The organism is Clostridium sp. Ade.TY (assembly GCF_000498355.1).
GTDB lineage: Bacteria > Bacillota > Clostridia > Clostridiales > Clostridiaceae > Clostridium.
In genome coordinates this window covers 403,700-446,032 of sequence record NZ_AVSV01000003.1, presented here as the reverse complement: position 1 = coordinate 446,032, position 42,333 = coordinate 403,700, and the positions used below count along the sequence as shown (strand labels likewise).

Annotated in this window: 60 protein-coding genes, 1 tRNA gene and 1 pseudogene (1 of these 62 running past the window's edge); 8 read left to right on the top strand and 54 right to left on the bottom strand. The window is 27.7% G+C overall.

Annotated features, from left to right (window positions below; all coding sequences use genetic code 11):
- The 45 genes and pseudogenes from O212_RS0102890 to O212_RS0102665 form a co-directional block, all read right to left on the bottom strand.
- Positions 1 to 1,591, bottom strand: a pseudogene (locus O212_RS0102890) (hypothetical protein); the annotation flags it as partial.
- 36 nt (positions 1,592 to 1,627) lie between these two features.
- Positions 1,628 to 2,008: a hypothetical protein gene (locus O212_RS0102885; RefSeq protein ID WP_024613660.1), complete on the bottom strand. Its 381-nt coding sequence runs from the start codon at positions 2,006 to 2,008 to the stop codon at positions 1,628 to 1,630.
- Between the two features lie 65 nt (positions 2,009 to 2,073).
- Entirely contained in the window at positions 2,074 to 2,337 is a 264-nt protein-coding gene (locus tag O212_RS0102880) for a hypothetical protein (RefSeq protein ID WP_024613659.1), read from the bottom strand.
- Between the two features lie 16 nt (positions 2,338 to 2,353).
- The gene (locus O212_RS0102875) at positions 2,354 to 2,707 is read right to left on the bottom strand and encodes a DUF6711 family protein (RefSeq protein WP_035278959.1); all 354 of its coding nucleotides are present in this window, start codon (positions 2,705 to 2,707) and stop codon (positions 2,354 to 2,356) included.
- A 3-nt stretch (positions 2,708 to 2,710) separates the two neighbouring features.
- On the bottom strand, positions 2,711 to 5,908 hold the full coding sequence (locus O212_RS0102870; RefSeq protein WP_024613657.1) for a membrane protein: 3,198 nt from the start codon (positions 5,906 to 5,908) through the stop codon (positions 2,711 to 2,713).
- A gap of 44 nt (positions 5,909 to 5,952) precedes the next feature.
- The gene (locus O212_RS0102865) at positions 5,953 to 6,240 is read right to left on the bottom strand and encodes a Gp15 family bacteriophage protein (RefSeq protein ID WP_242829550.1); all 288 of its coding nucleotides are present in this window, start codon (positions 6,238 to 6,240) and stop codon (positions 5,953 to 5,955) included.
- 34 nt (positions 6,241 to 6,274) lie between these two features.
- Positions 6,275 to 6,631 (bottom strand): hypothetical protein, encoded by a 357-nt coding sequence (locus O212_RS0102860; RefSeq protein ID WP_024613655.1) that lies wholly within the window; start codon positions 6,629 to 6,631, stop codon positions 6,275 to 6,277.
- Positions 6,632 to 6,643: 12 nt separating this feature from the next.
- Positions 6,644 to 7,114, bottom strand: coding sequence for a hypothetical protein (locus tag O212_RS0102855; protein WP_024613654.1), 471 nt, complete (start codon positions 7,112 to 7,114; stop codon positions 6,644 to 6,646).
- A gap of 10 nt (positions 7,115 to 7,124) precedes the next feature.
- Positions 7,125 to 7,511, bottom strand: coding sequence for a minor capsid protein (locus tag O212_RS0102850; protein ID WP_024613653.1), 387 nt, complete (start codon positions 7,509 to 7,511; stop codon positions 7,125 to 7,127).
- Positions 7,511 to 7,894 carry a hypothetical protein gene (locus O212_RS0102845; RefSeq protein ID WP_024613652.1) on the bottom strand — a complete coding sequence of 128 codons (384 nt, stop codon included), beginning with the start codon at positions 7,892 to 7,894 and terminating at the stop codon, positions 7,511 to 7,513. Before O212_RS0102845 ends, O212_RS0102850 begins: the two co-directional genes overlap by 1 nt.
- A complete protein-coding gene (locus O212_RS0102840; protein ID WP_024613651.1) occupies positions 7,894 to 8,220 on the bottom strand; it encodes a hypothetical protein in 327 nt (108 codons plus the stop codon). Before O212_RS0102840 ends, O212_RS0102845 begins: the two co-directional genes overlap by 1 nt.
- A 2-nt stretch (positions 8,221 to 8,222) precedes the next feature.
- Complete coding sequence (locus tag O212_RS0102835; protein WP_024613650.1) at positions 8,223 to 8,585, bottom strand: hypothetical protein; 363 nt, start codon at positions 8,583 to 8,585, stop codon at positions 8,223 to 8,225.
- 37 nt (positions 8,586 to 8,622) lie between these two features.
- On the bottom strand, positions 8,623 to 8,871 hold the full coding sequence (locus tag O212_RS0102830; RefSeq protein ID WP_024613649.1) for a hypothetical protein: 249 nt from the start codon (positions 8,869 to 8,871) through the stop codon (positions 8,623 to 8,625).
- A gap of 14 nt (positions 8,872 to 8,885) precedes the next feature.
- The gene (locus O212_RS0102825) at positions 8,886 to 9,791 is read right to left on the bottom strand and encodes a hypothetical protein (protein ID WP_024613648.1); all 906 of its coding nucleotides are present in this window, start codon (positions 9,789 to 9,791) and stop codon (positions 8,886 to 8,888) included.
- 23 nt (positions 9,792 to 9,814) lie between these two features.
- Positions 9,815 to 10,417, bottom strand: coding sequence for a hypothetical protein (locus O212_RS0102820; protein ID WP_024613647.1), 603 nt, complete (start codon positions 10,415 to 10,417; stop codon positions 9,815 to 9,817).
- A gap of 92 nt (positions 10,418 to 10,509) precedes the next feature.
- Positions 10,510 to 11,043, bottom strand: a complete 534-nt coding sequence (locus tag O212_RS0102815; protein WP_024613646.1) for a hypothetical protein — start codon at positions 11,041 to 11,043, stop codon at positions 10,510 to 10,512.
- 16 nt (positions 11,044 to 11,059) lie between these two features.
- On the bottom strand, positions 11,060 to 11,251 hold the full coding sequence (locus O212_RS0102810) for a hypothetical protein (protein WP_024613645.1): 192 nt from the start codon (positions 11,249 to 11,251) through the stop codon (positions 11,060 to 11,062).
- Between the two features lie 4 nt (positions 11,252 to 11,255).
- On the bottom strand, positions 11,256 to 12,899 hold the full coding sequence (locus O212_RS15870) for a phage minor capsid protein (protein ID WP_024613644.1): 1,644 nt from the start codon (positions 12,897 to 12,899) through the stop codon (positions 11,256 to 11,258).
- Positions 12,883 to 14,394 carry a phage capsid protein gene (locus O212_RS0102800; RefSeq protein ID WP_024613643.1) on the bottom strand — a complete coding sequence of 504 codons (1,512 nt, stop codon included), beginning with the start codon at positions 14,392 to 14,394 and terminating at the stop codon, positions 12,883 to 12,885. Before O212_RS0102800 ends, O212_RS15870 begins: the two co-directional genes overlap by 17 nt.
- 2 nt (positions 14,395 to 14,396) lie before the next feature.
- Positions 14,397 to 15,746 carry a terminase gene (locus tag O212_RS0102795; RefSeq protein WP_024613642.1) on the bottom strand — a complete coding sequence of 450 codons (1,350 nt, stop codon included), beginning with the start codon at positions 15,744 to 15,746 and terminating at the stop codon, positions 14,397 to 14,399.
- The gene (locus tag O212_RS0102790; RefSeq protein ID WP_024613641.1) at positions 15,739 to 16,164 is read right to left on the bottom strand and encodes a terminase small subunit; all 426 of its coding nucleotides are present in this window, start codon (positions 16,162 to 16,164) and stop codon (positions 15,739 to 15,741) included. The genes O212_RS0102795 and O212_RS0102790 overlap by 8 nt, the downstream gene beginning before the upstream one ends.
- Entirely contained in the window at positions 16,157 to 16,450 is a 294-nt protein-coding gene (locus O212_RS0102785) for a hypothetical protein (RefSeq protein WP_024613640.1), read from the bottom strand. The genes O212_RS0102790 and O212_RS0102785 overlap by 8 nt, the downstream gene beginning before the upstream one ends.
- Before the next feature lie 54 nt (positions 16,451 to 16,504).
- The gene (locus O212_RS0102780; RefSeq protein ID WP_024613639.1) at positions 16,505 to 16,789 is read right to left on the bottom strand and encodes a YjcQ family protein; all 285 of its coding nucleotides are present in this window, start codon (positions 16,787 to 16,789) and stop codon (positions 16,505 to 16,507) included.
- A gap of 51 nt (positions 16,790 to 16,840) precedes the next feature.
- On the bottom strand, positions 16,841 to 17,851 hold the full coding sequence (gene dcm, locus O212_RS0102775) for a DNA (cytosine-5-)-methyltransferase (RefSeq protein WP_024613638.1): 1,011 nt from the start codon (positions 17,849 to 17,851) through the stop codon (positions 16,841 to 16,843).
- Positions 17,852 to 18,078: 227 nt separating this feature from the next.
- Positions 18,079 to 18,154 (bottom strand) — tRNA-Asn (locus O212_RS0102770).
- A gap of 255 nt (positions 18,155 to 18,409) precedes the next feature.
- Entirely contained in the window at positions 18,410 to 18,883 is a 474-nt protein-coding gene (locus tag O212_RS0102765; RefSeq protein ID WP_029699133.1) for a DUF722 domain-containing protein, read from the bottom strand.
- Positions 18,884 to 18,941: 58 nt separating this feature from the next.
- A complete protein-coding gene (locus O212_RS0102760; protein ID WP_024613636.1) occupies positions 18,942 to 19,697 on the bottom strand; it encodes a hypothetical protein in 756 nt (251 codons plus the stop codon).
- Positions 19,698 to 19,869: 172 nt separating this feature from the next.
- Positions 19,870 to 20,352: a Holliday junction resolvase RecU gene (locus tag O212_RS0102755; RefSeq protein ID WP_024613635.1), complete on the bottom strand. Its 483-nt coding sequence runs from the start codon at positions 20,350 to 20,352 to the stop codon at positions 19,870 to 19,872.
- Positions 20,349 to 20,603, bottom strand: a complete 255-nt coding sequence (locus tag O212_RS0102750; RefSeq protein WP_024613634.1) for a hypothetical protein — start codon at positions 20,601 to 20,603, stop codon at positions 20,349 to 20,351. The genes O212_RS0102755 and O212_RS0102750 overlap by 4 nt, the downstream gene beginning before the upstream one ends.
- An 82-nt stretch (positions 20,604 to 20,685) precedes the next feature.
- Positions 20,686 to 21,399, bottom strand: a complete 714-nt coding sequence (locus O212_RS0102745) for a hypothetical protein (RefSeq protein WP_035278956.1) — start codon at positions 21,397 to 21,399, stop codon at positions 20,686 to 20,688.
- Between the two features lie 34 nt (positions 21,400 to 21,433).
- Positions 21,434 to 21,829, bottom strand: a complete 396-nt coding sequence (locus O212_RS0102740; RefSeq protein ID WP_024613632.1) for a hypothetical protein — start codon at positions 21,827 to 21,829, stop codon at positions 21,434 to 21,436.
- Positions 21,830 to 21,841: 12 nt separating this feature from the next.
- Positions 21,842 to 22,186: a hypothetical protein gene (locus tag O212_RS0102735; protein ID WP_024613631.1), complete on the bottom strand. Its 345-nt coding sequence runs from the start codon at positions 22,184 to 22,186 to the stop codon at positions 21,842 to 21,844.
- Positions 22,186 to 22,932, bottom strand: a complete 747-nt coding sequence (locus tag O212_RS15865; RefSeq protein WP_024613630.1) for a DUF4373 domain-containing protein — start codon at positions 22,930 to 22,932, stop codon at positions 22,186 to 22,188. The genes O212_RS0102735 and O212_RS15865 overlap by 1 nt, the downstream gene beginning before the upstream one ends.
- A gap of 9 nt (positions 22,933 to 22,941) precedes the next feature.
- A complete protein-coding gene (locus O212_RS0102725) occupies positions 22,942 to 23,844 on the bottom strand; it encodes a DUF1351 domain-containing protein (RefSeq protein ID WP_024613629.1) in 903 nt (300 codons plus the stop codon).
- Between the two features lie 12 nt (positions 23,845 to 23,856).
- A complete protein-coding gene (locus O212_RS0102720) occupies positions 23,857 to 24,552 on the bottom strand; it encodes an ERF family protein (RefSeq protein WP_024613628.1) in 696 nt (231 codons plus the stop codon).
- 11 nt (positions 24,553 to 24,563) lie between these two features.
- A complete protein-coding gene (locus tag O212_RS16815; RefSeq protein WP_173391475.1) occupies positions 24,564 to 24,734 on the bottom strand; it encodes a hypothetical protein in 171 nt (56 codons plus the stop codon).
- An 18-nt stretch (positions 24,735 to 24,752) separates the two neighbouring features.
- Positions 24,753 to 24,917, bottom strand: a complete 165-nt coding sequence (locus tag O212_RS16635; RefSeq protein WP_160166401.1) for a hypothetical protein — start codon at positions 24,915 to 24,917, stop codon at positions 24,753 to 24,755.
- Positions 24,918 to 25,023: 106 nt separating this feature from the next.
- Positions 25,024 to 25,194, bottom strand: coding sequence for a hypothetical protein (locus O212_RS16810; protein WP_173391474.1), 171 nt, complete (start codon positions 25,192 to 25,194; stop codon positions 25,024 to 25,026).
- Positions 25,195 to 25,197: 3 nt separating this feature from the next.
- On the bottom strand, positions 25,198 to 25,383 hold the full coding sequence (locus O212_RS0102695; protein ID WP_024613627.1) for a hypothetical protein: 186 nt from the start codon (positions 25,381 to 25,383) through the stop codon (positions 25,198 to 25,200).
- Positions 25,384 to 25,397: 14 nt separating this feature from the next.
- Positions 25,398 to 25,577, bottom strand: coding sequence for a hypothetical protein (locus O212_RS0102690; RefSeq protein ID WP_024613626.1), 180 nt, complete (start codon positions 25,575 to 25,577; stop codon positions 25,398 to 25,400).
- Between the two features lie 11 nt (positions 25,578 to 25,588).
- A complete protein-coding gene (locus O212_RS0102685; protein ID WP_024613625.1) occupies positions 25,589 to 25,774 on the bottom strand; it encodes a hypothetical protein in 186 nt (61 codons plus the stop codon).
- Positions 25,774 to 26,034, bottom strand: coding sequence for a hypothetical protein (locus O212_RS0102680; protein WP_024613624.1), 261 nt, complete (start codon positions 26,032 to 26,034; stop codon positions 25,774 to 25,776). The genes O212_RS0102685 and O212_RS0102680 overlap by 1 nt, the downstream gene beginning before the upstream one ends.
- A 40-nt stretch (positions 26,035 to 26,074) precedes the next feature.
- Positions 26,075 to 26,893 (bottom strand): phage antirepressor, encoded by an 819-nt coding sequence (locus tag O212_RS0102675; protein ID WP_024613623.1) that lies wholly within the window; start codon positions 26,891 to 26,893, stop codon positions 26,075 to 26,077.
- A 2-nt stretch (positions 26,894 to 26,895) separates the two neighbouring features.
- A complete protein-coding gene (locus O212_RS0102670) occupies positions 26,896 to 27,213 on the bottom strand; it encodes a hypothetical protein (RefSeq protein WP_024613622.1) in 318 nt (105 codons plus the stop codon).
- A gap of 5 nt (positions 27,214 to 27,218) precedes the next feature.
- Entirely contained in the window at positions 27,219 to 27,425 is a 207-nt protein-coding gene (locus tag O212_RS0102665) for a helix-turn-helix transcriptional regulator (RefSeq protein WP_024613621.1), read from the bottom strand.
- Positions 27,426 to 27,649: 224 nt separating this feature from the next.
- Between O212_RS0102665 and O212_RS0102660 the strand changes: the two genes are divergently transcribed.
- The 3 genes from O212_RS0102660 to O212_RS0102650 are packed head-to-tail and all read left to right on the top strand — an operon-like array spanning position 27,650 to position 29,607.
- A complete protein-coding gene (locus O212_RS0102660; protein ID WP_024613620.1) occupies positions 27,650 to 27,997 on the top strand; it encodes a helix-turn-helix transcriptional regulator in 348 nt (115 codons plus the stop codon).
- A 20-nt stretch (positions 27,998 to 28,017) separates the two neighbouring features.
- Positions 28,018 to 28,485, top strand: coding sequence for an ImmA/IrrE family metallo-endopeptidase (locus tag O212_RS0102655; protein ID WP_024613619.1), 468 nt, complete (start codon positions 28,018 to 28,020; stop codon positions 28,483 to 28,485).
- Between the two features lie 51 nt (positions 28,486 to 28,536).
- Positions 28,537 to 29,607, top strand: coding sequence for a site-specific integrase (locus O212_RS0102650; protein ID WP_024613618.1), 1,071 nt, complete (start codon positions 28,537 to 28,539; stop codon positions 29,605 to 29,607).
- Between the two features lie 91 nt (positions 29,608 to 29,698).
- Here the strand turns inward: O212_RS0102650 and O212_RS0102645 are convergent, their stop codons facing one another.
- From O212_RS0102645 to manA, 5 genes are all read right to left on the bottom strand, one after another.
- Positions 29,699 to 30,478, bottom strand: coding sequence for a serine hydrolase (locus tag O212_RS0102645; protein ID WP_024613617.1), 780 nt, complete (start codon positions 30,476 to 30,478; stop codon positions 29,699 to 29,701).
- A 136-nt stretch (positions 30,479 to 30,614) separates the two neighbouring features.
- On the bottom strand, positions 30,615 to 31,715 hold the full coding sequence (locus O212_RS0102640; protein ID WP_024613616.1) for a 6-phosphofructokinase: 1,101 nt from the start codon (positions 31,713 to 31,715) through the stop codon (positions 30,615 to 30,617).
- A gap of 195 nt (positions 31,716 to 31,910) precedes the next feature.
- Positions 31,911 to 32,351, bottom strand: a complete 441-nt coding sequence (locus O212_RS0102635) for a hypothetical protein (protein WP_024613615.1) — start codon at positions 32,349 to 32,351, stop codon at positions 31,911 to 31,913.
- Positions 32,352 to 32,464: 113 nt separating this feature from the next.
- Positions 32,465 to 33,325, bottom strand: coding sequence for an undecaprenyl-diphosphate phosphatase (locus O212_RS0102630; RefSeq protein WP_024613614.1), 861 nt, complete (start codon positions 33,323 to 33,325; stop codon positions 32,465 to 32,467).
- 159 nt (positions 33,326 to 33,484) lie between these two features.
- On the bottom strand, positions 33,485 to 34,462 hold the full coding sequence (gene manA / locus O212_RS0102625; RefSeq protein ID WP_024613613.1) for a mannose-6-phosphate isomerase, class I: 978 nt from the start codon (positions 34,460 to 34,462) through the stop codon (positions 33,485 to 33,487).
- A gap of 254 nt (positions 34,463 to 34,716) precedes the next feature.
- Here manA and O212_RS0102620 point away from each other — a divergent pair, with 254 nt between their 5' ends.
- Both O212_RS0102620 and O212_RS0102615 read left to right on the top strand, forming a co-directional pair.
- On the top strand, positions 34,717 to 36,072 hold the full coding sequence (locus O212_RS0102620) for a Mur ligase family protein (RefSeq protein WP_035278954.1): 1,356 nt from the start codon (positions 34,717 to 34,719) through the stop codon (positions 36,070 to 36,072).
- A gap of 16 nt (positions 36,073 to 36,088) precedes the next feature.
- Positions 36,089 to 36,817: a type 1 glutamine amidotransferase gene (locus O212_RS0102615; protein WP_024613611.1), complete on the top strand. Its 729-nt coding sequence runs from the start codon at positions 36,089 to 36,091 to the stop codon at positions 36,815 to 36,817.
- Positions 36,818 to 36,856: 39 nt separating this feature from the next.
- On the opposite strand, the gene O212_RS0102610 is transcribed toward O212_RS0102615, so the two are convergent.
- Positions 36,857 to 37,609 carry a polysaccharide deacetylase family protein gene (locus tag O212_RS0102610; protein WP_024613610.1) on the bottom strand — a complete coding sequence of 251 codons (753 nt, stop codon included), beginning with the start codon at positions 37,607 to 37,609 and terminating at the stop codon, positions 36,857 to 36,859.
- 174 nt (positions 37,610 to 37,783) lie between these two features.
- Here O212_RS0102610 and O212_RS0102605 point away from each other — a divergent pair, with 174 nt between their 5' ends.
- Complete coding sequence (locus O212_RS0102605; RefSeq protein ID WP_024613609.1) at positions 37,784 to 39,109, top strand: D-alanyl-D-alanine carboxypeptidase family protein; 1,326 nt, start codon at positions 37,784 to 37,786, stop codon at positions 39,107 to 39,109.
- Between the two features lie 12 nt (positions 39,110 to 39,121).
- Here O212_RS0102605 and O212_RS0102600 read toward each other — a convergent pair whose 3' ends face one another.
- The 3 genes from O212_RS0102600 to ppaX are packed head-to-tail and all read right to left on the bottom strand — an operon-like array spanning position 39,122 to position 40,802.
- A complete protein-coding gene (locus tag O212_RS0102600; RefSeq protein ID WP_024613608.1) occupies positions 39,122 to 39,811 on the bottom strand; it encodes a flavin reductase family protein in 690 nt (229 codons plus the stop codon).
- Between the two features lie 4 nt (positions 39,812 to 39,815).
- On the bottom strand, positions 39,816 to 40,154 hold the full coding sequence (locus O212_RS0102595; RefSeq protein ID WP_024613607.1) for an arsenate reductase family protein: 339 nt from the start codon (positions 40,152 to 40,154) through the stop codon (positions 39,816 to 39,818).
- A gap of 3 nt (positions 40,155 to 40,157) precedes the next feature.
- Entirely contained in the window at positions 40,158 to 40,802 is a 645-nt protein-coding gene (gene ppaX / locus O212_RS0102590) for a pyrophosphatase PpaX (protein WP_024613606.1), read from the bottom strand.
- A gap of 154 nt (positions 40,803 to 40,956) precedes the next feature.
- Here ppaX and O212_RS0102585 point away from each other — a divergent pair, with 154 nt between their 5' ends.
- Both O212_RS0102585 and O212_RS0102580 read left to right on the top strand, forming a co-directional pair.
- The gene (locus O212_RS0102585; protein ID WP_024613605.1) at positions 40,957 to 41,928 is read left to right on the top strand and encodes an acyltransferase family protein; all 972 of its coding nucleotides are present in this window, start codon (positions 40,957 to 40,959) and stop codon (positions 41,926 to 41,928) included.
- Positions 41,929 to 42,009: 81 nt separating this feature from the next.
- Positions 42,010 to 42,333, top strand: the 5' portion of a protein-coding gene (locus O212_RS0102580) for an ABC transporter substrate-binding protein (protein ID WP_024613604.1). The gene runs 693 nt beyond the window's last position; 324 of the gene's 1,017 nt are visible here — the first part of the coding sequence; the start codon lies at positions 42,010 to 42,012; the stop codon falls past the right edge of the window.

The window sequence follows — 42,333 nt, the reverse complement described above, 5'->3', positions numbered from 1 at the left end:
CATCTTTTGCTCTTATGAGTAATCCATAATCACTTGTAGTATCTTGCTTTTTGTATTCTCCTAAAATAACTCTATTTATATTATCTCTATTAACTAATATTTGATTACCTACAATTTGAATAGAGCCATTAGTACTAATTATTCTAAACTTACTTGTACTTATATCTCCTGCTCTAAGTTTATTTAGTTCTAAATCAGATATTTGTGCTGATCCTATAGCACCCTCTGCTATTATTCCACTTCCTGCAGTTATGGAATTGGCTTTAAAATTCTTTGCTGTAAGATTTCCAGCAAGTTGATTTTCTACACTAAGTGTTTTACCTTCTAAAATTTTAACTCTTTCTACTGCTACATTAAGTTCATTTATATCTGCTTTTCCAATTAATGCATGTTGTAGCTTTGATTCTAAAGCATTAAATTCTATTGTACTAATTTTAGTAGACTGTAAATCTCTAATTTTTGCATTTAATACTGTTAAATCTTGTGCATACAAATTATTTATTCTAGCATCTATTGCATCTAATGAATCTATACTGGCTTTTTGTATTAATGCTTTCTTTATATTTGCTTGTTCAATAGAATAGTTTTCCATAGCTTGTGTAATAGAGCCCTTACTATCAAACTTATCAGAACTTTCTGTTTTACCACTTGCTTTTAATTCTGATTTAATACCACCATTATAAATAAGCTTTTGCTCCATAATTAATGTATTATATTCTTTGCCATTTACATCTGATATTACAACTTTATCTCCAGCTTGAACTGCTGGATTTCCTTGCCAAATTAAAGTATATGGTCTATAAGTAAAATCCTTAAATTTATTATAAAGATCATTAACAATGTTTTCTGTAATTACTGGATTATCAATTATTATTTCTGTATTAGAGCCTTTACTAAAAGTCTTTTCTCCATTTTTAGCTGTTACTTTTGATATAACATAATCTTTATCATTTGTTTCAAATTTAAAGAATGTATCTGGTGTTATTCTTAAATCAGTATCTTCATAAGATATTATTTCTAGTTCTCCAATTCTATTAAATCTAGCAAAACATCCTATAAGTGTTGCAATAATTCCTATTGCTTGTCTAAAACTATATCCTTTTATTTCATCTATAGAATAATTAGGTAAAACAGATTTACAAGATATATTAGATTTTTTACATATTTCTTTTAATACTTCATTTATATTAACTGGATATTTTAAATCAGAAAAATAAGCTCTTTCTAACTTAATCATGTTATCTACACATTCCAACTTAACTTTTTTATCTTTTATTGCTACATCATCAACTGTAAATACCCCTAATGGAATATATTCTATTTTATTATCCAATTCCAATCCTATATATGGCTTTACTATTGCTTCTTCAAAGATAACATTATTATCAACATCAATTAAATTTATTTCAAATGTATTAGAAGCAACAGAGCCTAAAGAAAAGTTATCTCCTGGATTAACACTTTCATTTAGGCTCATATCAATAATATTATCATCATTATATTCTGTATCCCTTATTACAACTTTACTTACAAAACATCTTCCTCCAAGTTTTCCTATTTCATTTTTATAACTATCTGATACTTTAAACAAACATTAACCTCCTTTCTCTTAAGATTAATGTTTTTATTACTCTTCTAACATAAAATCAATAGACATCATTTCACTTGGACTCATATCATAACCATTTAATAAATCTAATTTAAACTTATGAACATCAATTTCAACTTCTATGTCTTGTAAATCTTTCATATCTTTATTCCATTTATCCATTTTTTCAGGATCTATAGAATAATTACCATCTTCTATTTTAAGATTGCCATCTTCATCTTTTAGACAACATTCATCTAATATTTTTTCTCTTCCTTTATTGTAGTGCTTTAATTCACTCTCTATTTTTGAAATATTTTTACCTATTGCATAACTAACCTTTACCGGTAACTTTCTATTACTTATTTCTCCTAACATTCCTACTTTTTCTATTATTTCTTTATTTGTTAACTTAGCCATTTTAAAATCCTTCTTTCTTAAATTTATTTAATATAAAAAGAGCCTACATAATGTAAGCTCTTAAACTAAAATACAAAGCAGTTTAATCCTTTTGCTACTTCATTTGCCTTTGTTCTAAATTTTTGTACTTCTGCTGCAACTAAAGCTGAATTTGATTTAAATAAATTCATATCATTTACATAAGTTTGAATATTTGCAACTCCATTTTCTACTAAGCTACAATTCATACTCATAACTTGTTGTTTCATTCCATTTGTTTCTATTTCTACAAACCCATTTAGATTTGTAGTTTCACTTATTGTACTTGTTATTTTTATTTCATCTGACATTTTAAATTCCTTCTTTCTATTTTTCTATTAAATTAAAAGATAGGCCTTGCCACATATTGCTTTTAAAATCAAAAGCCGGTGCTGACCTATCTCCTGTATAAAATATTTTTGTTATTTGTCCTTCCATTGGATCCGGATAAGAAACTGAAAAATATACTCCACTTATTGAATTTAATATAGTTTTTATTTCTTTTGATGTTAATGGACCCCACTCACATTCTAATTTTCTTGTAACCCTTATTCTATCTCTAAGCATTACACCCCTAGCATTTCTATTTGTATTTTCTCCATCCAAATCCAATATATTTACCTTAAAACTTTTAGGAGCAGTAACTTCTACTCCATTTATTGATAAGCTTATTGTTACCACCTCCTAAATTTTTAATAGCTGTTCTCCAGCTTGTCTATTAACTTTATTTATGGTTCTTATAGCAATTTTACCAAACTCTGTTTCTCCAACTTTTAATATTATATCTCCCATATCTCTATCGTTGTTTCCACCATCTTTATATTCCTTATCTTCTTTGCTTTCTTTTATAGCTTCAATAATTGCCTCTTTTAATTTTTCTAAATAATTAGAATAATTAGTGTTTTGATTATCTATATTAGAATTTTGCCCAAGCATTGTTAAATCCGGTTGTTGTAATATACTACTAGATGTTGATAAGATATTACTTATTCTTTCTGTTAGTTTATTAGCAAGTAAATCTAATCCGCCTGTGTTATTTTCTAAAGGTACAACGGCTTCTGTTCCTGCTTCCCCTACTACTGCCTGTGTAGGTTTATCAACTATACCACCTTTAGCCAAGTAAGGCATTTTAGGAATGTTTACTCCAAAGTGTTGTCCTCCTACAAATGGTACCCAGCTTGGTGCTGTAAAGCTAATAGTATTTAATCCATCTATAGCCATATTAACAAGACCTATAACTGCATTTAATGGAGCCTTTGCAATTCCTCCTAATGCTTGGAAAGCTCCTCTAAATATTTCTTTAACTCCATTCCAAGCTCTTCTCCAGTTTCCCGTAAATATTCCAGCAACAAAATTAATTATTCCATTAAATACGCTTCTTACTCCACCAAAGATATTACTTACATTCCTTAAAAATGCATTTAATAGGTTTCCTAATACACCAAAACTTTTGGACCAATCTCTTTGAAATACTCCTTGTAACCATACTTTAAATTCATAAAATATTTGTTTTATTTTAGCCCAAACTACTTTAGCTTTTGCTTTAATAACATCCCAATTTTTGTATAATGATACTCCTATAGCTATTATTGCACCTATCGCTACAATAGCTATTCCTATAGGATTGCTTAAAAAAGCAATTGCAGTGCCTAATAATCCTGATCCTACTTTTATTATACTCATTATATTTCCAAATAATTTAAATGCTTTTGTTGCCAATGATGTACCAATTTTTACAGCACCTATAGAACCACCAAGTAATCCAAATGCTGTTATTATTATATCTAAAACTGGCTTTCCACTTCCCATTAACCAAGTAATAAGTCCACTAAATGCATCTAATATTATTCCTACTTTATCTGCTACTATAGCTATAACTGGAGCAATATTATTCACAAACCAATTAACCATAGGTACAACAAATTGAGTATAAATATATCCAGCTAATTCAAATATCTTAGCACCTAATCTTATAAATCCTTGGAATAAATGACTTCCACCATTATCCCAAACATAAACTAATTTTTGAGTTAAGTTTTCAAGAACTTTAGCTGTTGAATGAAGTATTGCCATAAAAGTTTTTGCAACTCCTGGACCAACTTCTCCCCAAACTTGCCTTAAAGAATCACCCATATGTTTAATTAATGTTAATACATTTAAGAATGCATTAGCTAGTGTTTGTACTATTGCTGTTCCTATTCCACCTGCATTCCAAGCATTAGCAAAAGTAATTCCTATATCACCAATAATATTAAATATGTTTTGTAAAATCTGTAGAATAACAACAAGTATCGCTTCACCAGTTCCATTTGTCCATACTTCCAAGAAACTATGTCCAATAGACCTTATTAACTCCCAAATTCCATGTAATGCATATTTAATACTTGCAATAGTTGCAGCACCTTCTCTAGCCCATGCATTTTTAAATGGTTGAAATATTTTTGATATAATATCTTTTAACTTTTCTACCATTGCATTTATTTTTTGCATTGCTACACCTGTAGGTCCTAAATCTATACCAGGTGTAACCATTGGAATAGAACCTGCACCACCGCCACCTCCACTTGGAGATTTAGGTGTTTTATCTGTATCTTTAGGCATACTTAATTTGTTTATTTCATCAAATCCAGCTAATGCTCCTTGAATTTTCTTTTTAGCTTTTGATGCGGAATCGCCTATTTTATCTACAGCTCCAGAAGTTTTATGTCCTTGTTTCTCCATAACTTTCATTGCTGCTATTGATGAATTCATACTCTTAGCAGCACCAAAACTTGATTTATATGTTTTCCCAAACAAAGCACTTATAAAAGCTGCAATATATGCTGTTACAGTAGCAAGTCCACTCATAAGAGCATTAAGTGCCGGTAAAACTGCTTGATATATAGGCATAAATGCAACCATTAGATTTGTTCTTACTTGTGCTAAACTATTAGCAAATTGTGCATTAGTCATTAAAGCACTACCAATATAACTTCCAACTGCTGAAATACCTTTCATTATAATAGGAAATACAATACCCCATTTAAACATACTGTCTATAAACATTCCGGTTGCACTTCTTGCACCATTCATATTATTTCTAAATTGTCTTGAATTATTGTTAGCATTTCTTAAACTTCTACTAGCATTATTAGCTACATTAGCGGTTCTTTTAATACTATTATTAGCTTCACTAACTCCAACGCTTGAATTTCTAGATGCACTACTTAATCTTTCAAACTCTGCATCTAAGTCAGCAAGTTTAAATCCAGTTTTATCACTTTGAGCTGTTAATTTATTTATTGCAGCTTCCGTTTTTAAAATTTGCTCTTCTATTTTATTTTTTCTAGCTTGATTAAAAGTAGAATTATATGTTTGTCTTAGACCTGCTAACTTTTCTTGTTGCTGTTCTATTTTTCTATTAGTTATGTCTAAACTATTAGATAAATTATCTATCTGTGCTTTTATACTTTCTAGATTAACAGTATTACTTTTTGGTGGTCCTCTTGAACTAACTGCCTTTCCAGTAGTTTGGCTAGGCATTACAATATTCTTTACAGGTTCAAAATTCAAAGGAATATTTATTTTTTTAGCTTTTGCAATAATACTTTTTATGCAATCTAAAGCTCTTTCCTTTATTTCTTCAATAGTCTTTAATATATTTTGTTTGCTTTTTTCAAGATTAGAATTTATTGTTTCATCTATACTATTGAAAGCTCTATTTAAAGACTCTGTAATACCATTAGTCAATGAACTAAAGTCAAATTTTCCTGTAATTCCTTCTAATGATTTACTTATTTTATTTCCTATACTAGAAGCCATTTCTTCTATTTGTTTTTCTATATCACCATCTTGTATCTCTAAATCAAGACCAATTTTACCTACACTATCATTATCTGCCACTAACTTCACCTACCTTTCATCTAAAATAAAACAAGCACCTAGATTTAACTAAATGCTTGTTTAAATAATTCTTGTATTTCTTTTATTTGCTGTTCTTTTTCTTCATCTGTCATTTCTTCTAATTGCTTACTTCTCCATTCATCTTTAATCTTATGTTGTTCTTTAGTGAAACTCTTTAATATTTCTTCATCATCTTCACTTCTAATACTTATTATCTGCCCTAAAGGTGTTTTAGGCATTATTCCACTAAGTAAAGTGCAAAATTCATCCCAAGTCATATCTGGTTCATTTCTTAATCTAATGCCATATTGAGCGGTAAATGAAGCATCTATAAGCTCCCAATCTTCAATTAAATCATACCATTGATTATTTTTCTTCTTTTTGAAATCGCTCCATTTCTTTTTTACCTATTTCCTCAATTTCTTCAAGTTCTAAATTTGATATAGCTGCCATTATGGCATTAGCTATTGTACTGTATGAATCTAAGCTTAACTCTAAGCTTTCTATATACTCAAAAGCTTCTTTAGGTAATGAAGCTTTTATTATTTTTTCTAGTAATTCTATATCATCATTTTTACTTTTATCTTTATTTTTTTGATAAAGATTGAATATATATATAGCATTATTCTTGCTATTATTTATTTTATATTTATGATCTTCATCTATTTCTAAAAGTGGTCTTTCATTTGTTATTTTATTCATTATGTTATATACCTTTGCCATTATCTATACCTCCTAATGTCCTGAACCTGATGATACTGTTGGTCCTGGTGTATATGTTGGTTTTCCATCACCTTTTAAATCAAATTCAAGTGGGGCAACCTTTGTACTATCATCTCCACCTACATTTTTAACATCAATTACACAATCAAATGCAAGCTTTGAACCATCTGGGAACTCTATTTCTCCCTTTGTACTACAATCTAATCCGTCTTTCCAAGCAACACTTGCAACATAATCATTACCTGGATCACCTACATTTCTTTTTCCTTTAAGAGATACTGAAAATGCTTTTCCTGTCATTAAATTTCTAGCCCATCCCATTGTATCCATTGGAGTCCAATCTTGAACTTTGCCATCTATTTTTATACCAAAGTTCTCCATATCGGCTATAGTTTGCATATCTTGCGATTGGCTTTCCTTTCCTTTTGTTCCTATCTTAAATTTAAGATTATATACTGGAAATACTCCTGTAAATCCTGCCATAATATATTACCTACCTTTCATGTATTATATTTACTTCTATCACATATTCATATATACCGTCTTTATCTGTTCCGACACTTATAGGTTCGCTAGTTCTCATATTAAAATCTATAACTCTCTTTCCTCCTATAATGGAATCTTGTCCAAATAAAGCGTTATATACTTCTTGTGCTTTTTGTTCTGCTATATTAGCATTCTTTCCCCAATGTATTAATATAGAAATAGCCTTAGTGGAATAACCTGTATTTGCTAATCCTCCTAAAGCTATATGACTTCTTGGCCCTCTTATACTATAAATACCTATGCATTGTTCCTTAGTACCGTCTATCTTTCCTATATACCATTGAGGACATTCTATTTTACTTTTTAAATATTCTCTTACTTCACTTAGTAACATTACTTTATCACTCCTTTACTAAACATTTTTAAAAAGTGCTTATAAGTATCTGTTACAAATTCTTTGTTATCTCCATCAACATAAGATTGCATCCACTTCCCTTGTGCATTTACATTTTTATCTTGCCTAAAGTTATACTCTGGATGCCAATATAACCTCCTTGCATATGGTGTATCAAAAATTATAGATGTTACTCCAGAATCTATTCTTGATAAATCAACAAAACCACTTCTTTCAAGTTCTCCACTATCTTTAGGAACTACAGCACTTGTTTTTATATCACTTAAAATATTTTCTGTAGTTTCTTCTAAGGCTTTATTTTTAGCATTTATTAATGTATTTATCTTTGCTCTATCTAATTTTATTGTTACTTTTGATTTCATTAAATGAGCTCCAATTCAGTACTAAATACAGAACCATCTGGATTTCGTGGTCTTGATGATTTATAAATATCCTTTTTAAGTTCTCCAATTTTAATATATCCTTCTATTAATTTATTAGGATAAATATCCCCTTCAACAATAACTTTGCCTGAAAGAGTTACTAACCTTCTTTCAGCATCTAAAGTTTGCTTACTCTTTTCATTATAATTACATAATCCTTCATAAATTAAATCTTCTAATGGTTCACCATCTTCATTAATAAATGTTTGATAGACTTTTACCGGAGTATTTAAAATCCATTTTGGGAATGGTAACTTAACACCCATACTTATAGCCTCCTACTATTTAAACCAGTTTGAGATATATAATTAATTACCTCTTTAGTTGTAGTTATTCCATTTACAATACTTCCATTAAAACTAACAGATGTACTTCCAACGCTATAACTACTTAAAGGCATATTAATAAATTCACCATATTGCTCTATAAATTCTGCTTGTAGGCATATTGCTTTTTTAATTTTATCTTGTTGAAATGGAGATAAGTTTTTAAATTCTATTCCGATTATTCTGTTATAAGTTAAAGTATCAATCTGATCTGATGCTCTTTCTAATCTATTCTCTAAGTTATCATCATCAATGATTTTACCTTTAAATTCTTCTTTATAATATGAACTATCTACATAAGCCATATTTTCACATCCTCATAAAAAAAAGAAGTCCTAAATTCTAAGACTTCTTTAATTCTTTATTTTCAGCTTTAAGCTTTTTGTTTTCTTCTTTTAATTTCTCATTTTCTTCTTCTAATACATCTAATCTATCTTTTACCTCTTTATGTTTTTCATATGAAACTGACTTTCCTGCTCCATACTCTATTGTATTTCCTTCATCATCTAAAATATCATAACCTTGCTCTTTATAATATTTTTTTTGAACTTCATCTATTGTATAGACTTTATTACCTTTACTTGCTTTCATTTATATGCTCCTTTCTAACCTTCTGCTTCTGCATTAATAGCAATACCGCAAGCCTTATTTTCTATTAAGAAAGTATCTGTGTAATATCTATTTTGATAAATATATTTATCTGCTGTTCTACTATCTGTACCAGGAGTGAATACCTTCATATATGCGTATTTATCTCTTGATATAACACAACTTGGATGAACTAATATCATATTAATTTGCTTTGCATCTCCTGCAGCAACACATCCATTTGTAAAGTCATATTTTGTTTTCATTCTTGAACTTGGAACTTTGATAATAGTTACATCATCTAATGAATACACTCTTCTATCTATATTTCCGTTATTTTTATTAACATCAATATTTCTTGTTAATCCCTCTGCATTTTTAAGAAGCTTATTAATAGCTGGTATTACATAAAGCAGTCTACCTTCACTTGGAACACCTGCATCATCCATCTTTTCCATTTGGTCATCAAACCACTCTAATATATTCTTAGTTGTAAGAACTGTATTATCAATAACAGCTCCATTAGCTTTATATGTTTTAGCTTCTGAATAAAGTTTAGAATATCTATAACTATCCTTTTCTGGAATAGCTTGTTCTTCCTCAAATACATTTTGAATATTTGCCATTTCAAGAACTAAATTTGATTCGTCAATATCCATTGGATCTATTGGAATTTCTATATCTCTGTCATGTGTTAATTTCTTTGGTTCCCAATCATTAGAGAAACTTCCTGTATTAAACCCTATATTACTTCTATTATGGTCCTTATAACCACCTACTGTTAATCTTGGTAATTTAATAGTTTGTGCATTAATAAACTTAACTTGTGGATTAGATTGAGTTAATGCATAAGATGTTAACTCCCTTGAATATTTTTGTTGTAAATTTCTTTCAAACTGTTCAGCATAACTTATTACTGCCATTTATATCACTCCTAATCTTTTTATTATTTATTTCCAAAGGCTCTTGCTAATGCATCATCAATATTTCCTTTTTGTTTTCCACCATCAGCACCTATTTTAAAGCCTTTGTTTCCATCTTCATTATTCTTTTGTTGTTCTCCTTTAAAGCTTGGATATTTCTCTAGAACCTTATCAATAGCCTGCTCTATTGTAAGTTCATCAGTAACCATAGCTTTAGCAAGAATAACAACATCATCAACAGAATCAGCTATAACGCCTTTAGATAAACAAGTTACCTTTGTTTCAGCATTTAAAGCTCTTTCTTCTGCTTCTTGTTTAGCCTTTTCTGCATTAGTCAACGCTTCATTTTTCTTTTCATCTTCTGTCTTTTGACTTTCTTTCCAATCTTGATATGCCTTAAGTTCTTCTTTAGATAATTGCCCTTTCCTTTCTCTAGCAACTCTTTCTTTAATTAACCTATCAACATCAGCTTGAGTAAAAGTTTTTTCTTCTGGTGGATTTCCTTCTGTTCCTTCATCTTCTCCATTACCTTCTGATGAATTTCCTTCCCCACCATTTCCTGCTCCATCATCAGCAGCTAAATACATTCCTAATCTTTTTCTTAAATTACAATTTACTATAAACATAAATACCTCCATTTATAGCCTGTCGGCTGTTAATTCCATGCATAGTTTAAAGTCTTAAGCAAGTTTTGGACAAAATAAAAAAAGCCCTATTTCTAAGACTTTTTTAAAATATTATTTATTTTTTCTTCTAGATTTAATACTAATTCAAATTCTCCATCTGTAAAATTCTTAATTTTTTGCTTTCTTAATAGCAAATAAAATATATTATATAAATCAAATATATCCAAAACTATTTCTTTATCAACATAGTCTAACAGTTTTAATTTTACTTTATCAAATTCTTCACATTTTATACCTTCAAATTTAGAATGACTATAAGAACTTAAACAACTTGTTCTAGATTCATTTTCTCTTCCTTTTTCATTTAAATTTTTTATTCTTTCATTAAATCCACTGTTATCTATTATTGACTTATTAAATAATATTTCTTCCTTTAAGAATATAGATATAACTTTTTCTATCTTTCTAAAATCTGATATCTTTTTTTCTTCTAGTTTATCATTATCTAATTTAATCTGATATTTTAAAGTTTTTTTATTTACAAAGTATGTGCTAAAAGCTCCAACTATAGCTCCAATCAATGCTCCGCCTATCCCAACAATCAAATTAACTATATTTTCATTCATATAAAATAATCTCCTACTATATAATTTCTATATATTTTATTTCATTTTCATACAATTCATAACCTATTCCCTTAACATCTAATCCTATACTATCAACTTCTGGTTCATTATCCAAAGCTTGAGTATAGTCAATGCATTTTCCTTTAAAAACCTTACCGTTTTTACAAATAACTTTTATATATTTATCTACATATTCCCATAACCTCATAAAATCACTCCCTTCTCATGGGAACTATATGTGTTCCTTTCTTTGAATAATGCACTTTAAATCTATTTGTAATTGTTTCTTTATTTGTTCTATTATTAACTTCTACACCTATATCTTTATTGACTTTGATAATTTCTTTATTATCCCATTCATTATTATAATTAAGCCTTATTTCACCAGTACCAGCATAATTATTAATAAGTTCTTGAGCTTCTTCTAAAGATATAGTTAAATAACTTCTACCTTCAATATAATTGTTATGCCCTAATATATGCTTTCCTTGCTTTCCAACTTCTATTTTTAAAGGTTGATTAGTTTTTATATATTCTCTTGTTTCTTTAATTTTAGCATTCAGAGCCTTTTGCTTCAATACTTCTGCTTTTATATTGTCATCTTCAATATTTAATCCTGCTCTTGCTTCTTCTCTATTATAATTTCTTCTAAGTTGCTTATTTTCTTCTATATGCTTTCTTAATACATTTTGAAGTTCTTTTACTTTATTATGTGCTATATTCTTACTTTCTTCATCGCAAGTTCCAGCCTCAAATCTCTTCCATTTTCTAAGTTGTCTTTCATAATATCTTTGCTTTTGTTCCTTCTCATAAAGCTTAATAGCTTCCTCACCATCTGGAACTGCTGGAATTCTAGTTATGCCTGGAAAGTATGTTATTAATGTGTGTCTACAGTTAGGATGTAAGAATCCTTTTCCTACAGCCTCACTTAATAATGGATAATCTCCATCCTCTTTAATACCATGAGAAAATATATCATCAATCAATACTTTTCCTTGCCATGGTCCACACATCTTACAAGTATTAGCGTGTGCACTTACAACTACTAAATGTATTCCAAACTCATCTCTTTTCTTACCTTCACCTAAAAATGTAGCTCTTTGACTTGCTGTTCTTAAACACATTTCTGCATAACTAGCAATATTAACTTGTTTACCATCTTTATAAACTATACTATTTATCCCTTTGTCTAAGAAATCTTTAGTAGCCATATCTACAGATTGATTTATTGTCTTAGTGCCACTCTGTAAATACACATGGGTTTTAAATATAGTTTGTCTATAAACATCATCCATTTTTCTTAAAACAGAATATTGAGCCTTTTTTAAATCATTAGTAACAGTTTCTTGTAATGCATTAAGTTTCTTTTCATTGACACCAAAGAAATTAGTTTCTCTAGGAGGTGTACTCTCTTTTCCTAACTCATTTGCTATATATCCTTTAACTGTTTGAGTTTCTTTTATATCTTCTGGAAACTGTACCTTAACCTTATCAACTAAATCTTCTACATACTGTTGACCGCTAATAAACTTATCTTCTAATTCTCTATCTATAGCTTCTTGAATAGGCTTATTATAATTTTCAACTATCTTTTTATTTCTTTTTCTGTACTTTTCTAGTTCTCTAAGTTTAGTACGTTGCCATTGTTCCCAATTAAAGCCTTCTTCTTGCTGTTGTTTTTTGTGAAAATAAAAAGCCTTATGCATAGAAGATATTAAAGCAAGTTCCATTTCCTCAAATATCTTTCTTATGTCATAAGACTTATCTCTTTCTTTTTTATGATCTTCTAATATTTTTTTCTTTGTAATACCTTCCAGTACTTCACTTAACTTTGATGGATTATTCTTCTTGTCCATCTTCATTAACCTCTGAATTTAAATCTTCATCATCTACTGACTTAGGTTCATCAGCTTCAAGATAGCCATTCTGTTCCTTTATCCTATTAATTTCCTCTTCCTTTTCCTTATCAGTCCATGTATCTCCATACATTTCCTCTATACATTGCTCTATAGACATTACTCCATAACTTTTAGCCTTACCTACAGTTTCTACTACTGCATCAAAGCTAGGACTTGCATATTCCCCAAAAACAATACTTACTTCATATTCTCCAGCATTTCTTTTATTTAATATATCATTAGTTTTTAAAATTATATTAACTAACTGTGGTATAACTTCTGTTAAAATATCAACTAATTTTCCTCTTGTATATAGAGTAGTCTTTTCCTTTTCTCTTTGAGCTTCTGCATTATCTGTTTTCTTAAGGTCTATCCCTAAAGTACTTGGACTTACTATACCTTGTAAACACATATCAACAGCATTAGAATAACTTTCAACATAAGCTTCATATCTTATTTCAGCTTGTTTCATTTCTATTTCATTCTTTGCACCTTCTGATTTATCGCAACCAACTGCTATGAACTTATTATCAAAAGGATTAGGCTTTAATTTCATTCCGTTATTGGGATTATAAGGTATTAAATCCTCTGGTATATATTTTTGTACTCTTCCATCTCTTATTGCATCTATCCATTGAGATATAACTTCATCTAATGCATCAAATGAATCTGACTTAGTATCAAATATACTTTTACCTCTTCCCACAAACTTAGGTGATTTAAAAAACATTAATGGTACTGCCATTATAAAATCACCATTATATATTACATCTGCAAGTTCCATAGTTTCATCTAATATATTTAAAGAAACTTCATTACCATTACTATCATATAAATTATAATTAATATATCCTTTCCCATAGGTTTCAGCTAATTTATATTGTCTATTATTTTTAGTATAAAAAGTATAGAATTTTATTTCTTTTAATCTTCCTCTTTGAGTTATATATTCTACTTTATCACCATCAAAAAACTCTATTATAGGATAAGGAGATATATCAGTATCAATAGATAACTTAAAAGCTCCATCACCACTAACTAAAGTCGTAGCAATTATATCTCCTAAGTTATCATCAAACTTATTATCTTTTCTTATTTCTTCCCATAATGTATTATCAGCTTCTCCATTAACTTCTATATTATCTAAGTCAGACACAACTATATCACTTAACTTATCAGCTATCATTGCAGGTAATCCACTATGTATTTTTCTTATACTTAAATCTTCACTTGGAACAGCACTCCAAAACCTAGCTTTATTTACTGGATCACCACTTACATTCTTGAAAAATTGATCCAGTTCATAAGGTTCACCTCTATACCAAAGCTTATTCCTAATTAAATTAGTTTCATATGTATAAGCTTCTTGTATAGTTATAGGATTTGTTAATGCTGGTTGAACATTTAAATATTTAATTGCTGCTTTAGTTAACATACTCTTAATCCACCCCATTTCTATTCCTCCTTATAGTCTCCTATCATCTTCCTAAATGGTATCCAAGCATACTGACAAGAGTTAATTGTATGGTCGTTTACATCTTCTGGCTCGTATTTATCTTCTTTCCATGAATAACACCCCAACTCTCTTATATGTTCTTTGCAAGTATCTACAACATAATAAAATATTTTGCCATTAACATTTATCCAACCTAACATTAAATGTATTCTATCTAGTATAGTTACTTTCTTATAAGAGTTAATAAAGTTATACATACATGCATTAGTTCTCTTAAACTTCTTAAGCTCTGTTATTGTTGCTTGGTCAGCACAATCTATAAATACATCTCTAGCAAATCCCCAGTTCTTTCTATTCTTCTCTAAAAATTTAAAGAACTTAGGGGCTATATCACTAGGTGCTAAAGGTATTTCTAAATCTTTGTTATTATATACCTCTTCATCTAGCATTAATAACTCTTTCTTATCTGTAATACCTAAGAAAGTAAATGCAAATGTATCTGGACTATTCTGTGAATATGCTGTATCAAGTCCTGCTGTAAATTGAACAAATTTCATTCCTTTAGCTTTTTCTTTAGATATAACATTATTCTTTCTTTCAAAGTTAGAGAATATAAGTCCTGTTGCTCTACCTCTAAGACCTAATATTTTATTCTTATAAAGCTTTGTACCTTTAGGAGCACTTGTCTTTTTCTTCTCTATATCTTCATCAGATAAACTTGCATTATCATAAAAAGAAAAGAACCAATAAGTCCAATTAGGCTTTGGTTCCGATTTTAATTGTTCCATTATTTCTTTTGGAACATCACTCTTATATTTTTCTAATGGTCTACAACAATTAATAAATTCATCATATATAGGTAAATTAGGATCATCAGGATTAAGTGTCATCATAAGATAATCATTTCTAGTACATATTTCTCTTACAAACTCAATACTAGCTGTATTAACCTCATCTATAAGTACACATCCAAATTGAGAACCTAAAGCCATCTTCCATTTATCTACGTTATCATAACCTAGAATATATATGATTTTTTCTCCATTATTAGTTTTATACCTTATATGAGGTATTTTATTATCTTTATCTCCATTACCGTTATATCTAACTAAATCACCAAATACATCAGTAATTCCATACTCTTTTTGTATTATATTCTTTTCAGCAACACCAGTCGTTTTAGCTGCTATAACATGCATTTTCTTAGTAGATTCTGCAACCATCAACATAAACTTAAGTATTCCTACTGTTGTTTTTCCTGCTGCTGTTGTTCCTTCTAGCGCTTCTACTGGTGCTCTATATTCTAAAAAATCTAAATATTTATCAGATAATTTATATTCATCACTCATTTCTATTTCTTTCCTTTAGTTGTCCTAATATCGAATCTAATTTAGCTGTTGAATTAACACTTAAGTTTGTATCATTCTCAATCTTATCAACAAATAACCTATATCTTTTACCTAATAGCTCTGCTGCTTTAGTTCTATCTTGAAGAGATGCATCCAATCCAAACTGGTCTTTTTCTTCTCCTCTCATAACCTTTGTGAGGTACTGGAGAACTTCTTCACCTTTTGCTATTCTCTTTTCATCTAAGACTTTTATTCTTTCTTCTATATATGATTTAACACTAAGTTTTTCTAAGTTTTGACTTCCTTGCACATTAGGCTTTTTATATCCTGCCCTTCTTGCTGCTTCTGTTGCATTCCCTAATTCAATATAATAATCTGCAAATGCTTTTTGTTTTGGTGTAAGCTTCTTATTATCCATCTGCTCCACCTACTTCTTTATATATTTCAACTAATTTTAAAAGTATTTCTTGTTGTTTAAAATCACTTAATATTTCTACTTTAACTTTAGAATACTTATTAGGATCTTTCTTATCATCTGGATACATATTGTTATAATCTTCAACATCCATTAAGTGAAATAACTTATATACAGTACATACATTTCCTGTATTTTTGCTTACAAATTGTTCTCTATTCACTAAGTATATATATCCATAAATATTTAATCCTTTTATTAACTTATTTATTTTACTTTGTATATTCATTATTTCACCTTCTTTCTAAAATAAAAAGAACCCTCATGTCGAGAGTTCTAAAATCTATTTGATCCAAAACTTAATTTCTTTTAACCCTTTATAAGCCTTAGCCCAAGCACTATTTTCTTTTAAGAAATTTTCACCTTTTTCTGTAAGCTCTACATTTCCTTTAAATAATCTTGGTCTACCTTCATCATAATATACGTTCGAGATATATCCTTCTGTTTCTAAAAAACAAATCTGATTATCAAATATATCCTGTTCTACATCAAATATTTCTTCTGTTATAGGAAATTTACTAGAATCTATTTCTTTTAATATTGCATATCTTATTTTTTTCTTATTCATTTTCAACACTCCTTTATATATATTTTATAAAAAAGTATATTGACTATCAAATCAATACAATATATTTCTTAAACTTTCTATTATACTTTCTGCAACCTTGATGACTATACTATTACCAGCCATTTTATACATTTGTGTATCTGTCATGTCTTTGCCATAATAGAATTTATCCTCTAAAGCTTTTCTAACCTTCCAATAATCAGAATCATTAAATCCAACTAAACGCCAACATTCTAACGGAGTTAATCTTCTAACTCTACATTGAACTATTTTAGGAATACTATCAGCTCCAGTTACAAGAGTAGGACTTGCACCAAGTTCAGAAAATACTCTCTTATTCATCTGTCTTAATTTTGGATTATTAATATCTCCAACTTTAATAAGTCCATATTTACTTGGCTCCTTAAAGTTATTTATTCTTTTATGAACATTGTTAGTAAATTCTTTAATATACTCATTATCTTTACAATAATATTTTTCTTGTATTGATTTTTCAGTTATACTCTGTAAAGTTACTAAATTATCAGTACCTTCTTTAAATTTAAAATTCCTTTTATCTACATCTTTTCTTATACTAACAATGAAAATTCTTTCTCTAGAATGTGCTGAATTATAATTTATTCCATTTAATACTTTCCAATAAGAGTTATATCCTAATCTATCTAATTCTTTTATTAAGTTATTAAAATCATCTATAAACATCTTACTAACTAAGTTTTTTACATTCTCAGCAATAGCAACCTTAGGCTTACTTTCTTCTATTATTCTTAATGCTTCAAAAAGTAATCCACTTTTAGTTTCACCTTTTATTATTCCTTTACAACTTCCTGCTAAACTAATATCTACGCATGGAAATCCATATGTTATAAGATCTGCATATTTGCCTTTAGCTTCTACAATATCTCCTAGATTTTTTTCTTCTGAAATATTATGTAATATGCTATATGCATAACTTGCATATTTATCTTTTTCACAATAATTTATTATTTCATAATCAATATTTTTGTTAAAAATCGCTCTTTCAAAAGCTCCTATACCACTAAATAAACTTAAAACTTTCATCAAATTAATTTCTCCTTTAATTATTATTTGGGTTAATATATTTACACACCTTAACCATAACAATAATTAAAAAAAGAACCTAGACTAAACTAGATTCTTTAGTAAACTTACTAATAGCACTTGTAATCCCTATCAGTAGTCTTTATTTTTTACCTAACAGTATTGAGGAACTGTAACAAACCTATCCTTAGTTTTTCTCTAAGATAGCCGAGGTAATTCGACTAGATTGGAGGAGATAGAGAGACTTGAACTCTCGCCACATAGGTTAACAGCCTATCGCTCTACCAACTGAGCTATATCTCCTTAATGGTAGGAACTTAATCCTACCTATGGGTTAAAAGGGTATTGAAATTTATGAGAGGAAGGTAAAGGACTCGAACCTTCTTTAAGCATTTCCTACTAATGACCTTCCACGTTGCAGGGAACTTAATCCCTGCCTAATATAAAAACAAGGAGGCTTCACGCAATGAACTGATTCTTCAACCTGTCCACATCTATATTCTAGCACAACATTTTGGGTATTTGTTGGGGGTAAATTGGGTATAAATTGGGGGTGTTTTATATTCTAAATTTTTCTTGCTTACACCTATCTATAAATATAGTTTTACCTAATTTAGTTATTGCATCATGCCTTATTTCTTTTCTTACATAATCTACATTAAATCCTAAAATAGATGCTACTTGATTCCATGATAAAGTATTTCTATTAGTATATTTAAACTCTATTAACTTTCTCTCACTATCATTCATTCTTTCTACTGTACTATCTATTTGATCCTTAAGTGTTTTCTTATTATTTAATTCTATTGATAATCTTCTTATTTCTTTTTCTTTATTTATTACTTCATTCTCTACTGCACTATTAAATTTATTAGTTGCTTGTGTTCTTTCTTCATATCCTATAGCTCCACAACCTTCATAATTATTCTTTATATTATTTATTTCTAATTCTAAGCATCTTATTTCTGCTTCTAGTTGTGGATAACTATAAAGTATTGCTTCTGTTTTTCTGAATATATTCTTATCTATCATTTAATCACCTACTTCTTAAACCTAAAAAACACTATAATATTTTTATATTATAGTGTTTTTATATTTTAAACTTACTATCTTTTATATTTTTAATTTTTATATTATCACTATCTCTAGAAATTAATTCAAATTCATTTTTATCAAATTGTATTATATTATCTTTTATTGATATAATATTAGATGTCAAATAACCATCATTAGATGAAACTAATATAACCTTATTATCAATCTCTTGTTTATCACCTGGAAATATAGCTAATGTAGATCCAAATCCAATAAATATAAGTGCTATTCCTAATAAGATAATATTTATTTCAAATATGCTTATAATAATTTTAGGAATATGTTTCTTATCATTAAATATTTTATTTAGAATTTTTCGTCCATCCTCTAAATGCTTTTTATTTAAAATATATATAACTTTTATAAGTATAATCAACAAAAATAAGCTCATAGATATACCTTGAAGATATATAAAAAATATATCTAATTGCTCACAAACACATGAAATAACACTAATAAAAAAAACTGAAATTAAAAACATTATTATTTTCTTTGTTTTAATTTTATTTATTATATAAAACAAAATTAGAAACACTGAAAGTAAAAAATAAACTAATATAAAATCCATAATTTTAAAATCCACAATATTAAATATCATTTTTAATGGTATCCCTAGAGTATTCATATATCCATACTTTAAGAAAAATATCATGATATAAGCAAAACCTATACTAATACTAATTAATATTCCTAAATCTAATATATTATTAATATTCCTAACTTCGTTTTTAAGCCATTTAAATATTTCCATATTAACTCTCCATTTTACAAAATATACTAATATTATAATGCTAAACACTTTTATATTCAATTTTTAAAGAACTACTTTAATTCATAAAATTTAATTTGATTATACAAATTTTAATTTCTCTATATTATGTATTATCTTAAACCATGTAAAATAACAATATTTTTTCATTAAATTATTTACTTAATAAAAAAAATCTTTCTAACTCATATCTAAATCTAACTTTCTTTTTAACTCCTTCAATTTCTATTCCATTTTCTATACACCATTTAACTGGAATACTCTTTCTCTCTGCCTTTGTTACGAACTCTTGTACATTTTCTACCTTAACAGTATAAATCTTCTGTAATGGCCTAAAATTAAACATAAAATATGGTTCTATGTTTTTATAGTTACTTGCCTTTAACATCTCTTCTAATTGTGTCTTTCTTATCCCACTTAAAGGAATACTTACCCCGTTATAGCTCTTAAGTTCTAATAAAAATAATTTATTCTCTGCAAATACTTGAAAATCACAAATATTATGTGCTTGAAATCTTACATTCTCATTTTTAGTGCCTTTAAAATTAGCTGTACCATCTTTGAATCTATATATAAAATACTTTTCTGGAATTGATTTTTTAAAATCTTCCTCAAATCTTTTTCCTTCATTCTTCAACTTACTACACCTGCTTCTAACATTTCTTTAGTTACATCTATCCATTGTTTATTAACTCTTACTTTAAGAACATTTTGATTATGATCAATTACATCTGCTAATTGAATACAAGTTTCGTATTTATCTAAATCTAATAAAATATAATTTTTATATATCTTTTTTACTACGCCTATATGCTCTATTGAATTTCTATTACGCCCCATTCCATCTTTATGAATTAACTTTACTTTATTTCCTTCTTTTAATTTCATATCCTCACTTCCTATTTATCATTTGATTTTCATATGAGAATACAGTTTTAAAACTGTACCCTCATACTTATATATTTCCTAATTAAGCTATTATTTTAATATTTTCAACTTCTTTTAATTCTTCTTCTAAATACTCTTTTATATTTTTAATAGCTTCATTTCTCCAAGCTCCACCATCTGCTTCATATATTGCTGCACTTGGACCTTCTTTCATTCTAAATATAAATTTACTAATTGGTTGTTCTACTTCTGGAAATGTTCTATAAGGTGCTAGACTTACTGGATTAGGTACTATAGCTTGTCCTACACTTGCTACACCAGTTTTAACTGTTACTTGTTGACTTACTCCATCATCACCTATACTCTTAACATTTTCATCTTGTACTAGTCCTGTATATTGTAATAATGCTTTTTTATCTCCTGCATCTACAAAAGAACTTTGTAACATAATATTAAATCTCTCTGTATCTAAAAATCTATCATATTGAACGTTGCTTGGTAGTATTGCTTCTGCTTCTACAAATAATTCTCTTTTTCTATCTTCATTTAATGGACTAAATAACTTAACTGTTTCATGTGATGCCACCTGTATTAATAATTCACCTTTTAACTTATCTACATTTCCTTTTATATAATCAACTAATCCTGTAAGTGTTGATACTGTAAGAGCATTTGCTACTGGTTCTGTAACTCTACTTAAACTAACTCTTGAATATGTTCCTTGTGCTAATTGAATTATTGGATCATCCTTTTCTCCTAAGTTTACTAAATATTCCATTGCTTCTTTGTTCATCATTTTATTTTCCACCTTTCAATTTATATAAATTTTATTATTTTACTAATTTAATACCTTCTAAGTTTATAGGTTCTTTTTCTTCTGCTGTTGTAAGTATTTCCCCTGTTTCTTCATTTACTCTCATAGCACTTTGTCCTGGTACTTGTTTCTTATATTCACTTGCTAATATTCCACCTTTTCCATCTGTTCCAATAACAATTTTTGTTGATAATGCTTTACTTGGTGCCAACTTAGGTTTAGCCACAATAGCAACTTCTGCTAAATCTCTAGACTCATCTGCAACTAATGTCATATCTATAGTTAATTTTCTTTTTACACCATAATCAGTATTTGGATCTGATATATTTTCTAGTACCTGTTTTAAAGCTATATTTACCTTTTCTGCTAATGCTCCACCTGCAAATGTTTCTAAATTAATCATGTTTTCCATCTTAAATACCTCCTATGAAATTTCAAGTTCATTTCTAAGCCATACAAGCTTAGATCTTAAAATTTCTATTTCAACTTTTATATTTTCCATTGAACTTTTGCAAACATAGTAATCATTATTTGCAATATCTCTTTCTAATCTTAATCTTGATATTTCTTCATCACCTCTAGATAAATCTCTTATTAAACTAATTTGAATCTTGTCCATTTTTAAACTAAATATCTTTTTTGCTAATGCAATTCTATAAACTCTTTCTGATTCAGCCTTCTTAAGTCCTAATGTTTTTAGCTGTATATTCCCTTTAGTTAAAGCAGCTATACACATGTCTAACTTATCCATTAATTCATCAGGATTCATTAAATCACCTCTATTCTTTTATTTAATTCAACCTGTAATTTAGGCACATACTTAGAAAGAATTATATTTCTTTTAAAGTCATCATTAGCTTTTATACTTATTACAGATTCTTCTTCATTTATTTCTGTATCTATAAACCATGTTTTATATCCTACATCTCCAACTAATTCATAAAGTTTTTGGTGAGTTGGGGTAGGAAGGATTAGAGGAGGAAGTTTTTGTTCTTCATCCTTTTCCTCTTCTTTAGTTTCCTTTACTTTACTTTTCTTTTCTTTACTTTGGGGATTAATGTCGTCATTAACTTCAATTGGAGTAGAGTTATTGTCAACAATAATTAAGTTTTTGTATACATTAACTGTTTCATCATCTAAAAGTAAGTATTTTTTATCAATTTTCACCTTCTGTCTACGACCAACTGCTTCTAAAAATCTACGTTGAATACCATCAGATGTAAGTATATGGTATTTTTTATAAGTATTAATGTTGAATAAACCCCACTTAATACAGTCATTAATGATTGCATTAACTTCATTAATGTTTACATTAACTCTCTTTGAAAAAAGTAATTGTTCTTTTTCTGTCCACTCATAGAAATACCCATTTTTATAAATTTTCATAAAAAGTTTTATTACTATAGCAAAACCTTTGATACCATGTTGAGCTTCTATAAGTGCTATTTTGTCATCTTGGTCCATATCTACATCTAAAGGAAAATAATCTAATCCTGTTTTCTGTGGTCTTGCCATATCATCACCTTACTTAACCTTTCCTTTATTATGAACCTCATAATCATATCTATTTTCTTTTAAGAATTTGCTTAAAGCTTGGATCATATTCAAATTATGTTCTACATGAATATCTACAAAAAATTTATCTTCTTTAACTTCTTTTTTAAGCTCTTCATTCTTCTTACTTGAAAAATCTAAAGGCACTTGAATAGATTCTTTTTCTTTCTTAATTTCTTGCTTAGTATTATTTTCTGCATTTAATATAATTTCATATTGTTTATTTATTTCATTTAAAATCTTTTCTAATGGATAATCTTTTAATACATAAACTTTAAATTTTTCATAATCTAACTTTGTATTTATAGTTTCATTTACTCTATCAATTTCATTTTTAACTGCAACTTCAAGCATTTTAATTCTTGTTTTTTTATCTTCCTGCTCTCTTTTAAGCATCATTGCTCTCATTTCAACATCTTCTTTAATGCTTTTTATACTTCCAGTTAATTTTAAATAACTATCTTTTAAATCCAATTTATATGCAAATTCTTTTTCTAATTCAAAGTCTTTTATAGCTACATTAATTATTTCTAATACTTTTTCTTTCTTTTCTTCTCTGCGTTTATCATCAAATACCTTTATTCCTTCTTTTATTGGTTTCTCTACATCTGATATAAGGCTAATAAGTTCCTTACAACTACCTTCAAAATCCTTTATAGGTGCTTCCATTTCTCTCTTAATATCTTTTCTATAATTATCTATCTTAGTCCTAAGACTTGCTAAATCTCTTTGAGTTGCTTTACAGTCCTTTAAGCCTTCTTCTGTAACTATAATCCCCTCATATTTTTTCATTGTTTCTTGTAATGATCCTTTAACTTCATCAAAGTTCATTGTTATTACTGGTAACTCTTTATTTATTTGTATCTCTTTCATTTCTAAACCCTCCTAAAAATCAAAGTTTTCCTCTTCTTTTTCTTTCTGTTCTATAGCCTTTTCTCTTTCAACTTCTTTATTCTTTTGTCTCGCTTCTTCATCAGCTTTTTTCTTCTTTTCCTCTATCTTTGCTTTCTTTTCCTTAAAGCTTTTAAGACATTCATTAAACATGTCATTTGTTATATCTTCAACCTTCTCAACATTAGCCCAAGCCAAGAAACTCTTAATATCTGTTTTTGTTTCTGATATTAATTTATTTATAGTGAATACATGAGCTTTGCTTATTTTTTGACTAGCAAATGCTGCTTCCTCATCTATTTCACCGGCATCTATTACATCTGATTCTGCTATTTCAAAAGCCATCATATATAAATATCTTCTAGCAAAACTTTGTGTTCCTCCAATATTTTGTATAGTGCTACATCCTTTTAATTGTGCTACTTCCACTGGTGTACTCCACTCTCTTTTAATATCCGGATTATCTGAATCTATTACATAAAGAAACGATTCTTTTTCACCATACTTAAATTCAGTGTAAAGTCCTATGTTATTGCAAATTTCATTTATATAAGGTAGAAAATCTCCTAGTTCAAAATACTTATAGTTTGAATACTTATTATGTCCTGTTTTCTTTAGGTCCTTTTTTTGAAGTTCTACCCTTGCTTTCTGTATCTTTTGAAATATATTCAATTTCTTTTCTTCTGCCATTTATACCCCTCCTAATCATCTGATAACTTAGTTAAAAAATATAATTTATCTTCATCACTGTTATATTCAATTCCATCTAAGTAAAAACTTGGATTTTCAACATCATAAACTTTATAGTTTGATTTATTAAATTCTTTAATCTGTGCATTTATAGAATTTATTAATATGTCTAAAGCACTCATAATAACCTCCTAAATGTGTTATAATTTACTTGAATGTTTTTCAGTGCTTTGGTTGTTTTGGTCGACGCCAAGGCACTTCTTCTTTTCTTCTTCAATTAAAGCTTTATAATCTTCACCAGTTCTCTCGAATTTAGCTTGTACTATATTTGAAAGCTCTATTGCAATTTCTAAAGCATTTCTCATAAACTAATCCTCCAAAGTTATGGTTTTTATAAAACTTTCCCTTTCTTTCTTACTCATTCCTAAACCTAAAAGACTTCTTATAAACTTAATCACTCTTTATCACTCCTTAAACTTCCACTAAAATTCTAGCGTTTTTACCTTTTCTTTTTGCTATTTTTCTTTTGTAAGCTTTGGTCTTATAATACATAACTGTCTTTACTTTTATATTTTGTTCTTTAGCTATTTGATATATAGTTCCCATACATAATAGCTCTTCACCTTTATATAAGGCATACATACTTTATTCCTCCTTATTTATTTCATCTAAGACATCATCAATATCTTCATCACTCCATCTTGCAGGTAGTTCTCCATATAAAGGTACTTTTTTTATAATCTCATCACATAATTCTTTGTGAGGACATTCTCTGCAATAAAAAGTATTTTTACAACACTCACGCATGTTTTCTATCTTTTTTCTTTCCAATTTAATTTCTCCTTTTAGTCAGCTAAGATAAAAATTTTATCTACTACCTTTCCATTAACTAACTTCTTAAATTCATGTGTTTTATTTCCTTGTGGATCTTGTCCCATTCCCGCATACTTCCAACCTTCAATATTTCCTACTTTATTTGAAAGTATCTTCTTATGTTTAAGTGTCAAACTCTTTAATCTTTTCACTTTCTTCCTCCTTAATATAAAAGTACTACTGGATTAGTAAATAATATAAATCCTGTCAATCCACTTAAAGATATTATTAAGTACTCTATTCTTTCTTTTCTATTGACTGATGTAATATACTTACTTGCTGCTATACAGAATGTTATTATCTGTAATAAAGCTACTATTGATATTATTAGATACTTCATTAAGTTCATTAATCATCACCTATCCTCTTTACTACCTCAACGTTATTAAAGAACCAATTCAATGCAAATATTCTTAATTCTTCATAATCTAATACTTCTTCATCATCAATTTGCTCTAAGAATTCCTTTTCTTCATTTCCTATTTGATATATATCAATCCATGGATATCTCTCATCTTTTTCAAACGAAATTCCACTTATTTCTACAACTTCTATACTTGTTGTATTTATCTCTATATTTGTATCTGTTGTTTTAATTTTTTTACTCATTTAAATTACCTCCAATTTTTATCCAAAATTTATATAACCATTAATCATACTTTTCAATAGTTGGTAATACACCTTCTGATTTTAATAATTCATAAATGAATAACCTTCCTTTTTGTGTCCACTTTGTATTCATTTTTATATCTAATCTTCCATCACTTCTAATAATCTCTTGAGTTTCAGAAGCTGTATACCCTTTACCTTGATGATTTCTATATAATAACCATTGATCACTTTGTTTATATTGCACTTTTAATTCATGCAACATTTTATTTAACGCTTGTCCAGACATTCCATAGTCTTTTGCAATTTGAGTTATTGTAACCAATCCAGTATTTTTTAAGATTTTATCTGTATAATCAGCTCTTGGTTTAAGTTCACCTATTATTTGAGTTTGTTTTTCATTTATTTCATTTAAAATTCTATTCTTTTCTCTTTCTTCTTTTAACTTTGTTGCTGCTGCAATAAGTAAATCTGGATTATCTAATAGTTCATCTGTTGCATACATACCATTCTTTCTTATACTTGGTAATATTTCTGATGTAACCCATCTTTTAAACTTCTTTGTATTGGGTAATTTGCTAGAAATTATTAAACTATAAAGTCCACTTTCGTTTATTATTGTTAATTCTTGCTTTCCTCCAAGGGTATCGCATTTTGCTACCCCCTTATCTTCTTCATCAATATGCTTTCTTATCGCATCATTAATATTTTTATATCCTAATCTTTCTGCTACATCTTTACCTACAAACCAAGGTTCTCCATCCTTGTTTAAAACTCTAACTTGTCCAAATTCTGCATTATTAAAAATTTGAATTTGTTTTCTTACTAAATCAGTTCCTTTTCTTAAAACCTGTTCCATTATTATTCCTCCTTAAACTTTTCTAATATATTTAATCCTTCAACTCCAAAACTTGAAATTTTCAATATAAACTTAATTAATTCTTCTTTTTCACTTTTTAATTTATTAATCTCATTTACCAGCATTCTCCTTTCATAAACCGACATAGGATTTTTATTAAAGTTTTCTATATTTACTATTTCCTCTAATGCATATCTAGGAGTTGGAATATTAGGATTTCTAGTTATAATTCCATCCTTTTCATATCTATATATAGTTCTACTATCTAAGTCCCATCTTTTTGCTAATGTTTCTCTACTTATCATCACTTGATTTTCCATATTAATTACCCCGTAATCTTAAGATCCTTAAAAATATCATCTATTTTACAGTTATAAGTTTTTGCCATTCTTGCAATTAGTTGAGCACTTGGATTTCCCCACCCTTGCTCAATCTTATAAAATGTACTTTTACTTATTTTTAATGCTTCTACCGCTTCATCAGTTTCAAGACCTGCATTAATTCTTCTTAACTTAATTGGCGTTATCTTCATTTGTATCACTTCCTTATGATTAATTTATTTTGTTAGGTGATTAGCTTGTCTTAGCTTGTCTTTATATTATCGCAAAATGTGATAATAATAAACTTTTATTATATCCTATATTGCGATATTTTTAAATATTATCCTATTCTTTCTTCAATTTTCTTTAATTTTCTTAAAATTCCTATTGAATTTATCCTATTTTGTGATAATATTATCCTTAAGAGGTGATTAATTTGTTAGGTGATAAAATTAAAAACTTAAGAAAGAATAAAAGCTTAACCCAAATGCAACTTGCTGAAAAAATAGGTATAGCACAATCAACATTAGGTATGATTGAAAGTAATAAAAGACCTGCTGGAAGAAAAACTTTAATTAAATTAGCTGAATTTTTTGATGTTACAGTAGATTATTTACTATCTGAAAATACTGATGAAGAAAATATTCCTAAAGAAGAAAAATCTTATAAAGAAAAAGAAATTGATACAATAGCAGCGCATTTAGAAGAAAAAAATTTAACTCCTAAAAAAGTTAAATTATTAAAAGATTATATTGATGCTCTATTTGATGATGATGAATGGTAATCCTAAAGGGGGATTTAAAATTGACATATGATGAATTATTGATAGAAGCTACCAAAGATGGTTTAAAAATAAAAGAAAAACCTTTATCTTTAGGATTAAAAGGTTTATATAAAAATGGAAAAATAATAATTGACAAAAACTTAAAGACTAATAAAGAACGTAGATGTATTCTTGCTGAAGAAATCGGACATCACCAAAAAACTTATGGAAATATAATAGATGAAAGTGATATTTCTAATAAGAAACAAGAAAGAATTGCTAGAATATGGGCTTATAAAAAATTAGTTGGACTAACTGATATAATAAGAGCCCATAAATATGGTGTTAAAAATAGATTTGAATTTGCTGAATACTTATGTGTTACAGAAGAATTCCTTGATGAAGCTCTTTCATATTATAAAGATAGATATGGATTATGGTATGAGATTGATAATTATATTATAAGATTTAATCCACTAGGTGTACTTGAAAAATTTCAGGACTTCTAGTGATTATTTATAAATCAATAAGAACATATATTCGATAAGGAGTGTGATTTTATGACTTACAATACTACTTTCAGGCAAAAGGATAATGGTTGGCAAGTAATTGTTTCTTATAAAAATCAAAATGGTAAATGGAAACAAAAATCTAAACAAGGTTTTTCCACTAAAAGAGATGCAAAAAAATTTGCTGATACAATAATTGAAACCTTAAAAGAACAAATCAACTTAAATATTCAACCAGAGTTTGAAGGAATAACTATTGGGGAATTAAAAAAAGAATACTTAAAACACATATATTTGCATAGAACTTTGAATACTTATAATAACTACAAACAAAGTTTAGCTAAATTTACTTTTGATTCTCTTGAAGTCTCTAAAGTAAATCTTATTGATGTACAAAAATGTGTTAATGAAATTATACCTTATTCATCACCTAATACTTTAAACCGTAGAATTACAGTATTTAAATGTATGATGAATTTTGCTAAAAGACAATATAATATACCAATTAAAAATTTTAGCAACATTGATATTCCTAAAGATAAATCTGAAAGTAAAAGAAAAGCTCTTAATAATACAGAAGTTAAAGAAATACTTGATTTCTATTCAAGAAAAGATAGTGATTATCAAATTGTTGTTACTATAGCATTAAATTGTGGATTAAGAGTTGGAGAAATTATGGGGTTAACTTGGAATGATATAAATTTCAAAGAAAATTATATTTCAGTAAATAAGCAATGGCAAAAGAAAAAAGATGGATCATTTGGATTTACAGAATTAAAAAGTAAAAATTCTAATAGAATAGTTCCTTTACCTCATAGTACTAAAAAAATATTATTAAACATAAAAAAATCTCGACCTTTAAATATAGATCAGAGATTAATAAGTTCTAATAGTTCTAATAGCATGAGAACTAATTTAGATAAACAATTACGAAAAAAATTTGATACATGTATACATGAACTTAGGCATACTTATGCAACAAAACTTATTGCAAATGGATTAGACTTTAAAACAGCTGCTCATATACTAGGTCATGATGTAGAACAAACTATGAGAATATATTCACATGTAACAGATGAAATGTATAATAAAGCAGCTGAATTAATATCTAATTTATTTTAAATTTTTGACGAATTTTTGACGAATTTTTGACGAATCAAATTTTCGGTAATTTTTCAAATCAAAAAACGCCTTAAATACTAGGGTTCAGAGCCTAATTCCAATTATTCATTACATTGTCCCACATCATCTTTCCGCATTTAGCTAATGTAACTGTTCCGTAAACACTATTTGGAACTTCTGTAGATAAAACTGTAAATGTAAATGTACCTTTAGATAGCTGTATTAATGCTGTATCATTTTCAACACCAGTTTTATCTCCAGTTTTACTTGAGATTTCATACTTTAAGTTATCAGGTATATATAATGCTAATTTATTTTTTATTTGTTGTCTTCTTAAAATATCTATAAGCATAGTACTGTTTTCTTCATTTAAATACGTTGCTTTGTATAAATGCTTCCATATTTTTGATAAATCTCTTGCTGATGTTAAATTTTCTACATTGATATTATCCCTTCGCTCATCAGCAGTCTTTCTATTTAACTTAGTGTTTTCCAAACCCATTTCTTTTATATCTTCATTTATCCTATCCATACCTACAATATCAATTATTTTATTTGCAGCTGTATTGTCACTCTGAATAAGCATAGCTACCAAAAGCTCAAATACTGTATAATCTCTTGAATTAAATTCATGAATTATTCCAGTTCCATAAACTTTATCAACTCCATCAATTTTTATTTTATCCATAAATGTTATTTTTCCTCTTTCAACATCTTTTATTAAAGATACTGCTATAGGAAGTTTCATACAACCTGCCGCTGTTATTTTAACGTTTTCATTGTATCCATAAACAAATCCGCTTTCTAAATCTTCAAAGAAAAAACTATAAGTACCAATTCTTGATTCTAAATATTTTTTAATCTCTTTCATAATACCCTCCAGCTTTTTATTTTAAGTATGAACTTAATTTCATAATATTTGTTAATAAAATTATAACATATTTACATATATTTTCAAAATATAATTAAAGGATTTAGCATATTGCTAAACCCTTGATATATCTTAATTAATCTCCAAATGATATTCCTATTTTTTTAGCTATTGTAACCAATTCACAACTTGGATCAACTTGTTTAGTCTTTTGTCCAATAACATTCTCTAAACTATCGTATGTTATCTTATCTCCTTTTAAACAAACCATATTTCCAAATAATCCTTCATTAATCATTTCTACAGCAGCTACTCCATATCTTGTTGATAATATCCTATCAAAAGTTGATGTATTTCCACCTCTTTGAATATGTCCAAGAACAGTACATCTTACTTCATGGTCTTTTATTATTTTTTCTAAATCATCAGCTAATTTATTTCCTATTCCACCTAATCTTATTGGATCTGGACTATCTTCTACTATTTTTGATATAACTACATCTCCATCTTTTGATTTTGCACCTTCTGCTACTACTATTATAGTAAACATTTTTCCTTCTGCTTTTCTTTCATTAACTTTTTCTACAATTTTATTTATATCATATGGTATCTCTGGTAATAATATAACATCAGCTGATCCTGCTATACCTGATTCTAATGCTATCCAACCAGCACCTCTTCCCATAACCTCACAAAGCATTATTCTATGATGTGATTCTGCTGTTGTGTGAAGTCTATCTAAAGCTTCAGTTGCAACATCTATTGCAGTATTGAATCCAAAGGTTACATCAGTTGATGCTAAATCATTATCTATAGTCTTTGGAACTCCTATAACTTTTATTCCTTTTCTTGAAAAATCTCTAGCTGATGTTAGTGTCCCATCTCCCCCTATTACTATAAGAGCATCTACACCTTCTTTTTTTAAGTTTTCTACTGCTATATCAGAAACATCCATTTTAACAAATTTTCCATCTTCTTCTACAGTATAATCAAATAGATTATCTTTATTAGAACTATAAAGAATAGTTCCTCCTCTGTGAAGTATTCCAGATACTGTTTCTAATGTTAATGGTATAAAATCATTCTTATAAAGACCTCTATATCCAAACCTATATCCTATAACTTCATACCCATAATTTAAAATAGCGGCTCTAGTTACAGATCTAATTACAGCGTTTAACCCTGGGCAATCACCACCACCAGTCAATAAAGCTATCTTTTTAACTTTTTTCATCATCTCATAAATCCCCCTCTATACTTTTAATGTTCCCCGCTTTTCCTTTTATTTTTAAATTTAAACATTAAACTTCCCAAACTTTATTTCTGCTTTAGTAATCTACATTAAACACTTTTCATTTTTTTCATTTTAAGTAAAATATTTACTGTTTTTATGATATCATATTTTTTTCTATATATAAAGATAAATTTAGTATTATTTTGAAATTTCCTCTTTAATTTTAGTTAAATCTGCCTCTTCAAAATTCTCACTTAATCCCCTTAAATTATCTTGTATATCAATATAAAAACCTTTTTCATCAACATACCCTTTGTTTATAATTTTTTCAATTCCATCTTCTTCAAATAATAAATTCCACTCTTCTTTTTCAATATATTCTTTATAATCTTCATATTCATCTTTGCTTAAATTAACATCATATTTCCCATCAAAAAATATAATTAAGTCTCCTCCTTTTACACAACCAATTTTTTCAACCATAGCCCATATAGGTTTATTTTTGTGTGCTTTAATTAATAAAATTAAATTGCCATTTATCAACATAAGTTTTCCTAATTGTATTCTACTCATTCCAATATCATTTTTAGTCCACTTTTTATCATTTAATATTTTATTTACCTTTTCAAAAATTTCCATAAACTCTACTCCTTTATATTCCTTTATAAAAATTATTATTTGTAAATAAAAAAAATAAATTCAGTCAAATAAAATATTTGACTGAATTTATTTAAATATTTATATTATATAGTTTATAGTGGTGGTAAAGTCATTACTCCTGCAAAAACTAAAACTGCAAGTATAACCCCTACAATTATTCTGTAAACTGCAAATACTCTCATAGGCTTCTTCTTTAAGTAGTTTACAAACTTGTTCATAACAACAAGTGCAACTATAAATGCTACTACGAATCCTACTGCTAAAGCTATCCAATCAGTTGTTGTCATAATTGAATAATCAAATTTCAACATATCAAGTCCAGTTGAACCTACCATAGCAGGTATTGCTAAAAAGAATGAAAATTCAGCAGCTACAGGTGTTGAAAGTCCAGCTATCCATCCACCCATTATTGTAGATGCACTTCTTGACATTCCTGGCCACATTGCAAAACATTGAGCAATACCAACAATTAAAGATTCTTTTGCTGTAATCGCATCAATACTTCTTGCCTTTGGTCTTCTTTTTCTATAAATGTTTTCTATAACAATTAATAGTATACCTCCAACTATAAAGCCATATATTACAGCTCTTGGATTAAGTAATGATTTTATTTTATCATGAAGAAGTAATCCCACTATAAGGGCAGGTATTGAACCAACAATTACATTGATTCCAAATCTAAAACCTGTTTCTCCTTCTCTTCCTTTAGTAAATATAAACTTAAAAAAATCCACAACGCTAGTACTTATCTTAGTCCAATATAATACAACAACTGCAAGTATTGCTCCAAGTTGTATTACAATAATAAACATATCTGCAAATGCTCCAGTAAAATCAATTAAATTACTAACAAGGATCATATGTCCTGTTGATGAAACTGGAACAAACTCCGTTAGACCTTCTACTATAGCAACAATAATTGCCTTAAATATTAATAGTAAATCTATTCCCACTCATTCTCACTCACTTTCTTAAAAATTTCTGACTTTTTAATTATAAATTCATTACAACCACTTGTCTACATATTCCAATTTAATTAATCTAATTTTAAGAAAATAAAAGAGGCTTAAATCAAGCCTCTTTTATCTTTTGTAAATCTCTTTTAATATATATTATTTTAAAACTGGAGCCAATATTTTTTCTTTTTCTTCTTCTACATCTGGAACAAAGCTCTTTAATAATGTGAAATTCCCTTTAAGTTCATATTCTCCAAGGTAAGCTGGTATAAGTATACTATCTCCCATCTTTACCTCTAATGAACCATTATCCCATATAATTTCTCCATTACCATCTACACATGTAAATAAGAAAAATCTTTCTTTATCACTTGATTCTTTTGCACTTTCTTTAATTTCATATTTTTCTATAGCAAAATATTCACCTATACAAAGTACAGTTTTATCATATCCATTTTCATGGATTGTGATACCTTTTATATTCTCTCCCTTTAATGAAAAATCTATAACATCTAAAGCTTTTTCTACATGGATTTCTCTTCCTCTATTATAATCATAAACTCTATATGTAGTGTCACTATTTTGTTGAATTTCAGCTATTACTACGCCCTCGCATATTGCATGAACTAATCCGCTCTTTACATAGAACATATCACCTTTTTTAACTGGGATTTGATTTAAATAAGGAGTTAAATCACCTTTTTTTATTGCTTCTTCAAATACTTTTTTATCACAATTTTTTGTTCCAACTATTAATGAAGCTCCTTCTTTTGCATCAACAACATACCAAGCTTCTGTCTTTCCAAGATCATTGTCTTTTTCTCTTGCATATTCATCTCCTGGATGAACTTGAACTGATAATTTGTCATTAGCATTTATAAGTTTTATTAATAATGGGAACTTATCTGCCGCTATTTTATCACCTACAAGTTTATGGCCTAATTTATTTAAAAGTTCATCAAATTTCATACCTTTAAATTCACCATTTTCTACTACACCAGTTCCATTTCTATGACAAGCAATATCCCAAGTCTCGCCGATTAATCCTTCTGGCATGTTAGTTCTGAATTTTTCAAAATCTCTTCCACCCCAAATTTTGTCATAGTATAAGTTTTCAAATTTTATTGGATACATATTATGATCTCCTCTCATCTTTATGTCAAACCTTTCTTGTTTCCTATTCTATCAAACAAAAAAATAAAAATCTACATACAAAACTATGCAGTTTCATTTAAAAATCACACAATTATTTTATTTTCCTACTATTTTTATTATATATATGTTAATAATTCTATTAATTAATATTGCCATTTAAAATATTTCGCTATAATATAGTTTGTGTTATACTATTAATTATTTGTATAAAGAACATACTTAAACACTAGGTGGTGATTATTATTAATATAAAATCAATTATTAGTATTATTTCAAGTAAAATAGTACTATTTATATCAAAAAACTTTTTAAAAGGAGGAAGTACTTTCCCTGGAAGAGTTGCATTAAAGATTGATAGAAATATTTTAAAAACAGTTTCTAAAGGATATAAAGTTATATTAATAACTGGTACTAATGGTAAGACAACAACTACTAGTATGATTACTAATATACTTAAAGAAAATGGTTTTAAAGTAATAACTAATAATACAGGTGCTAATCTTTTCCCTGGAATAGTTTCTTGCTTTATAGACAACTTTAAATTTAGTGATAAATCTTCTAAATACGCAGTTATTGAAGTAGATGAAGCAAACGTAAAATTTATCACAGAATACATAAAACCTGAAATGATAACAGTAACAAACCTATTTAGAGATCAACTAGATAGATATGGAGAAGTTTATACAACTCTTACTAAAATACTTGAAGGCGTTGTTAAAGTTCCAGAAACTAAACTTATATTAAATGGTGATGAATCTTTACTTGGTAAATTAGATGTTAAAAATCCTACTGAGTTTTACGGATTTAACGTTCCAGTTCAAGAAGATACAAAACTTGATGTAAATGCAGACTCTAAATTTTGTAAATTCTGTAAATCACCTTATGAATATAATTTTATAACATATAATCATTTAGGAGATTTTTATTGCCCTAACTGTGGCTATAAAAGACCAAAACTTAAATATGCAGTTGACGAAATAATCGAAGTTACTCCTGAATTCTCAAGAGTAGTTATAAATGGAGCTCCAATTACTATAAGTCAATCTGGTGCTTATAATATTTATAATGGTCTTTGTGCTTATTCAATAACAAAAGATTTAGGTGTTTCTGATGAAACAATTGCAAAATCTTTAGGTAAACAAGATTCAAGTTTTGGTAGACAAGAAGTTATAAACTTAGAAGGTAAAAGTGTTAAAATAATTCTTGTAAAAAATCCTGCTGGATACAATCAAGCAATAGATACTTTATGTTTAAATACAAATCCTTTTTCTGCTTTATTTATGTTAAATGATAATTATGCAGATGGACGAGATGTTTCTTGGATATGGGATGTTGACTTTGAAAGACTTAAAACTCTTCCAATTAATAATGTATTTATTTCTGGAATGAGAATGTATGATATGGCTGTAAGACTTAAAACTTGTGGACTTGATTCTGATAAATTTATAATAGAAGCTGATTATGAAGCTTTAACTAACAAAATAAAAGAATGTAATGATGATACTATTTATGTTCTTGCAACTTACACAGCAATGATCAACTATAGAAAATTCCTACATTCAAAAGGTTATATAAATAAACTTTGGTAGAAAGAAGGTAATATTTATGGAATTAAATATTTGTCATCTTTATCCTGATTTATTAAATGTTTATGGTGACGTAGGTAATATATTAATACTTAAATCTAGAGCCCAAAGCCGCGGAATCAAAGTTAATGTATTTGACGTTTCTATAAATGATGAATTTAATGAAGATGATTATGATATAGTATTCTTTGGCGGTGGCCAAGACTATGAGCAATCAATAGTTTCAGATGATTTAAAAAATAATAAAAGAGAAGCTTTAACAAAATATGTTGAAGATTCTAAAGTTTTACTTGCTATTTGTGGTGGATACCAATTACTTGGCAACTATTATAGAGCTCCTAATGGAGAAAAACTTGAAGGGCTTAAAATATTAGATATATATACAGAAGGTGGAGATACTCGTTTCATAGGTAACACTATAATAAAGAATGAAGAATTTAATCAAACTTATGTTGGATTTGAAAATCATTCTGGTAGAACTTATACAAATGGTCTTAAACCACTTGGAAAATGTATTGAAGGATATGGAAATAATGGTGAAGACGGAAATGAAGGATGTATATATAAAAATACATTTTGTACTTATTTCCATGGATCACTACTTTCAAAAAACCCTGAACTTGCAGATAAATTATTAGAGCTTGCACTTTCACATAAATACGGAGATGTTAACCTTGAACCTTTAAATGATAGTTTTGAACTTAAAGCTAAAGAAACTATTATTAAAAGATTCGAGGAAAAAAAGTAACCATATAGATATCTATATGGTTATTTTTAATAATTAAATTTAATAATTTATTACTCTTATTTTCTTTAAATAGTTTATTTCTTCTTTTGAGATGTTGTTTAATGTTTTAAACTTATAATTTTTCTTCTTATAACCATTTATTATACTTTGTAGTGTTTCTACTGTTGATTCTTTATCTCCACTATCATGCATCAAAACTACTTCCACATTATATATTCCAGCATAATTTTTCATATTATTTTTTATTGTATTACTTGATACATTTCTAGCTACCGCATCTCCTGAATCAACATTCCAATCTATATACATTGTATTTTTAGCTTTTAGTTCATTTTTTATATTATTTAGAACTTCCCTTTTACAAACTGTGTTTGTGGCACCACCTGGTAATCTTACAAATTTAAAATCACTACAATCTTTTCCTAATGTGTTTATCATATTTTTTTTGCAACAATTTAAATCTTTTAAATATTCATTTTTACTACTATATATTTTATCATAATCATGATTATTGCAATGAGGATAAATTGCCATATTTAAAGATTTAGCCTTTTTTATAATTGCTTTATTTGCAGGAATCCTGCTGCCAACTACAAAAAATGTTGCCTTTACATTATTTTTCTCTAAAATATTTAATATTTTATTTGTGTTTCCATTTGCCGGTCCATCATCAAAAGTTAAATAAACTGTTTTATTTTGTGGTGTCAAAGCCATTACATTAATACTAGTTAGATTGAAAAGCATAATAAAAACAATTAATAAATTTAAAATTGTATTTTTAAACATTTTCATGTTATCACCCCCATAACTTTATTATGCCTACAATAAACTTTTTTATTTAATTTTATTGTAATAATTTTAATACCTATTTTAGGTTATTGTTTATTGTTATTAATTTGATAAAATGTTATACTTTTTTGTATGTATGTCCATTGTTTTGACAAAATTTTAGAACGAGGTGGAAAAATGAATTTAAAAAAGAAAGGATTTTTAATTAAAACAATGGTAATTGTTTTTGCTATGTATTTATTATCTCCCTTAGGATTAGTAAAATCATTTGCAGATACTCAATTACCAAATGATCCTAAAATAACTGCTAAATATGCAATTACTATGGATTTAAAAACAGGTGAAGTTATTTACTCAAAAAATGCAAATGCAAAGGCTTATCCAGCAAGTATAACTAAGTTACTTACTGCATTAGTTTTTGCAGATCACGCACAAAAATACGACAAAATTAAATTTACTCAGGATGCTAAGGCTCAGCCGCCATATTCATTACATTCAAATTGGCCTGGAGTTACAATGAAAGTCGGAGATACTATGACTGCTGATGATGTTATGAAAGGTTTATTAATGTTCTCTGGTAATGATGCAGCTTATATGATAGCTGATTCTGTTGCTGGAAATGTTCAAAATTTCGCTAAGCTTATGAATCAAAAAGCTCAAGAAATTGGAATGAAAAACAGCCACTTTGTAACACCAAATGGATTACATAACGTTAATCATTACTCAACAGCTTACGATTTGGCTTTACTTACTAAGGCTGCATTTGCTAATCCATGGGTTAAAGAAGTAATGGGAACTAAAGATGCTACTATATCTATTGGTGGCAAAACTGTTAACTTAACAAATAGAAACAAAACATTAGGCAAAAACGGAAATATAGCTGGTAAAACTGGAACAACTGATCAAGCAGGTGAATGCTTAGCTACTGTTTATAATAGAAATGGCAGAGATATTATAGGTGTTGTTCTTGATTCAGCAGTAAGTGCTGATGATTCAACAAGATATGCTGATATGGATAAAATAATGGACTATAGTTTTGCTGCAACTCCAACTGTATACAAAGCTGCTGGAAGTGAAGTAAACAACGTAAAACTAAAATATAAAATGTTTAGATTTTTCGGTCCTGAAAAAACTATAGAGGCTCCTGTAACTTTATCAGAAGATGTTAAACTTTACCCAAATAGTTTTAATGAAGAAAATGCAAAAATATCATTAACTTCTAATGATGATAATGCATGGTCTGTTGCATCAGATGATAATTTAACACTTACTCTTTCAGTTAAAGAGTATACTCAATCACTAAAGGGAAGCATTGGAATATCTACCTTTACATTAATTAAGGCTAATATACTTGCTTATTTAGGAATAATTTTAGGAATTGTTATAGTAGTTCTTTTAATAATATTTATTATTAGAATAATTAACAAGAGACGTTACAATAAAAGACGTTACGGAAGTAACTATAGCTATGGAAGAAGTTATAAAAAAAGATTTAGAAGATAATAAAAAAGAGAGCTAAGCTCTCTTTTTTGTCTTTTTATTTACCTTTTTCTTTTTCCCTACGCTATTTTTACTTTTTCTAAATTTTTTATTTTCTTTATTTACGGATATCTTATCATCCTTTTTATCTGTTTTACCTTTTTTCTTCATTACTGAGTATCCAAAAGAACCTAATGATTTCCTAGGCAATTTATAATATTCTCCATGACAATAAGTAAGAAGATCCCCTTTTTCAAAGTGAATTTTTCCATTTTCATCAATCAATTCTTCATTTATGTGTGAACTTAAAACTTCTGCTATAAACATATCATGACTTCCAAGAGGTATTATCTGTTTTACTTTACACTCAATATTCACAGGACACTCTGCAATATATGATGCATTTATATTATCGCATTCTTTCATAGTAAATTTCATTTCTTTTATTTTATCAACTTTCTTTCCGCTTCTAACTCCACAAAAATCCACTTCTTTTGTCATAGACGCATTTGGAATATTTACTACAAATTCCATGCTTTCTTTTATGTACTCATATGATAATCTCTCCGGTCTTATTGATATAGAAAGCATAGGTGGTCTAGTACATACAGTTCCTACCCATCCTACAGTAAATACATTATCTTTTCCTTCAATATTTCTTGAAGATATTAATACAACAGGAACTGGATTTAATACTACACTTCCTTTAAAATCTCTTTTTTTCATTTTGTTACTCCCATTCCTTCCATATTTCAGGTTTATATCCTATAGTAGCTTCTTTTCCATTTCTAACTATAGGAGTTTTAATTAAACTTTGACTCTTAAGTAATATTTCTAATTTCATATCACTACTTCTTATTTTATCTATATTTGAAGATTTATAATCTTTACTCTTTTCATTTATTAATTCATTTACCGGAATAGAATTTTTTACACTATTTAGTTCTCCTTTACTCATTCCCTTTTCATTCATATCGATAAATGCATATTTTATCTTTCTTTCTTTAAAATATCTTTCTGCCTTTTTAGTATCAAAACACTTTTTCTTCCCAAATATTTGAATATTCATCTTCTATCCCCTTTCAACTAATTCTAAAATTTCTTTAGGTGAAGTTATAAAATAATCAGGATTAACTTCTTTTAATTTTTCTATATCCATTTCTGTATATGTTACACCACAAGTTTTACACCCAGCATCTCTTCCACAAATTAAATCAAAATTACTATCACCAACCATAATAGTTTCTTTTGGATTAATATTTAATTTTTCCGTAGCATACAAAGCTGGTTCTTTATGTGGTTTGTGCTTTTTTGTACATTCAGGTGTAACTACTATATCCATATATTTTAATATACCAGCTATCTTCATTCCTCTTTTAGCTAAAGATTCTCTCTTTGAAGTTACTATACCTACCTTTATTCCTTTCTTTTTAAGCTCTATCAAAAGTTCTTCAACTTCATCAAAAGCATAACACATATTATCATGAATCTCTTCATTATATTCTCTATATATTTTTATTAATCTATCTATTTCACTTTTATTATCTATATAATTTTTAAAGGTATACTCTAAAGGTTGTCCATAAAAAGAAGTTATTTCATCCTTTGAAGGAGTCATATTTAATCCTTCCTTAAATGTATAAACAAAAGATTTATATATTAACTCATTGGTATTAAGTAAAGTTCCATCTAAATCAAATAATACTGCTTTTATCATAAATTTTCCCCTCTCTATTTAATCAAAGTTATTATATCAAAGATTATATATTATTACTAACACTATATAAAACTCACACAAAATTCACTTTGGCATCATTGTATTTTATATATAGTTATGCTATTATTTCCTAAGAGATTTCAGGAGGGATTTTATGAATACAGCAGTTAAACATAGAGACTTTTTTTTTGATACATTAAAAGGTTTTCTTATATTGTTCGTAATAATAGGAAATTCATTAGAACTTGCAAGTCCTAAAAGTGTAAATACTCATTACTTTATACTTTTTCTTTATATGTTTCATATGCCAATGTTCACTTTTGTATCAGGATATTTCTCTAAACTTAGTAGTAGAACGACAATTGAAAAAGTTAAATATACTTTCAAATTATATATTGTCGCACAATTTTTTTATATAATTTTTTATAAATATATATTAGGAAATGAAGGTTATGCTTTTGAATTTATGCATTCCCAATGGACACTTTGGTATTTATTATCACTAACATGTTGGTATGTATTATCTGACTATGTAACTAATAAAAAAAAGTGGCTCATAGGATCTATTTTATTAGCATTACTTGTTGGATTTGATAATAGTATAGGTAGTTATGGAAGTTTATCTAGAACAATATTTTTCTTTCCTTTTTTCATTATGGGTATGTCTTTCGATAAAAAATATATAGATGTTATTAAAAAACATAAATTTAAACTTATGATTGGTTCTTGTATTATTTTATTTGTATTATATCTTTTATCAAATAAAATAGAAATAGAACTTTTATTTGAATTTGAACCTTATAGTAATTTTTCTGATAACTTAATGTTTCCATTACTTATTAGATGTTTTCATTATTTTGGTTCTATAATACTTGGATCATTTATTTTATGTTTAATACCTAACGGTAAAACAATAATATCTCCAATTGGAAGAAATTCTTTGATATTATACCTTATTCATGGTGCTGTTAGTTATATTTTAATTGGATATGGATATACAAAATATGATAATGTAGTAACTCTTGTTATATCTGAATTATTAATAGTTTTAGTTACCATAACATTATCTCAGTTATATATAAATTTAAAATTTTTTATTAATACAAAAAAGACCAAACTTCTTTAAGTTGGTCTTTTTTTAATTTAACATTATAGCACAATTTGTCATACTATAAAGCATATACAAATATTTTAGAAGGGATGCTTTATGAAATTCAAATCTAAATTATTACTTTTAATTACTTTAATATTATCTTTATGTCTTTCATTAGTTGGATGTAAAAAAGAAGATAATTCATCTAACTTAAAAACAATAAAACTTAACGAAGTTGTTCGTTCTGTTTTTTATGCACCTATGTATGTTGCAATAAATGAAGGTTTCTTTGAAGAAGAAGGCTTAAATATTGATTTATCTACTGGACAAGGTGCAGATAAAGTTATGCAAAATGTATTATCTAAAAATGCTGACATAGGTTTTTGTGGACCTGAACAAGTCGTATATATTTATAATCAAGGTCGTGAAGATTTTCCA

Coding starts and splice junctions, on each gene's coding strand:
- O212_RS0102815 (WP_024613646.1), bottom strand. CDS start 11,043: ATGAATGAAAATATAGTTAATTTGATTGTTGGGATAGGCGGAGCATTG.
- O212_RS0102650 (WP_024613618.1), top strand. CDS start 28,537: ATGACTTACAATACTACTTTCAGGCAAAAGGATAATGGTTGGCAAGTA.
- O212_RS0102845 (WP_024613652.1), bottom strand. CDS start 7,894: ATGAAATCAAAAGTAACAATAAAATTAGATAGAGCAAAGATAAATACA.
- O212_RS16815 (WP_173391475.1), bottom strand. CDS start 24,734: ATGAGTGCTTTAGACATATTAATAAATTCTATAAATGCACAGATTAAA.
- O212_RS0102680 (WP_024613624.1), bottom strand. CDS start 26,034: ATGAGTAAAAAAATTAAAACAACAGATACAAATATAGAGATAAATACA.
- O212_RS0102810 (WP_024613645.1), bottom strand. CDS start 11,251: ATGAGGTTATGGGAATATGTAGATAAATATATAAAAGTTATTTGTAAA.
- O212_RS0102665 (WP_024613621.1), bottom strand. CDS start 27,425: ATGAAGATAACGCCAATTAAGTTAAGAAGAATTAATGCAGGTCTTGAA.
- O212_RS0102840 (WP_024613651.1), bottom strand. CDS start 8,220: ATGGGTGTTAAGTTACCATTCCCAAAATGGATTTTAAATACTCCGGTA.
- O212_RS0102670 (WP_024613622.1), bottom strand. CDS start 27,213: ATGGAAAATCAAGTGATGATAAGTAGAGAAACATTAGCAAAAAGATGG.
- O212_RS0102820 (WP_024613647.1), bottom strand. CDS start 10,417: ATGTTTATAGTAAATTGTAATTTAAGAAAAAGATTAGGAATGTATTTA.
- O212_RS0102825 (WP_024613648.1), bottom strand. CDS start 9,791: ATGGCAGTAATAAGTTATGCTGAACAGTTTGAAAGAAATTTACAACAA.
- O212_RS0102785 (WP_024613640.1), bottom strand. CDS start 16,450: ATGAATATACAAAGTAAAATAAATAAGTTAATAAAAGGATTAAATATT.
- O212_RS0102880 (WP_024613659.1), bottom strand. CDS start 2,337: ATGTCAGATGAAATAAAAATAACAAGTACAATAAGTGAAACTACAAAT.
- O212_RS0102745 (WP_035278956.1), bottom strand. CDS start 21,399: ATGATGAACAAAGAAGCAATGGAATATTTAGTAAACTTAGGAGAAAAG.
- O212_RS0102850 (WP_024613653.1), bottom strand. CDS start 7,511: ATGTTACTAAGTGAAGTAAGAGAATATTTAAAAAGTAAAATAGAATGT.
- O212_RS0102685 (WP_024613625.1), bottom strand. CDS start 25,774: ATGAACTTAATGAAGTATCTAATAATATCAATAGTAGCTTTATTACAG.
- O212_RS0102835 (WP_024613650.1), bottom strand. CDS start 8,585: ATGGCTTATGTAGATAGTTCATATTATAAAGAAGAATTTAAAGGTAAA.
- O212_RS0102750 (WP_024613634.1), bottom strand. CDS start 20,603: ATGAAATTAAAAGAAGGAAATAAAGTAAAGTTAATTCATAAAGATGGA.
- O212_RS0102675 (WP_024613623.1), bottom strand. CDS start 26,893: ATGGAACAGGTTTTAAGAAAAGGAACTGATTTAGTAAGAAAACAAATT.
- ppaX (WP_024613606.1), bottom strand. CDS start 40,802: ATGATAAAAGCAGTATTATTTGATTTAGATGGAACTTTACTTAATACC.
- O212_RS0102610 (WP_024613610.1), bottom strand. CDS start 37,609: ATGAAAATGTTTAAAAATACAATTTTAAATTTATTAATTGTTTTTATT.
- O212_RS0102800 (WP_024613643.1), bottom strand. CDS start 14,394: ATGGGGTGGATTAAGAGTATGTTAACTAAAGCAGCAATTAAATATTTA.
- O212_RS0102635 (WP_024613615.1), bottom strand. CDS start 32,351: ATGGAAATTTTTGAAAAGGTAAATAAAATATTAAATGATAAAAAGTGG.
- manA (WP_024613613.1), bottom strand. CDS start 34,462: ATGTATCCAATAAAATTTGAAAACTTATACTATGACAAAATTTGGGGT.
- dcm (WP_024613638.1), bottom strand. CDS start 17,851: ATGAAAGTTTTAAGTTTATTTAGTGGTATAGGAGCTTTTGAAAGAGCG.
- O212_RS0102595 (WP_024613607.1), bottom strand. CDS start 40,154: ATGAATATTCAAATATTTGGGAAGAAAAAGTGTTTTGATACTAAAAAG.
- O212_RS16810 (WP_173391474.1), bottom strand. CDS start 25,194: ATGTATGCCTTATATAAAGGTGAAGAGCTATTATGTATGGGAACTATA.
- O212_RS0102855 (WP_024613654.1), bottom strand. CDS start 7,114: ATGGCAGGATTTACAGGAGTATTTCCAGTATATAATCTTAAATTTAAG.
- O212_RS0102885 (WP_024613660.1), bottom strand. CDS start 2,008: ATGGCTAAGTTAACAAATAAAGAAATAATAGAAAAAGTAGGAATGTTA.
- O212_RS0102780 (WP_024613639.1), bottom strand. CDS start 16,789: ATGAATAAGAAAAAAATAAGATATGCAATATTAAAAGAAATAGATTCT.
- O212_RS0102860 (WP_024613655.1), bottom strand. CDS start 6,631: ATGGCAAAGGTATATAACATAATGAATAAAATAACAAATGAAAGACCA.
- O212_RS0102645 (WP_024613617.1), bottom strand. CDS start 30,478: ATGAAAGAGATTAAAAAATATTTAGAATCAAGAATTGGTACTTATAGT.
- O212_RS0102765 (WP_029699133.1), bottom strand. CDS start 18,883: ATGATAGATAAGAATATATTCAGAAAAACAGAAGCAATACTTTATAGT.
- O212_RS0102830 (WP_024613649.1), bottom strand. CDS start 8,871: ATGAAAGCAAGTAAAGGTAATAAAGTCTATACAATAGATGAAGTTCAA.
- O212_RS0102585 (WP_024613605.1), top strand. CDS start 40,957: ATGAATACAGCAGTTAAACATAGAGACTTTTTTTTTGATACATTAAAA.
- O212_RS0102720 (WP_024613628.1), bottom strand. CDS start 24,552: ATGGCAGAAGAAAAGAAATTGAATATATTTCAAAAGATACAGAAAGCA.
- O212_RS15870 (WP_024613644.1), bottom strand. CDS start 12,899: ATGGACAAGAAGAATAATCCATCAAAGTTAAGTGAAGTACTGGAAGGT.
- O212_RS0102790 (WP_024613641.1), bottom strand. CDS start 16,164: ATGGATAATAAGAAGCTTACACCAAAACAAAAAGCATTTGCAGATTAT.
- O212_RS0102795 (WP_024613642.1), bottom strand. CDS start 15,746: ATGAGTGATGAATATAAATTATCTGATAAATATTTAGATTTTTTAGAA.
- O212_RS0102740 (WP_024613632.1), bottom strand. CDS start 21,829: ATGGAAAACATGATTAATTTAGAAACATTTGCAGGTGGAGCATTAGCA.
- O212_RS0102605 (WP_024613609.1), top strand. CDS start 37,784: ATGAATTTAAAAAAGAAAGGATTTTTAATTAAAACAATGGTAATTGTT.
- O212_RS0102725 (WP_024613629.1), bottom strand. CDS start 23,844: ATGAAAGAGATACAAATAAATAAAGAGTTACCAGTAATAACAATGAAC.
- O212_RS15865 (WP_024613630.1), bottom strand. CDS start 22,932: ATGGCAAGACCACAGAAAACAGGATTAGATTATTTTCCTTTAGATGTA.
- O212_RS0102600 (WP_024613608.1), bottom strand. CDS start 39,811: ATGAAAAAAAGAGATTTTAAAGGAAGTGTAGTATTAAATCCAGTTCCT.
- O212_RS0102735 (WP_024613631.1), bottom strand. CDS start 22,186: ATGAATCCTGATGAATTAATGGATAAGTTAGACATGTGTATAGCTGCT.
- O212_RS0102760 (WP_024613636.1), bottom strand. CDS start 19,697: ATGGAAATATTTAAATGGCTTAAAAACGAAGTTAGGAATATTAATAAT.
- O212_RS0102615 (WP_024613611.1), top strand. CDS start 36,089: ATGGAATTAAATATTTGTCATCTTTATCCTGATTTATTAAATGTTTAT.
- O212_RS0102640 (WP_024613616.1), bottom strand. CDS start 31,715: ATGATGAAAAAAGTTAAAAAGATAGCTTTATTGACTGGTGGTGGTGAT.
- O212_RS16635 (WP_160166401.1), bottom strand. CDS start 24,917: ATGAGAAATGCTTTAGAAATTGCAATAGAGCTTTCAAATATAGTACAA.